We start from the raw sequence: 56,012 nt of genomic DNA, 5'->3' as shown, positions 1-56,012 counted from the left end.
TGGATCTGAAGGAAGGAGAAACGGTACTTGACTGCAACCTTGGACTTGCCCAGGATGCTCTACTTGCAGCTTTTGTTTCAAAGAGGGAAATTTTAGGAGTTGAAAAGGATCCTGTGATCTACGAGATAGTAAGAAGGGGGCTTGAAAGATACAAACCGGAAGGGAAACTCAAAGTTGCGGAATTTGCTTTTAAGTTGATTAAGCCCACCAATGCAGATAACTATGAATTCCTAAAAAACCAGCCAGACAAATCATTTGATGTCGTTTACTTCTCTCCAATGTTCATAAAACCAAAATGGCACTGTGATGTTATGGCCCCTTTTAGAGAGGTGGCCGTAAAGGATTTTGTTTCCTTAGAAACTCTAAAAGAGGCAGAGAGAGTTGCGCGGAAAAGGGTAGTCATAAAGGTAAACAAAGGCGTAAAGGAACTATTTCCCTACCTTTCAGACTACAATCTTCAATCCAGTTCCACAAATGTTGAATATCTCTACAAAATTTTGTAGGGGGATGTAACGGAATCTGTGTCTCCCCCTTTAAGTATGTAGATTACTTGAAAGGACTAACAATTCCAATATGAAATGTTTAATAAAATTCTTGTTTTTAAAAGAAACCAGAGACAGAAAATTTAAGTGGTAACAGCACTGCCAGTAAGTAGGATCCATCTACTATCCCCTTACATGTCTAAAATTTACTATTGAAGCAGGAACCCATATCCAATCTGGAGGAGAGATGAAAAAGATCACTGTCGTTAAGAGAAAAGGTGTTAGAGAACCTCTTAACATAGAAAAGATAAGGAAGGTCATAAACTGGGCAGCGAAAGGACTAAACATAAACACCCTAAAACTGGAGGCAAAGCTCAAACTTCACTTCTTTGATGGAATTACAACCAGACAGATTCATGAATCCGTTGTGAATACAGCTCTCCAACTCACAACTCCAGAAGAACCAGACTGGAGAATACTTGCCGGAAGGCTCTTTATCTTTAACCTCTACAAAGAAGTCTCTATCAGAAGGGGAACTTCAAAACTCGCTTACGTTGGTGGTGGTAAAGAGTATTTAAAGGTTGTAAAAGATCTTGTAGAAAAGGGACTTTATACTGACGAAATTCTTAAAAGTTACTCAGAAGAAGAGCTCATTGAGGCTGGAGACTATCTAAAACTTGAGTATGACTTTCTCTACGACTATGCAGGAGCAAATCTCCTTGCCAAGCGCTATCTCTGTATATATGAGGACTTCCCGATTGAACTTCCTCAGGAAATGTACATGTCCATTGCTCTCATGCTCGCAAAAAATGAACCGAAAGAAACAAGACTCAAAACTGCTAAAAGATTCTATGACCTGATTGCTGGAAAGAAGCTCTCCCTTGCAACGCCAATCCTCATTAACCTCAGACGTCCAAATGGAAACCTCTCCTCCTGTTTCATTACAGCGATGGATGATAACCTTGATTCAATTATGTACACAGCAAACCAGGTTGCCCAGATATCAAAGAGAGCTGGAGGTGTTGGGGTTAATCTCTCAAGAATCAGAGCTCAGGGCTCCTGGATTAAAAAGGTCTTCGGCGCAAGTGGTGGTGTTGTTCCATGGATAAGAATCCTGAACGATATAGCCGTAGCGGTAAACCAGGAAGGCAAAAGAGCTGGTGCCGTTACCGTTGCCCTTGACGTCTGGCATCTCGATATCTTCGATTTTCTTGAACTAAAGACAGAGAATGGTGATCTGAGAAGAAAAGCTTTCGACATTTTCCCACAGGTGGTCATTCCAGATCTTTTCATGGAGAGGGTTAAGTACGACCAGGATTGGCTTCTTGTTGATCCTTATGAAGTCGAAAAGAAGTTCGGATTTAAGCTCTATGAACTCTGGGGAGATGAGTTTGAGAAGGCTTACATGCAGATTGAAAACGAGAGCTCTAAACTGAAGCTGAAAAAGAAAGTAAGAGCCAAAGAGCTCCTGAAAGAGATTCTGAAAACTCAGGTTGCCACAGGTCTCCCCTATATATTTTTCAAGGATACTGCAAACAGACTAAACCCTCTCAAGCACGACGGCTATATTGGAAATGGAAATCTCTGTATGGAGAGCTTCTCAAACTTTAAGCCATCTAAAAGCTTCAAGACCTACATGAAGGATGGAAAGGTTATCAGTGAAGTTGAAGAACCGGGACTTGTTCACACCTGTAACCTCCTCTCAATAAATCTTGCAAACATAGAGAACGATGAGGAACTGGAAGAAGCTGTAAGAACTGCCGTTAGAATTCTTGACAACACAATAGAGCTTACAGCTCCTCCAATCCTTGAAAGCAAGCTCCACAACGACAAATACAGAACAATCGGAATTGGAACACTCGGACTTGCAGATTATCTTGCAAAGAGAGAAATACCTTACGGCAGACAATCCCTCGACGTAATAGATGAACTCTACGAGAAGATAGCCTACTACGGAATTGATGAAAGCATAAATCTTGCAAAAGAGAGAGGAAAATTCCCTGCTTATGAAGGATCAGACTGGAGTAGGGGAATAATCATTGGCAAGAACAGAGAATACCTTTCAGAAAAGACAAATCTAAAGGAAAAGTGGCTGAGTCTCTTAGAAAAGCTTGAAAAGTATGGCATCAGAAATGGCCAGCTCTTTGCAATAGCCCCAAACACGAGCTCTGGACTTCTTCAGGGAGCAACTCCTGGAGTTTTGCCACCGTTCAGCAGGTTCTACATCGACAAGAACCAGAAACAGGCTGTACCAATATGCCCTCCATACCTACGGGAGAGATTCTGGTTCTACAGAGAGAGCAAATACATGGATCAGAAAGAAGTTGTAGAGGTCATCTCAACAATCCAGAAGTGGGTCGATAGTGGAATTAGCATGGAACTCCTCTTCAACCTCAACCTTGGAATAAGAGCAAAAGACATATACGAAACCGTCATGTACGCATGGGAAAAAGGTGTCAAAACAATCTACTACATCAGAACTGTTCAGAAGGACAGCGAGGCAGAGCTCTCAAAGAAAGATGAATGCATAGCCTGTGCAAATTAACTAAAACCGATCTTACTGTGAACCATTTTATGGAGGTAACAATGTCTGACATAAGAAAAGAACTCTTGAAACCAAGACCTATCTTTAATCCAGAAGGAAACGACGATCCTGCAAAACTGGGAATCCTTTACGGTGACACAACAAACATTTTTAACCTTAACGTTATAAAGTACGAATGGGCACCAAAGCTCTACAGGGTCATGATGGCAAACTTTTGGATTCCTGAGACAGTTGACCTGACTCAGGACGTTCAGGATTACAAAGAGTTAACAGACGATGAAAGACAGGCTTACGATGAAATCCTCTCCTTCTTAGTCTTTCTTGATTCCATTCAGACAACAAACATCCCAAACATTGCAGCTTACGTGAAAGCACCCGAGATAACAATTGACCTCTCCATCCACGCCTACCAGGAAGCAATTCACTCCCAGAGCTACGGTTACACAATAGAATCTGTTGTTCCTCCAGAACACAGGGAAGAGGTCTATTACTGGTGGAGAAAAGACCCTATACTCTTTGAAAGGAACAAGTACATAGCCGATATCTACCAGAAGTTCCTTGAAGAACCAACAATGGAAAACTACGGAGAAGTTCTCGTTGGAAACTATCTCCTTGAAGGACTTTACTTCTACAACGGTTTTATGTTCTTCTACAACCTTGCATCTCGTAATCTCATGCAGGGAACAGCAGACATAATCCGTTATATTAACAGGGACGAACTGACTCACGTCATTCTCTTCGAACACTTCATGAAAGATTTGACAGATGAAAACTTCAAGAAGTACCTGCCGAAAGACAAAATCTATGAGATGTTCAAGATTGCAGTTGATCAGGAACAGAGGTTCAGCAAAAAGGTTATTGGAAATAAGATCCTTGGAATGAACGAAAAGTCCATTGAGGATTACACATACTACATCGCAAATAAGAGGCTAAAAGCTCTCGGACTTGAACCCATATTCCCCGACAGACCAAACCCTTATGAGCACCTTGAAAGAATAGCTGATACAGGTGGAGAAGGAAACGTCAGGGCAAACTTCTTTGAGGCAACTGTTACCTCTTATAACCAGGCAAGCGCCGTTGAGGGATGGGATGAAATTTAGGGGAGAAAGTCTCTCCCCTTTTTACAGTTGAACAATGTTAACGTGTGACAGCAACTCTCTTACCCTTTCAGGCTTACAGAGCTTCACTCCTTCTTCCATAACCGTTGCAGTTCCACAGGCCACACCAAATCGCAAAGCCTCTTCCAATTTTTCTCCTCTATGAAGTGCAAATATAAACCCGCCCACCAGGGAATCACCAGCACCAACGGTATTAGCAACTTCAACTTTTGGAGGAATTACCCTTAAAACTCTTTCCTTTGTTGCACAGATTACCCCATATTCTCCAAGAGACACTATCACTACGTCAACACCCCTCCTCACAATCTCTTTTGACGCTTCAACTATCTCATCAATCGAGTAAAGAGGTCTTCCTACCAGTCTTTCAAGTTCATGTTTGTTAGGCTTTATTGCAAATGGAGCTTCAGCAACAGCTTTCTTCAGAATTTCACCATCTGCATCTACAAGTACTCTGGTTCTTGTTCTTTCATAGTTCTTTATAATTGCGGCGTAAAACGTATCTGGCAATCCCGGAGGAACACTGCCACCTAAGATAAGATAGTCCGGTTCTAAATCTTTACAGACTGCATAGTGGAGCTTTTTAATTTCTTCTCTCTTTAACTTAGCACCCCTTGCTGCTATCAGAATATGCTTTCCCTTGTCCTTCTGCTCTAAAATTGTGTTAACTCTCGTTTCATTATCCACTTCAACAATAATGCATCCAACTTCTTCTTTCTCAAGAAGCTTTTTTACACACTTACCAATACAACCACCCAGAGGAACAACTAAATGGGGATTTTCTTCAAATCTTGCAACAACCCTTGCTGCATTAACCCCCTTCCCACCAGGAGAGAGGAATGGATTTTCGACTCTATTTGTATCATCTTCTTTTAAAACTCCTGTGTAATAATAGACGTCAAGACAGGGATTTGGACAGACCGAAAGTATCATCTCCCCTCCAAGATTATGACAGTTCTTATTTAGAAGTTTATAAAATAAACTTCAAATCACCAGCTTTTTTTTAAAAAAAAGTACATGATTAAGAATATGCAGGCAGCTTAATGGAAAGTTTGAGACATAGACCAAGAAGGAGTTGTATGAGAAGATTATGATTGCTTTATTAAAAGGGCTTCCTCAAAGGGAAGCCCTTTATTTTTTTCTTATTTCTTCAACTACAACTCTCTTTCAACCTGTTCTGTCGTATAGCACTCAATAATATCACCAACTTTAATGTCATTGAAGTTTTCAAGTCCTATACCACATTCGTAGCCAGCCTGAACTTCTCTGACATCATCTTTAAACCTTTTGAGGGACGCAATCTTACCTTCGTAAACAACCACACCGTCTCTGACAAGTCTAACGTTTGCATTTCTTCTGATGACTCCATCTCTTACGTAACAACCGGCAACAGTTCCAACTTTCGGAACTTTAAATGTTGCCCTAACTTCAGCAGAACCGAGGTAAACCTCTTTCTCCTCTGGAGTGAGGAGACCCTGCATAGCCTTCTTAACTTCATCAACAATATCGTAGATAACTCTGTAAGTTCTTACGTCAACTTTTTCTTTCTCCGCAGCTTTCCTTGCGGAAGAATCAGGTCTTACGTTAAACCCTACAACGATTGCGTTAGAAGCAGCAGCAAGCATAATGTCGTTCTCTGTTATTGGACCAACACCAGCATGGATTATTCTGACTTTTACTTCATCTGTTGAAAGTTCCTCGAGTGATTTCCTGATAGCTTCTATAGAACCCTGAGCATCAGCTTTAAGAACAATGTTGAGCTCCTTAACTTCTCCCTGCTGCATCTGAGAGAATAGCTCCTCAAGGGAAACTCTCTTCTCTTTCTCAAGGGCAGACTCTCTTGCCAGCTCCTGCCTCTTCTCTGCAATCTTCCTTGCTGTCTTTTCATCTTTAACAACGTAGAACTTGTCACCGGCTAGCGGAACACCATCAAGACCAAGGACTTCAACAGGTATTGAAGGTCCTGCTTCCTTAACAGGATTTCCTTTATCATCAAACATTGCTCTTATTTTTCCGGCATAAAGACCTGCAACAACAGCATCTCCCGCCTTTAGGGTTCCACTCTGAACGAGGAATGTGGCAACAGGACCTCTCTTCTTATCAAGCTTTGCTTCAAGAACAACGCCACGAGCACTTTTTTCTGGATTTGCCTTGAGTTCCATAAGCTCTGCCTGAAGAGCTATCATTTCAAGGAGCTCATCAACTCCCTGACCGGTCTTCGCAGAGACCGGAACCATTACAGTATCGCCACCCCAGTCTTCTGCAATGAGGCCATGCTGTGTAAGCTCTTGCTTAACCCTATCTGGATTCGCTCCTGGTTTATCAATCTTGTTGATTGCAACAATTATTGGAACACCAGCAGCCTTGGCGTGGTTTATAGCCTCAACAGTCTGTGGCATTACACCGTCATCGGCTGCAACAACAAGAACAGCAATATCTGTTACCTGAGCTCCCCTTGCCCTCATTGCAGTGAAGGCTTCGTGACCGGGAGTATCAAGGAAAACGAGCCTCTTCTTACCTTCGCTTGTATCAACCTCTACAACAGAAGCACCAATGTGCTGGGTGATTCCTCCAGCCTCTCTTTCAGCAACTTTTGTTTTCCTTATGTAATCAAGGAGAGTTGTCTTTCCGTGGTCAACGTGCCCCATAACTGTAATGATCGGAGGACGGGGCTTGAGATCCTCCTCTCTATCTGGTGCTTCTTCAAGTTCTTTCTCGAGGAGAGCTTCTTCTTCCTCTTCACCCTCAAGCTTGACAACTTTACCGTACTTTTCAGCAACCTTTGCAGCTGTTTCAAAATCTATTGGTTGATTTATTGCAATAAACTTTCCAAGTGCAATTAAATCCTGAAGAAGCTGATTGGGTTCTATACCAAGTTTCTCAGCAAACTCTCTTGCTGAGATTACCTCAGGTATAACAACAGTTCTGGCTCTCTCTTCTTCTTCGATGAGCCTTTGAAGCTGTTCCTCTTCCGAGAGCTCCTCAAAAGGAATCTCCTCTTTAACCTCTTCCTTCTTTTTCTTTTTACGCTTTTTCTTCTTGGCTCTGTTTTTCTCCTCGATTTTTCTCATGAGCTCTTCAAACTTCTTCTGATCCTCAAGCTCCTTCTTCTCTCTTTTCTTCTCAGCAAGAATTTCTTCTGCAGTTTTTGGTTTTTCTCTTTCTCTACCCTCTTTCGTAGAAGCAACTAGTTTTTCAAGCTGCTCCCTTGTTACTTTTTCCTCTACAGGCTTTTGCTTTTCTTCTCTTCTTGGTCTTTCTGGTTTCTCTTTTCTTCTTGGAGGTCTTCCCTCTCTACCTTCTACTTTCTCTCCACGTCTTTCCTCTTCACGTTTCCTAAAAGGCTTCCTTCTCCTACGTCTTCTCCTTGCAAGCTCTTCAGGAGAAAGAATCCTCACATCGGATCTTCTTTTTGGTTTCTCCTCTCTTTTCTCTTCCTTTTTCTCTGCTACTACTTCTTCTCTTTCTTGCTGCTCTTCTCTCTTCTCAGGTTTCTCCTCTGTCTCTACCTGAACAATTTTCTCCGGCTTCACTTTTGGAGAAACTTCATCTTCTGCTTTAGCCTCAACTTCCTCTGCTCTTTCCTCTACAAGTACGGGCTCCTCCATCTTCTTCTCAGTAGCAGCAGGCTCCGAAACCTCTACTCGAACAGGCTTGATAAACTCTTTAACAAGCATAACCTGTTTCTCATCAAGTCCAGAGTGAATACTTTTAACCTGTATATCAAGCTCCTCACGAAGCTTTTTAATTAACTCCTTTGATGACATACCAAGCTCTTTTGCAAGCTGGTGAACTCTTACCTTCGCCAAAACGAAACCTCCATCTCTAAACGGTTAGAAACTTCAACATAAATATAAACAGCAGGCGAATTATAGCAATAATTCAAATCAAAAGGCATCCTTTACGTGTTCTATCTCAAACCTCCCATCCCTTTCAACTATCCCAACAACATCAAACCTAACAGAATCATAAGGAATCTTTGTCTCAGAAAGAAATTTGAGAGCAGTCTTTCTGATTTTTCCCTGTTTCCTGTAATCCACCGATTCGAGAGGATTAACCTGAAAGTCTTCAGATCTGAAACGGACTTCAACGAAAACAAGAATTTTCTGAGCTTCATCAAAAGCGATAATGTCAATCTCTCCGAAGAAGCTCCTGTAGTTTTTCCTGATAATAGAGTAGCCTTTCTTCAATAGACACCGGGAAGCTATCTTCTCCCCCTGTTTGCCTCTCTCCCTTCTCTCTGACCCTTCCAAAACTCCTCCTGTGAATGGGAGAAACACCTATTTCCTCTATCCTGTCAATGTGAAATCTGGTTGGATAACCTTTATGCTTTTCAAAACCATAATCGGGAAAAACCTTAGCCAGTTCTTCCATTATAAAATCCCTGACCACTTTTGCAACCACACTGGCACAAGCACAGGAAAAACTTCTTTCGTCACCTTTGACAAGAACTAAAGACCTACCCTCAAATCCTTCTATCTCAAGTGCATCTGTAATCAGAAATTCTGGCTTAACAGAAAGAGAGAAAAGAGCTCTTTTTACTGCCAGCTTTGTCGCGTTCAGTATGTTGATTTCATCTATCTCCAGAGAATCGGCAAAACCAACACCAACAGAAATAGCCTCTTCAAAAATTCTGAAGAAGAGTTCCCTCCTCTTCTTTTCCGTTAACTTTTTTGAATCCCTAAATAAAAAAGGATTGACGTTCTGCGGGAAGATAACTGCTGCTGCCACAACAGGCCCTGCAAGAGGACCTCTTCCCGCCTCGTCAATCCCTGCTATCAGATTGAAACCTTTATCCCAGTACTCTCTTTCAAACTGAAGGATTACTTCTTGGTCATCCACTCTTTCTTCTCTTTAACCTTCGCAGCTTTACCTTTACGCTCTCTGAGGTAGTAAAGTCTTGCCCTTCTTACAATACCTCTCTTGAGAACTTCGATCTTATCTATTACCCTTGTGTTGAATGGAAATGTCCTTTCAACTCCAATTCCGTAGGAGACCTTTCTTACAGTGAAAGTTCCGTCTGTTCCAGAGCCCCTCTTCCTGATAACAACACCTTCAAAAGCCTGAATTCTCTCTTTGTCCCCTTCCTTAACCTTTACGTAAACTCTTACTGTATCTCCAGGTCTGAATTCAGGAATATCTGTCCTGGTATATTTCTCCTGAACCACTTTCATAAGTTCATCAAGTCCAGCCATAATAAAACCTCCCGATTCGTAGTAAAAGGCGAGTGCAAATTTTATGGATTTTCTGAAAAAAGTCAACAAAAATAAAAAATGGTGCGCCCGGCAGGGATCGAACCTGCGGCCTCGAGATTAGGAATCTCGCGCTCTATCCTACTGAGCTACGGGCGCACTTGCAGATTAGAAAAATATGAAAGGCAATTTCCTATGTCAACCTTGAACTATTCTCTCCTTCCCATAAACTTATATCCATAGTTTCCAAGTTTGAGTAGATTTATCGTCAAAAGTATCTGATAATCAATTGTGTTGTCGTAGTTCTTCACCCACCTATAGGAGATCCTGCCGTTCCAGCAACCTCTATTGGCTGAAAACCCGTATTCCCTTTCCCTGTCTTCAGAAAGTTTCAGGTCGTACCTCTGCTGGTAAGAGAAAGAAATAATTCTGTTTATCGGAAGAGAGAACCCCCACCGCAAATAGTTTGCATTCACCTCTTCGTCAAAATCGTAGTAGTGATTCAACCACAACGAAATCCCTATAAGATTTGCTGAAACATATGAATTCGTTTTCTTAACTTCAGCATCGTGTGGAGAGTAATAAACAGTTTCCTTCAACTTCAGCCATGAAACAGGATTTGTGTCAAGGTCCATTTTCCATAAACCCCAGGGATCTTCATCGTTGTAGAAATTGTAAAGTCCAGAAATAGATACTCTTCCCAGCCTCTCCCCTGAACGGTAAAGATAGGCTGTCAAGCCTGGAATGATTGATTTCTCTTTCTCTATCCTGTCCGAATTGTCATAAAAGGGATTATCACTCTGATTTTCATTCTCTGTAAAACGGAATTGGAGCTCTGGATTAAGAGAAAGAAGAAAATCATCTGACAGAGAATAATGAGAAGTGGTAGTAATCACATCTGTAAACTGAAATATACTTCTGTCTCCACCGTGCTGGTATTTAGTCAACAGAAACGCCCACTTCGCCGTGTTTTTTATTACACCGAAAGATTGACTAAACTTGACAGCAGGTTTTACATTCAAACGATAACCACTACCACCAGCCTTTCTATAGAAGTAGGTAAGCTCTGAATCGGTACTGAATGTGAAAGGAGTGTTCCAGACTGGAATATCGAGCAGGTAAAAGTTAACCGTAGGGAATTTCTGATATACCGTATCGGTAGAACCATCAAGGTAATCCAGATAAACTGCATTTATGTTCAAAATGGCATGCTTCCATAGCCTGGAAACAGTTATATCAGACTTTGTGTAAACCTGGGTTTTCTCCTCTATGTCAAAGCTGTCTGTGGACTTAAAGTACCTTCTGCTGTTAATCAGCTCAACGTTTCCTCTGCCGTAGAAAAAGTCAGACGGATTAAAATCATGAGAAAAAGTAAATTTCCAATCCCGTCCCTCTTCTCTATTTATCACGTAGTAGTAGAGCTTCCCTCTGTTTTTCTCTGAAAGAGCATATCTGAGCTCCCCACTTCTACTATTTCCATTTCGAAACCGCTTTTCATAGGTTAAAGTAATGTCCGCGCTTCTTCCCAGAACAATGTAGAAAGGCTGTTTGTAGATAAGCCCATCATCACTTCTGTAACCCACCTTAGGAAATAAAAAACCAGAAGTTCTCTTTTTAACTATCGGACCACTCAAATAAGGGGTAACTATGATAGGAATTTCTTTAACCCGGAAAGAAGCCCACTTACTTTTAAAGCTTTCTCCAAGCAAAACCTTAAACTCCTTTGCCTTCACAGACCAGTCAGGACAGGTATGAGAACAGGGAGTGTACACACCATCGTACGCAATCCATTCTTTTTCAGAAATTCTCTCCACTCTATCAGCTTTAATGTAGTCCGTCGGTGAAACTCTTCCTGAAACTTTTTCAAGAACCGCTCTTTTGGTGTTCAGATCATAAATCAGATTCTGACAGTGAAGCTCAACTTCCCCCTCTTTTATAACGACATTACCGGAAACCTTCAAAATCCCATTCTCCCTATCGTAAGAAGCGCTATCCCCTATGATTTCAACATTTTCATAGGTTATGACAACGTTCCCTTCAGCTGCAACTTTTACGTTTACATTACCACTCAGTTTCTCTGCAGTAATATGAACTGGTATTTCAGAGGGGAACGCACTACCAGTTAGCAATAGGAAAGCAACAATCAGAAAGAGTTTTCTCAATAACGCCTTCCCTCTTCCAGAGTTTGCATTAAATTTTATAATGAAATCATATCAGAGAGGAAATCATGAAAACCCCTGCAGAACTTATCAAAAAAATCGCCCTCCTTCAAATAGGAGCCATCTCTCTTGTCGCAGAGAAAGTAGAAAAACTGATCAAGGAGCTTGAGGAAAAAGGAAAACTATCAGAGGAAGAAGGGAAAAAGTTCATTGAGGAACTGAAAAAGAATATCCAAAAACAGAAAGAAGACCTGTTTAAAGAAGTTGGGAAGATACTTAAAGAGGTAAACATTGTAACTCGTGAAGAACTGGAACCCATAAAAAAGGAGATAGAAGAATTGAAACAAGAGATAGAAAACCTAAAGAAAAACAATAAGTGATGAATTTCCTACAGAGATTCTGGCAAATCATAGGTTACCTTTATTTTTGCACTTATGAACATCTCGCTAACTATGTTCCTAAATTTGTTATAAAAATAATTGGTTTTCTGTTTTTCTATCCATATCGATTCCTTCTCAATTACTCTCCTCCTGAAAGGCTTCGAATAGCTTTTGAAAAGTTAGGTCCTGCTTATCTAAAAGTTGGACAGCTCCTTTCAACGAGAATCGATATTCTTCCTGCCAAATACATCATGGAACTCGAGAAACTCCAGGACAGAGTCCCTCCAGAACCATTAGAAGAAATATTGAAAAGTTGTCAATATCTCAAAGAACACATAGTTGAATTTGAACGTACCCCTATTGGTTCAGGTTCTATTGCTCAAGTTCACTGGGCAAGACTAAAAGATGGAAGGGAAGTGGCCGTAAAAATACTAAGACCTAATGCAGAAGAGGTAATAAAACAGGACATAAAAGTCCTCAAGAAAACCGTAAAGCTCCTTTCAAAGTATATTCCTTTCTTCCGAGAGTTTAGAATTCCCCAGATAGTTGAAGAGTTAGAGAAAATACTCATAGGAGAACTGGACCTTACAACAGAAGCAGCTTACATGGAACTATTCAGAAAGTTCTCAAACAAGGAACCATCTCTCTACGTTCCTGAAGTTATCTGGGAACTTTCAAAAAAGAATGTACTCGTAATAGAATTTATAAATGGAAGAAAACTAAATGAGATTGATGACTTGCCCGAAGAAAGAAGGGAAAAATTGGCCAAAGACTTTGTAAGAATAGTCAACAGAACGGTTTTCGAGCTTGGAGTTTTCCACGGAGACCTTCACCCTGGGAACATCTTCCTTCTGGAAAATGGGAAGTTAGCTTTTATAGATTTTGGAATAGTGGGTAGACTATCACCTGATACTTTATCAGCATTTTTTGCCTTTTCTATAGGAGTTATGAACAAAGATCCTGACCTAATAGTTAATGCCTTGAGAAGAATTGGAGCTATTACAGAAGATATAAACGTCTCCTTACTTAAGAGGGAAATACTCATATTCCTTGACAAATACTATAACAGACCCCTTTCACAAATAGATGCTGAAAAACTTTTTTACGAAGAATTATCTGCTGCCAGAAAGTTCAAAATCATATTACCCGAAGAGCTCGTAATCCTTATGAAGACAATAGCTCATACAGAATCAATTGCAAGGCTCATATACGAAGACTTTAGACTTCCTCCACTTCTAAAACCTTACTTAAAGAAAATAGCTCCGAGAATGCTATTAGATGAAATTAAGAGAAAAACAGTAAACATCTCAATGGCCTATATTGAACTGATAGAGTCTATTCCGGAAATGATAAGTATCCCCTCCATTGAAAAAGTCTCTAAGGATAGAGATTTCTTCTGGGGAGCAGTCTTACTTGGTGGAGCAGTGGTTCTCTCCTTTGCTCCCAAACTTCTCTTAGTTTATCTCCCTGCCGTTTACGTTGCAAACCGTTTCACAAAAGATACCCAAACAAAAATTTGATATCCTTCACCAACAAAAACTGTGAACCGGAGAGAATTAATGGCTGTGTACGTTGCCCTTCTCCACTATCCTGTTTACAACAAAGAGAAAAGAGTGGTAGCAACATCTCTGACCACCCTTGACATCCATGACATTGCAAGAGCATCGAGAACTTACGGAGTAAAGAAATACTTTATTGTTCAACCAATAGAAAACCACCTCTGGCTTGCAAACAAGCTTCTCTCATTCTGGCAGGGTGGACACGGCAGGGAATATAATCCAAAAAGATGGGAAGCTCTAAAACTTGTAAAAGCCGTTCCCTACTTTGAAAATGTTCTTGAAGAGATAGAAAAAGAAGATGGAATCAAACCTAAAGTTGTCGTTACATCTGCAAGAGAATATGAAAACAGCATCTCATTTAAACATCTGAGAGAAAAAATAGAATCTGGAGAAAATGTAATAATCTGCTTCGGAACAGGATGGGGACTTACAGAAGAATTTATAAAGAGCGCAGACTACGTTTTAGAACCTATAAGAGGTGCAACTGACTACAACCACCTATCTGTCAGATCGGCAGCAGCAATAATCCTTGATAGACTCTTAGGATAGAAAGAGAGAAACAATTTCAACGTCTTCAGGGGTGGTAACTTTTATATTTCTGTAATCACCAGGAATTGCAATGACAGAGTAACCGTACTTTTCAAGGAGTGCTGAATCATCGGTCGCGAAAAAGCCTTCTTCTCTTGCTCTCTCATGACATTCAAGAAGAATCTGAAAGCTAAAGATTTGTGGAGTCTGAACCAGAATTAGACTATCCCTATTAAGAGTTTTCTTCACGAAGAAATCCCCAGGTTCTAAAGGAGAATCGACCTCTTTTACAGTTTCCTTTGGCTTTACTCCCAGAATAACTCCATCAACATCGTAATCTGAAAGAGAGATAACAAGATCCCTTATCATTACTGTTGAAATAACCGGTCTCACTCCATCGTGAATGAGAACCTCTTTTACAGGCTCAGTTATCGATTTGAGACCTCTATAAACGGAGCTCTGCCTCTCTTCTCCCCCTTTTACAACCCTAACTATTTTGGGGAACTTTTCTTTTAGCTTTTCACCAAATTCAAGATCTTCTTCAGGAAGAAGAAGGATAATACCGTGAATCAGTTCGCTTTTTTGGAAAACCTTCAAGGGGTACTCAATGAGCGGTTTTCCTTTTATTTCAAAAAACTGCTTTTTTCCGCCAAACCTTCTTCCTGAACCAGCAGCAGGAATAACGGCAAATCTCACTTTACAACCTCTTGCGGTCTTGCAAAGATTATTTTTCCTGAAGACGTTTGAAGCAGATTGTTTACAAGGACTTTCACCCTATGACCTATCAAATGCTTTGCGTTGTCAACGACAACCATCGTTCCATCATCAAGATACCCTACAGCCTGATTCTTCTCTTTGCCCTCTTTGACAAGGAAAATTACAAGCTCCTCTCCAACTGCAACAACAGGTTTAAGAGCATTTGCAAGATCATTGATATTGAGGATCTCAACTCCCTTTATCGAGGCAATCTTATTTAGATTGTAGTCCGTAGTTATCAGTTTTGCCCTCAATCTTCTTGAAAGTTCCACAAGCTTTGAATCAACATCCTTAATCCATGGAATGTCTCTTTCGTAGATTTCTACTGGAGGTTTATCCAGAGTCCTTAGCTGGGAAACCATTTCAAGACCTTTCTTCCCTTTAGTTCTTATCATCGGATCAGTGGAATCCGCAAGGGTCTGTAACTCTTCAAGAACAAATCTTGGAATGATGATTTTTCCTTCAATAAAACCTATTTTCGCTATCTCAACCACCCTACCGTCTATGAGTGCACTGGTATCGATAACCTTTGGAGTACAGTAAAGCCCCTGTTCCTCCTTAAGGAGCTCTGAAATAGGTCTGTTCCTTGTAACTTCTACAGCAGTAAAACCAAAGAGGTACGGAAGAGTTATAAATAGAATTTCCTGCAAATAAGGGAAATTTGTAAATATTGAATAGAGGGAAAGTGTAATTCCCTTTGCAATATAAAGACCTAAAAAGAAACCTGCTGAAAAAACGATAATCGTTCTAATTTTTAGCCTTTTCTTCATTACAAATTCGTAGAATAGAAAGGATGCAGCAGTAATGAAAATTCCTATTATGAGAGATTGAGTCAAAGTAAAACCGTAATTCTTAAAAATCACCATTGAAATAAAGAGGAGGAATAAGAAAAATCCTCCAAGAAACTTTGATAGTATCACGACTTCTTAACCTCTCTGAGGATTTTCCTTATCCTCTGTTTGACTTTCTTTACAGGTTCTCCTAAGGAAAGGGCTATCTCCTCAGAAAGCTTTCCAAAAGCTTCTTCAAACATTCTCTTTTCTGAGTAAGAAAGCTCCTTATCTTTTGACCTGTAAGAGAGATTCCTGACAACAGTCGCAAGCTCTTTTATATTGCCCGTTTTGAGTCTATCAACGTTAAGCCTATGTCTCACAGTCCACTTTTCACTTATGTTCGTTGGAACTTCCGATAAAAACTTAAATATTTCCTCTATATCTTCTTCAGACAGGATAGGTCTGATCCCTGAATTTTCAATACTTGCCTCAGGAACAAGAATAGACATGTTTTTTCCAATGAGAGAAATTCTAAAATATACTAACTTCTTCCCTCCCACCTCCCTTTCTTCCTTACCTTCAATAACACCTACACCATGAGGTGGACAGGCAACTTTATCTCCTACTTTGAACACTTTACACTCCTAATGGGGTTTCCTTACTGGCACCTCTCCTTTTTTGGGTTCTCCATACGGAACAGGTATATACTGAACAGCAGCCTGACCCGTAGGCTGGTAATAAAGCTCCATTAAATCGTAAACTTCCTTTGGTACTTCAGTTGAAACGTTAAGACCTAACTCTTTAATCACATCAACGGTTAACGGATAATCGTGAGTCCAGTAACCAGAAGTTAAAAGGTCTGCTATTCTTTCTGCCTTTTCCTTACTGTGCCCTTTGGCTGTAAGGATTCTAAGGATCGTATTTTTCATCTGTACCAACGACTTTTCTGCAACATCCGCTAAGATGAGCATCTCATCTTTCAGTTGGCCTTTCTTTGTCTTCAAAGCTTTCACAATTGAAGGAGCTGGAAACTGCCCAAGCTGTGGATCAAGGGGCCCCAGAACAGCATTTGGATCCATAACTATCTCATCTGCAGCAAGGGCTATCAAAGTTCCACCAGACATTGCATAGTGAGGAACTATTACTCTAACAGTACTTTTGTGCTTAACGAGAGCAGAAGCTATTTGAGTAGCAGCAAGAGCAAGTCCACCAGGAGTGTGGACTATTAAGTCTATGGGCATATCATCAGGAGTCATTCTGATTGCCCTCAGAATTCTTTCAGAATCTTCAATTGTAATGAATCGCATAAGAGGAAAACCCATAAAGGCAAGTCTCTCTTGCCTGTGAATCATTGTTATTACTCTTGATTTTCTTTTTTTCTCTATATCTCTGATGAGACGAAGTCTTGCCCATTCAAGGTTTTTCTGCTGAAAGATAGGCCAGAGGGAAAAGAAAATGATTAGAAGGAAAAACAAATCAAAGAAACTTGGACCTTGCATATAGACTCCTTATAAATCTTTATACACTATTTTACCATTATAAACTGTAAATTTCACTTTTCCTTTTAACTTTTCATTAAGAAACGGAGAGTTATAGCTCTTCGATTTAACCATCTCCTTCGTAAAAACATACTCCTCATCAGGGTCAAAAATTGCAATATTGGCTCGAGCTCCTGGTCTCAGTGTCCCTATATCCTTTTTGTTTATTATTTTCGCGGGAACCGTCGAAATTTTCTCTATGAGTTGGGAAAGTGAAATGTAACCCTCTCTAACGAGATTAAGAGACAGGGACAACATTGTCTGGAAACCAATTATCCCAAAAGGTGCTTGACAGAACTCAACCATCTTCTCATCAACTGTGTGAGGAGCGTGATCTGTTGCTATAACATCGGCAACTCCTGTTTTCAAAGCCTCCTTACACATCTTTACATCTTCGTCCGTTCTTAAAGGCGGAGACATCTTGGCATTTGTGTCAAAACTCCTTACAGCATCCTCAGTAAGAGTAAAGTGGTGAGGAGTAATTTCACACGTAACTCTTACTCCTTCCTCTTTCGCTCTCTTTATTATTTCCAGAGCTCCTTTACTTGAAACGTGACAGATATGAACGTGAGCACCGGTGAGCTTCGCTATTAGAATGTCCCTCATTGTTCCAATATCTTCAGCCTCTGCCGGCATTCCTGGAACTCCAAGGTAGCTGGAGAGAAAACCTTCATTCATATGCCCGCCGACAGAAAGGCTTTTATCCTCACTGTGACAGAAAACGGGAATTCCAAGACTTCTTGCATAATCCATTGCGTTTCTTAAAAGTTTCGCATCCTTCGGTGTTTCACCGTCATCCGAAATCGCAACAGCACCTGCCTTCACCATAAGACCTATCTCTGCTAACTCCTCCCCTTTCAGTCCCTTTGTTATTGCACCAACCGGAAAGACATCACAAAGTCCTACTTTTTCAGCCTTTTCAACAATGTACCTCGTAATAGCAGGATTGTCGTTAACCGGATCCGTATTTGCCATACAGCAAACAGAGGTTATTCCCCCTGAAACAGCAGCCTGAGAACCTGTCTCTATGTCCTCTTTCCACTCCTGTCCAGGATCTCTTAGATGGGAGTGAAGATCAATAAAACCCGGAGAAACAATAAGTCCACCAACATCTAAAACTTCAGTCGCTTCTGCTTCAGAAATGTTTTTTTCAATTTTTACAACCTTTCCGTTCTCAATCAGAATGTCGTACTGTCCATCTACGCCTTGAGATGGATCAACAACTCTTCCACCTTTTATGAGAAGAGAAGCCATTACTTACCTTCCCCTTTTGTAGTTTGTTTGTGACACCTTGAGCAGTTCTTTGGATTCTTAGCGTCAAAAGCTTTCGTTCCGTTGTGACAAGCACCACAAAACTTACCGTTCCAGATGTCCTGCATTGTAAATTTGTCCGCTCCAAACTTTTGTGTAAATAGCTTTGGATGACAGGAAGAGCAACGTTGCTTTTTTACCTTTACATGGTAAACATGGCTAAATACAACATCTCCATTTTTATTTTTAAAGACAAGATCTCTATTTAGGACACCACCTTCAAAACAGCTAAAAATAAAAAGTCCAGCAGTTAGAAGAATTCCAGAAGCAATTAACTTTTTCATGCTATTTCCTCCTTCAACTTCTCAAGTCTTCCGCAAAGCAGCGAAAGAACAACCATCCTAACGGCAAGTCCTGTTTCAACCTGCTGGAAGATGAGGGAACGGCTTGAAGTAACGACATCGTTGTTGAGCTCCACTCCTCTGTTGAAAGGTCCTGGATGAAGGATAACAGTCTCCGCTTTGAGCATTTCAAGTCTTTTCCTGTTCATTCCAAAGAGATCCGCATACTCTCTAAGAGAAGGAAAAACCTTTCTCGCTGATTGCCTCTCAAGTTGAATTCTAAGAAGAACTACAACGTCTGAGATTTCAGCCACTTCCTCAAAAGAGGAAAGCTTCTTTACCCCAAGAGCTTCCGGAAACCTTGGCATCATTGGAGAAGGTCCGTAGATGAAGACCTCAGCTCCGAGCTTCCTGAAGAGTATCGCGTCTGACCTTGCCACTCTGCTGTGGGAAATGTCTCCCATTATGGTAACTTTCTTTCCTTCAAGACTTCCTAAGTGCTCAATTAAAGTAACTGCATCAAGGAGAGCCTGAGTTGGGTGCTGATGACAGCCGTCTCCAGCATTAACTATTGAAGCGTTGATGTAGTTTTTCACTGTATAGGGAGCCCCTTCGCACGGATGTCTCAGAACAACAACATCCGGATGCATCATATCAAGGTTTTTCAGTGTATCTATGAGACTTTCTCCTTTCTTAACACTGCTTGCAGATGCAGTTATATTGATAACATCAGCTGAGAGGAATTTTCCAGCCTTTTCAAAAGAAGATCTTGTCCTGGTGGAAGGCTCAAAGAAGAGGTTCACAACACACTTGCCTCTTAGGACTGTGAACTTCTTCTTATCCTCTCTTAGAGCTTTCTTAACCTGTAAGGATAAATCATAAATCTGGTTAAATGTTTCAACTGAAATATCTTCTGCCGAAATAAGGTGCTTCATCGGATTAACCTCGCTTTACACTCTTTCAGCCATAGTCTTAGTTACAAGTTTAATTGCTTCTCTCACTTCAACTGCAAGTCTGTGAGCCTCAAGTCCCTCACACTCAGCAAGGTTTCTTGCGTGTTCTGAAATCTGCTTAAACCCTTCTTCACTGACGTAGAGAACAGAAGAACGCTTAATGAAGTCGTAAACCCCTAAGGGAGAGAAAAACCTTGCACTGCCTCCTGTCGGCAGAACGTGGTTCGGTCCCAAAACATAGTCTCCCAAGGATTCACAGGTATAGTGTCCAAGGAATATGGCACCGGCATTCTTTATGTGGTCAAGAAGAGCAAAAGGCTCTTTTGTCGCAACCTCAAGGTGCTCTGGCGCCACTACATTTGCCACTTCACAGGAATGGTAAATATCCCTCGTAATGAAGACAGTTCCAAAATTCTCAATGGATTTTTCTGCAATCTCTTTTCTTTTAAGAGTTTTCAGTTTTCCTTTTAGAGCCTCTACTGTCTTCTTTGCAATTTCCTCACTGTGAGTAACAAGGAAAGAACCTGCAAGCTCATCGTGTTCAGCCTGAGAAAGGAGATCAACAGCAACCCACTCTGGATTTGCAGACTCATCTGCAATTACAAGTATCTCGCTGGGACCTGCAACCATATCTATATCAACAGTTCCAAAGAGAAACTTCTTTGCAAGAGCAACATAGATATTTCCAGGACCAACAATCTTGTCAACCTTTGGTATTGATTCAGTTCCAAAAGCTATTGCAGCAACACCGTGAGCTCCACCAACCCTGTAGATCTCATCAACTCCGGAAAGCTTTGCTGCTACAAGTGAATAAGGATTAACCTCTAAGGAACCAATAGCTGGAGTGATCATCACAACCTTTTCAACACCCGCAACCTTTGCGGGAACTGCATTCATTATGACAGAGGATGGATAAGAAGCTTTTCCACCGGGAACGTAAATTCCAGCACTCTCTAAGGGTGTAACTTTCTGTCCAAGAACCATTCCCGGTTCTGTAACAAAGTAGGAGTTTTCCTTCTGATACTCGTGAAACTTTCTAACCCTCTCAACAGCAACCTTTATGGCTTCAAGAACTTCTGGCTCTACCTTCTTAAAGGCCTCTTCTATCTCTTCTTCAGCAACCCTGACGTTTTCCGGAGTGAGCTCAACCCTGTCAAATTTCTTTGCGTAAGAAAAGACTGCACTATCTCCGAAGTTCTTTACGTTTTCGATTATCTCAAGGACACTTTGAGCGTATTTGCTTTCAAGCCCTTGACCTCTGTTTTTGATTCTAAGGAGCTCGGGATTCTTTTCCCAGTTTTCTGTTCTAAGATCTACTATTCTCATCTCTTACTCCCTCGTTAGCTTATAGCCAAGTCTCGGTAGTGTTTTTAAAAACTTACCCTTTTCTCCCAGCTTCTTCCTCAATCTGCTTATATAGACATCAACTGTCCTCGTTGTTTCGTTATGGTCGTGTCCCCAAATTTTCTCAAGGAGCTCCTCCCTGGAAAAGAGCTGTTCCGGATGCTCAAGGAAGAACTCAAGGAGCTGGAGCTCCGTTTTTGTTAAATAGATTGGGTTGCCATCAACAGTAACACTCTTTGATTTTTTGTCATACACTATCCCTTCAAATTCCACAATATCCCTGCGAACATAACCTGCTCTTCTCAAGACTGCCTCTATTCTGGCAAGGAGCTCCTTCATGCTAAAAGGTTTTGTTACATAATCATCTGCTCCCATTGAAAAACCTTTTACTTTTGTATCCTCATCTGAGAGTGCTGTTAGAACAATTACAGGAACATCTTTATTAGTTGGGTTTTCCCTCATTTCTTTGCAGATATCAAGTCCACTGATTCCGGGAAGCATAAGGTCAAGGATAATGAGATTGTATCTGTTGGTCTTTATCCTTTCCAGCGCTTCTTTTCCATCAAGAACCCAGTCAACCTTAAACTGATTCTTTTCAAGGTTATACTTTACAAGTTCTCCAAGATCCTCATCATCCTCAACGAGTAAAACTACCATTTACCTCTCCTGACTCTTTATTTATATGGGTGAGTTATTATAACTTAAAGTTAAAAGGCATGAGCTCGCCAAGAGTAAACTGCTCAAATTCCTGCCCATTAGTTACCACAACCTCAAAATCTTCTGAGCAAAACTCGGCCATAACCTGCCTGCAGGCACCACAGGGGTAGGGCATTCCATCTGGAGAATAAACCAACATCTTTGAAAAACTCTTTTCCCCTTCGGAAACAGCCTTGAATATAGCAACCCTTTCAGCACAGATTGTCAATCCATAAGAAGTGTTCTCAACGTTTACTCCTGTATAGATTCCATTTTCCCCAATCAAAACGGCTGAAACATGAAAGTTTGAATAGGGACAGTAAGACTTATTTATTGCTTCCTTCGCTATTTTTAACAGTTCCGCTGTTTTCATTCTTCCTCCATCCAGAGCAGGTTCTCTCTCCTCAGATCCTCAATGTACTCCATAATCTCTTCATCTGTCAGATCGTGGAAGTCCTCATAAAAGCTGGCAACCGCAAAGGGCAGCTCTGTACTCTCCACAAGACAGTAGACGTCGTCAAAGTGGTTCAAAAGAAGCTCCCTCGTATTCTTCGGGCAAACGGGAGAAACAGCTAAAACCTCATCCGGCTTCAATTGTTTCAACAAGTTATATGCAGCTATGGCTGTATAGCCAGAAGCGAAACCATCATCCACAACAACAGCAACTTTTCCTGTTAGATTCCTGTAACCTTTCCCTCCTCTATAAACCTGATTCCTCCTTATCACCTCCCGATGAACTTCAGAAGCAATCTGTTCAATCGTTTCTCTGTCAAGATATCCTTCAAACTCCGGATTGATAACAATCTTCCTATCAAGGGTTATCGCCCCAAAACCGGCCTCAGGATTCCAGGGAATCGGAAGCTTCCTGACAACGATTATGTCAAAAGGAATCTGTAGAGTCTTTGAAAGAGAATAACCAACAGGAACTCCTCCCCGCGGTATTGCAAAAACCACACTATTAGAAGGTAAAGACACATTCTTGGCAAGTTCCATCCCCCCGTGAAGTCTGTCTCTAAAAGTAGCCATCTATTCCCCCTCAGATTAAATTCCTACCTATCAAATATTATCCGGGTTCAAGACTATGAAAACCGTTAAAGTTATTTTTAAGAACGGCGTCTTCGTTCCTTTAGAAAATGTGGAAATTCCTGATGGAACAGAAGGAATAACTGTCTATCTGGATAATCAAAACAAAGAAATAGAAAAACCATCATGGTGGAATCAGCTGGAAATTGAAGAGAAGAAAAAAGAAGCCCTTTTAGAGTTTTCAAGAAAAGTAGCAGCAAGGGTTACCTTTAACGATATAAAGGTTGTAACAGGTTTAGAAGGACTGGAAGTCTTCGTACTGGTTACAGACGAGTTCGAAAGCCTTAAACCCGTAATGGAAGTTGCTCTCAGCGTCTATGAAAGAAAGGGTGTTTACCTTCCCGTTCAGGTGATTTCAGAGAGAAGATTCTCAAGGTGGAGAGAACAGGGAAACAAAATCTACAAATCAATAGAAGAAGGAGTCTCCATAAAGTGAATAAGAAGGAGCTCGAAAGACTTCCTGTAATGAACATTGAGGTTACAGAAGTCAAGATTTACCCCTTTGATACAACTGGAATTGGAGGAAATGTAAAAGCGGTTGCTTCCATAAAGCTTAATGACATACTGGAAATAAAAGACATAAAGATAGTCTATTCAAACAATGGCTACTTCATTCAGATGCCATCAAAAAAGACAAGAACAGGTGAATTCGTCCCCATTGTTAACCCTCTCAATAAAGATCTATACTTACATATAAGGAGAAAAATCCTCGATGCTTACAAATCCGCTATGAGGAAGTATGATGAAAAAGTTAATCCTCAGACTTAGTGTTGCAGGATTTATTCTCTCTGGCTGCACAACAACACAGCTTTCAAAAACCGATGCAGCAATGCTTGGAGCCCTTGGAGGAACTGCAGTAGGTGCTGCGACCCACAAACACTACAAAGCAGATGCTAAAGATGCAGCTCTTTATGGAGCAATAGCAGGGGGAATTCTCGGCTACGTCCTCGGCAATGACCAACAGAATACCCACACCGTTCAAGCTGAAACTGAATACGACGTTAGAACAAAGGATGGAAAAGTTATTCACGTAAAAGAAAACTGGTACACGGTAGACAACCAACCTGCTCCAGAAACGAATTAATTGCACTCTTAAAAAGTCCTGCAATCATTGAAATATCTTCGAATATTGGGGAATTTATACACAACTGACTTTACCGCTGAATAAACTGGTAGCTTTTATAAACTTCAAACAAGATAAACTTACAATTTGACTAATCCACATAAATTTATTAATGTGTTTTTTACGAGATATTTTAAAATCAAAAGGGAGGAACCATGGACAGAAGAAATTTCTTCTCTCTAAGTTTCCAGGCAGGACTTGGAATAGTTGGATTATCAGGACTATCGCTCGCAAAAACACTTCCCATTTCAAAAGCTTCAAAAAACGAAGATTCACTTCCCTACCCATACGTTGAACTTGACCCGGAAAAAATTGCAAATAGAGCCTATGTTTACTACCACAAAGGACATTGTGCATACGCTGTATTTGCATCAATACTTGACGAACTTAAAGAGAAAATTGGAGCTCCCTACAAATACATTCCTTCTGAACTCTACGTTTACGGAAAAGGGGGAGTCGTCGGTTGGGGAACACTTTGTGGAGCTCTGAATGGCGCCGCTGGAATTATCACACTGACATGTAAAGACTACGCTAAAGTAATTGATGCACTCTACAATTGGTATCAGAAAACACCTCTTCCAGACTACACACCCAAAGGAAAAGAATCTTATCCAAAGAGCATCTCATCCTCTCCTCTATGCCACGTCTCTGTAATGAAGTGGTGTAAAGCAGCAACTGAACACTTCAAGAGACCTATCGTTTACAATAGCAAGGAAAGATCAGAAAGATGTGCAAGGCTTTCCGCCAGTGTAGCAAGGAAAGCAGTTGAACTTCTCAACAGTTACCATAAAGGCACATTTATTCCTGTCAATGTAAAAGGAATGAATAAAACAAAAATGGATTGCAGAGAGTGTCACACACAAAAAAAGACTTAAAGTCTTAAATTAGAGGTGCGCCGGGGCGCACCTTTAGAATGTTAATACTCTGTCACTGTCAAGAATCTACTCAACAAGGTCGTTCACTGTAGCCTTTTCAGTTTTAGCTATTTCTCCTGCTATCTCTATAGCTTCTTTCTGTGTTTTGGTAACCTTTGTCGCTTTTACCATCCAGGGTGAAGAACTACATGCTGATTTTTTTAGTCATTAGCCACTTAATCTCAAAACTATTAAAACCCGACTTGCCACCTAAGAAATCTTCCCCCACAATAATTTAAAAACCAGGCAATTTTTTTATTCAGTGCTTTATTTTCTTTTTGTACTTTGAAATAAGTTTATTTATGTAAAACGTTACTATTTTCTGTAGTTCTCTTTTAAAACTTTCCCTCTTATCTTTTGGAAGTTTTTCAATGAGCTCTTTTATTCTTTCTTCTGTTTCGTCGGAAATCAGTATGTAGCTTTTTTTCTGAAAATGTAGAGAAAGTGAAAGGAGCTCTATTACTGCCTTATTAAGAGAAATTTTCCTCTTTGCGGCATAAACTTTGATTTCCTTTTCTAATGGCTCTGGAAGAATTATTCCAGCCTCTGGAAGATTAATCGGAAGAGAAACTTCTATCGTTTTGGGAAAAGTATCGGGAGGTTTAACTACAACTTCCACCTCAGGATGCAATTCTTCAAGTTCCAAAGCAGTTGCTTCAACAAGTTTCCTTAAAAGCTCATCGTAAGTTAGATGGAATTTTTCTTTTTGTTCTTTCAGGAAATTGTAAGTTTCTTATCTACAGTTATGGTTTTTCTTTTTTTTCTCACAACTCCTCCGTATTTGCAATCATCTCTATTTTTATCTTACCACAGAATTTCCTTCAAGAACTTTCCTGTCCATGTATCAGTTTTTGCTACTTCCTCAGGTGAACCTGTTACAATTACCCTGCCACCTGCGTCTCCTCCTTCGGGACCAAGATCAATTATCCAATCGGCACACTTTATAAAGTCAAGGTTGTGTTCAATGACTATTACTGTATTACCTTTATCCACAAGCCTCTGGAGGACGTCTATTAGTTTCTTTATATCGTGGATGTGAAGTCCCGTTGTTGGTTCATCGAGGATGTAAACGGTTTTTCCCGTCCCTTTTTTAGAAAGCTCTTTTGCAAGCTTTATCCTCTGTGCTTCGCCACCTGAAAGGGTCGTTGCAGGTTGTCCAAGCTTTATATATCCAAGCCCCACATCGTAAAGGGTTTGAAGCTTGTTCAAGATTTTTGGATGGTTCCTGAAAAACTCCATAGCCTCTTCAACTGTCATCTCAAGGACGTCGTAGATGTTCTTACCCTTGTAAGTAATCTCAAGAGTTTCCCTGTTGTAACGCTTTCCACCGCAAGTTTCACAGGTTACATAGACATCTGGCAAAAAGTGCATCTCAATCTTTACAACTCCATCACCCTTACAGGCCTCACACCTTCCACCGGGAACGTTAAATGAAAATCTTCCCTTTTTATAACCTCTTGCCCTTGCTTCTGGAGTTGCAGAAAAGAGCTCCCTAATATGTGTAAAAACATCTACATAAGTGGCTGGGTTTGATCTTGGAGTCCTGCCAATTGGAGATTGATCAACTCTCACAACCTTATCAACAAACTCAAGTCCCTCAATCCTATCATGTGCTCCCGGAACAACTTTACTCTTGTAAATCTCTCTTGCTAAGGATTTGTAAAGAATCTCATTTATGAGGGTTGATTTTCCCGATCCTGAAACTCCTGTAACACAGACAAAAAGTCCTAATGGAATCTCAACGGTAATGTTTTTAAGGTTATGTTCCCTTGCACCAACTATCCGCAACCACTTATCTCCAGGTTTTCTCCTCTCTTTGGGAACTTCAATCTTCAGCTTACCAGAGAGGTACTTACCCGTCAGAGATCTCTCACTACTCTTTATCTCTTCCGGCGTTCCTACAGCAACAACTTCACCACCATGGACTCCAGCACCTGGCCCCATATCAACGATAAAATCAGCACTCTCTATGGTTTCAATGTCATGTTCAACAACAACAACAGTATTACCAAGATCCCTCAAACCTTTAAGGGTATCAATAAGTCTTCTATTATCTCTCTGATGAAGACCTATACTTGGCTCATCAAGAACATAGAGAACTCCTGTAAGCCTTGAACCAATTTGAGTTGCAAGCCTTATTCTCTGGGATTCTCCACCTGAAAGGGTAGAGGTTCTCCTATCAAGTGTTAAGTAATCAAGACCAACGTCAAGGAGAAACTCAAGTCTGTTCTTAACCTCTCTCAGAATTCTTTCAGCAACAATTGCTTTTCGACCTGAAAACTTCACCCTCTTGAAGAACTCATAACACTCTTTAACACTCATAGATTCAACTTCAGCAATATTAAGTCCTTCAATTTTCACAGAGAGAGCTTCTTCATTTAACCTTCTTCCCTTACACTTCTCACACGTAACTTCCCTAAGGTAAGGCTCTATCAACTCCTTAACGTAATCAGACTCCGATTCCATATACCGTCTTTCAAGGTGTCTGATTATTCCTTCAAAGTAGTAAGGTCTATAGTTTCCACGGCTATAAGGAATTGTGTTAAAAACCCTTATTCCTTGCTTTTCTGCATAAAAAAGGAAATCTAATTCCTTCTTTAATAATTCAAAAATCTTCGTATAGGAAGAAATTCCTAAATACTCACATCCTGTTTCTATTAAATCCTGTAAGTACTCAAATTTTGCTTTTTCAATAAGCTCAATAGCTTCTATAATCGGTTTATCCCAGTCAATTAAAAGGTCTGGATCGATTGCAAGCCTAAAGCCAAGTCCTCCACACTCAGGACATGCTCCAAGGGGACTGTTGAAAGAAAATAGTCTTGGAGAAATTTCTCTGTAGCTAAATCCACAGATAGGACAGGCACCCTTTGTTGAAAAAGTCTCTTCCTCTTTTGTATCGTAATCCTGCAGCGTAACAAGACCTTCAGAGAGATTTACTGCTATCTCAACAGAGTCTGCAATTCTCGTTTTATCCTTTGGATTTACTTTTAACCTATCAACAATTACTTCTATTGTATGTTTTACTTTCTTCTCAAGCTTGAGATTTAAAGCTTCTTCTATTCTGTACTCTTTCCCATCAATTCTAAGCCTTCTAAATCCCAGTCTGAAAATTCTCTCTATCAGTTCTCTATGTTCTCCCTTTCTTTCTCTTACAACAGGAGAAATGATAATTATCCTTTTCCCTTCAAGTTTTAAAATCCTGTCAACTATCTCCTGAACAGTCTGGGGCTCAATAGGAACGTTACACTTTGGGCAGTAGGGCGTTCCAGCTCTTGCAAAGAGAACCCTCAAATAGTCGTGAATCTCTGTCGCTGTCCCAACTGTTGAACGGGGATTCTTAGAAACTGTCTTCTGCTCAATGGAGATGGCAGGAGAGAGTCCCTCTATCAGGTCAACATCTGGCTTTTCCATAAGTTCAAGGAACTGCCTTGCATAGGCGGAAAGACTTTCAACATAACGCCTCTGTCCTTCAGCATAGAGAGTGTCAAAGGCAAGGGAAGACTTTCCTGAACCAGAAACCCCAGTAATAACAACCAAACTATTCTTGGGAATTTCAAGATCAATGTTCTTTAAATTGTGTTGACGTGCACCTTTGATAACAATTTTGTCCTTCAATCCACTCTACCTCAATAAGTTTACAAAAGAAAATTTAGGAGAAATCCCAGAGTTAGAGAAGCCAAAGATAGGTAACAACTAAGGTAGGAAGAAACTAAAGCAATTCATGAACACCTTCTGCAGGCATTCATAATCTAAAACTTGAAAAACTTTACGATGAACTTAAAATCTTTCCCATAATTCGTCTAAATTTAACGTAAATGTACATTTAACACTAAAAGAGAAGGTTCCTTTATTTCTATCAAAAATATTTATGAACCTACCATTTATTAGCTTATAGACCTTTAATCTCTTTTCTTCTGGATAGACGAGAGCATAATACTTTACTCCTTCTTTTTCATAAAGTTCAAATTTTAGGTTTTCGTCTTTTCTGGAAGAGGATTCAGAAACAATTTCAAACACAACTTCCGGAGTTTTTCTGACAAAATCCTCGGATTCATCACCACAGACAACGAGAATATCAGGACGAACAACTGTATCTCTGCTTATTATCCAGTCAACCTCAAAAATTACCTGACAGTCTTCTGGACAACTCTTTAATTGCTCAAATATTTGATTTACTATCTTTACAGCCACTAATTGATGCTTTTTAAAAGGTGAAGGAGCCATTGCGTAGGGAATACCGTTTATCAGTTCCCAATCTCCTTCCCATTGTTTATAGTCCTCATAAGTGTAATAAGGAAGGTATTTTTCTGCTAAAGACATTGATTTACCCTTAAATCTGTTCTAAATCTATGGATAAAACTATATCCACTGGCTGAAAATCTCAAGACCGGTAGTCTCTGGAAAACCGCAGACAATGTTCATATTTTGAACAGCCTGACTGGAAGCCCCTTTCCCTATGTTATCAATGACTGAGACAACAATTCCAAGCCCGTTTTCTTCGTCTTTTGTTACGTAAATATCGCAGAAGTTTGTTCCTGCAACGTCGGAGGTTTTGGGTGGATTATCCTTTAATCTTATAAAGTACTCATCTTTGTAAAACTCTTTGTAAATCTCTTTCAGCTCTTCTTTTGTAGCATCTGTTTTGAAGTATACGGTTGAGAGGATTCCCCTATTCATCGGAACAAGGTGGGGAGTAAACCTGACAGAACTTAAATCCAATTTCTCTGCAATCTCTGGAGCATGTCTATGCCCTTCTACACTGTAAGCTCTAAAGGATTCATTTACTTCACAGTAGGTAAAAGCTAAGGTGGATTTCCTGCCAGCTCCTGTTACTCCAGATTTGCTATCAGCAATAACGGGAAAAGAGGAATCTATAAGATTGTTAACTCTTGCAGGATAGAGTCCCAGAATAATACTTGTTGGATAGCAACCAGGATTCGCGATGATGTTTTTCTTTTTTATCTCTTCTCTGTTTATTTCCGGAAGTCCATAAGCAGCTTTTTCAAAGAGTTCTTTTGCTGTATGCTCTACACCATAAACTTTTTCATACCTTTCCGCATCTTTAAAACGAAAATCAGCACTGAAGTCGATGATTTTCAGTTCAGGTTTCATTTCATAAAGTTCTTTAACAATTGGAAATGCGGCTTTGTGTGGAAGACAGCAGAAAACGACATCTGAAATTTCAGCAATTTTTTCAGAATTGTAGTTTTCAAAGGCCAGATTCTCGTAAGGACTTTTTGAAAGGTGGGAGAAAATTTCTGTAACTTTTTGACCTTCAAACTGCCTTGAGATTACAGAAACTACATCTGTAAACGGATGAAAGAGTAAGAGGCGGAGAAGCTCCGCCCCTGTATATCCAGAACCACCGATAATAGATACCTTAACGCTTGGACCACTGGTATCTTGCACGAGCTCCTCTCTGTCCGTACTTCTTCCTCTCCTTGATTCTTGCGTCCCTTGTGAGGAATCCTGCCTTCTTAAGAGTTTGCCTTAACTCAGGGTTGAATGCAAGGAGAGCTTTTGCAATACCGTACTTTACAGCATCAGCTTGAGCAGACTTACCACCACCATTCACTGTGCAAATTACATCAAACCTTCCATTAGTTCCTGTAATATCAAATGGTTGCTGCATTATCTTTAAAAGAGCAAGCCTGCCAAAGTATTCTTCAGCAGGAATGGCTTTATTCTTAGAAAGCTTAATAGTTATCTTTCCTTCACCATTTGGAACAAGCCAAACCCTTGCAATTGCTGTTTTTCTCTTACCAGTTCCGTAATATCTAACTTCCGCCATTTAATCCTCCATTAAAGCTCAAGGGGTTTAGGGTTTTGTGCTGCATGTGGATGCTCAGGACCTGCATAAACTTTAAGTCTTTTCATTCTTCTGTCCCTGAGCTTGTTCTTTGGAAGCATACCCCTTACAGCAAGCCTGATAACCTCTTCAGGCTTCTTCTGGAGCATTTCTCTGAGAGTTGTTTCCTTGAGGTGTCCCATGTAACCTGTGTGTTTGTAGTAGATTTTCTTGTCAAGCTTTTTTCCTGTTACATGGATCTTTTCAGCGTTAACAACGATAATGAAGTCCCCGTTGTCAACATGCGGAGTGTAGGTAGGCTTGTGCTTACCCATGAGGATTCTTGCAATCTCGCTTGCAAGCCTTCCAAGCGTTTTACCAGCAGCATCTACAACGTACCAGTCTCTCTGTACGTCTTCCTTCCTCAGCATGAAGGTTTTCATCAGTTTTCCTCCAAATAGTGGCGTTTTTCTTAAACGCCGAAAATGTAGCGGGCAAGCGGAAATTTACTAAAGTAGATAAGAATTGTCAAGAAGTAGGGAATAGAAGATGAAAAATACAGAATTTTTCCTTTTGAGAAAGCTAAATTCTAATCCTTATAGGAGGGGATAGTAGTAGAGTAAACTTTAAGGAGGAGTTTTTAAATACTTTTAGAAGGAGGGAGGATTTAAAGGAAAAAGGCCCTTAACGGGCCTTCTTAATGAGATTTTCTCTTTGTGCAATTTCGGACTCTAATTTATGACGAGCCTCTTCGTCCTCTTCAGAAAGAGACGAAAGCTTTTCTTTTAACTCAGCAATCTTCTTTTCAACTTCCTCTACGTTAATCTCTCCAGGTTCGTAGATATCCTCAACACCTATTCTCACAATGTCTGACTCTATCTGAACAAAACCTTTAAAGAGAATCTTCGTAACCTCATTACCTTCACTGTCTTTAAACTTCACAAATCCTGCACCAACTGAATAGAATTCAGGCTGGTGACCCGGCAGAATACCAAGGTCACCATCGTCTGTCTCTATGTAAATTTCTTTCGCTTTTGCTTCAATGTGTTTTCCCGTGGACGAAGCTATTAAAAGATCCATTTCTGCTGGAATTCCTCTAACAGTAGCCATTATTCACCCCTTACTTAGCTCCAGCTTCTTTCATGAGCTTTTCACCCTTCTCGATTGCCTCTTCAATGTTACCAACCATGTAGAAGGCGTTTTCTGGAAGGTGATCAAGCTCACCGCTAATGATCTTCTCAAATCCCTCAATTGTCTCTTCGATTGTTACGTACTTACCTGGCATACCTGTAAAGACTTCAGCAACATGGAACGGCTGTGTGAGGAAGAGCTGGATTCTCCTTGCCCTGTGAACAACCAACTTATCCTCTTCAGAAAGCTCTTCCATACCGAGGATAGCAATGATTTCAAGAAGTTCTTTGTATCTCTGAAGATATCTCTGAACTTCCCTTGCAACCCTGTAGTGTCTCTCACCAACAATTTGAGGATCAAGCATCCTTGATGTTGACTCGAGTGGGTCAACAGCTGGGTAAATACCCTGCTCTGCAAGTGCCCTTGAAAGAACTGTTGTAGCATCAAGGTGGGCAAAGAGTGTAAATGGTGCTGGGTCTGTAAAGTCGTCAGCAGGAACGTAAATAGCCTGAACAGAAGTAATTGACCCCTTTGTTGTTGAAGTAATCCTCTCCTGAATAGCACCTACTTCTGTTGCAAGTGTTGGTTGGTAACCAACCTCAGATGGAATCCTTCCGAGAAGGGCTGAAACTTCAGAACCTGCCTGGATAAATCTGAACATGTTGTCAACGAAGAAGAGAACATCTCTTCCTTCAACATCCCTGAAGTATTCAGCCATTGTAACACCGGTCATTGCAACACGCCACCTGTTTCCTGGTGGCTCGTTCATCTGACCGTAAACAAGAACTGTGTTTGGAAGAACGCCAGATTCTTTCATTTCAAGCCAGAGGTCTGTACCTTCCCTTGTTCTCTCACCAACACCAGCGAAAACGGAAAAACCACCGTGCTTCATTGCAACGTTGTGGATAAGCTCCATAAGGAGAACCGTCTTTCCAACTCCAGCACCACCAAAGAGCCCTGTCTTTCCACCCTTTGCATAAGGTTCAAGAAGGTCAATAACCTTAATACCTGTTTCAAAGATTTCTGCTGTGGATTTTTGTTCTGTAAGAGGAGGTGTTGGTCTGTGAATTGGCCAGTACTCTTCAGCTTCAACTGGTCCTTGATCGTCAATAGGTTCCCCAACAACGTTGAAGATTCTACCTCTTGTAGCATGTCCAACAGGAACCTTCAGGTAGTCACCTGTGTCGATTACTTCCATTCCCCTCTTGAGACCCTCAGTAGCACCAAAAGCAACACATCTAACCCTGTTCTCACCAAGCTGCTGGTGAACCTCAAGCATAAGGTCACCAGTAGTTACCTTACCATCCCATGTAATCTGCTTAACATTCGGAACTCTAAGAGCATGATAAATCTTTGGAAGATGCCCATCAGGGAATTCAACATCTATAACAGGCCCAACAATCTGAACGATCTTTCCTTTATGTTCTGCCATATCTATCCTCCCAATTATTTCATTGCTTCAATAGCAGTCGTAATTTCGATAAGCTCCTTCGTAATCGCAGCCTGTCTTGCCTTGTTAAAGGAAATTGTGAGCTTTTTGATTAAGTCTTCCGTGTTCTTTGTAGCGTTGTCCATAGCAGTCATTCTTGCAGCATGTTCAGAAGTCTCTGATTCTTTAAGAGCTTTAAGAACAATAGAAGAAACGTAAGACTTTACCGCCTCCTCAACTACCGACTCATCTGGACCAACTGTGTATTCAGCAACTGGTGTTCCTTCTTCAATCTCAACTGAAAGTGGAAGTATTCTTTCAAAGGTTACTTCCTGGGTAAGAGCATTCACAAATCTGTTGTAAACGAGATACACCTCATCAAAATACTCAGAAATGTAACCGAGGTAGAGATCCTCGCTTATTTCGTTCGCAAGAGGAAGACCAATTCTTCTGAAGATATCCCTTATCTCTTTACGAACTTTGAGGTCTGAATACTTTGTGAAGAACTGGCTCGCCTTGTTACCAACAGTTGTAAGGCTTATCTCTATACCCTGCTCACTCTTTTCACGGGCAAACTTGTTGACAGATCTGATTATGTTAGCGTTAAAAGCTCCACACAAACCTTTATCTGAACTGAAAACAACAAGTTCAATTCTCCTAACAGGTCTAACTTTGAAAATAGAGTGAATTGCAGGATTCTCTCTCAGGTAGAGCCCCTCAACAATTCCTTTCATTACGTTGGCATAGGGACGAACGTTGAAAAGGTCAGTCTGAGCTTTACGGAGTTTAGCAGCGGACACCGCTTTCATAGCAGCGGTGATCCGCTTTGTCCCTTTCAGACTCTTTATCTTAGCTTTTATTTCTCTCATTCCAGGCATTTTTTACCTCTCAATTAGGCTGTGAATGTAGCCTTGAACTCCTTGATGGCGGCGTGGAGTTTCTGGGTCAGGTCGTCATCAAGCTGCTTTTTCTCCAGAATCTCTTTAAGGATCTCAGGATGCTTGGCATCCATGAACGCGTAGAGCTCTCTTTCAAACTTTGTAACAGCTTCAACTGGAATATCGTCAAGGTATCCATTAATTGCAGCAAAGAATGCAACAATCTGTTTTTCAACAGGAATTGGGCTGTAAGGTGGCTGCTTGAGAAGTTCCATCATTCTTCTACCACGTTCAAGCTGAGCCCTTGTTGCAGGGTCAAGGTCTGAAGCAAACTGCGCAAACGCTTCAAGCTCTCTATACCTTGCAAGCTCGAGCCTCAGCTTACCAGCAACCTGCTTCATTGCTTTGATCTGAGCAGCACCACCAACCCTTGAAACGGAAAGATCTACGTTGATGGCTGGTCTCTGACCCTTGTAGAAGAGGTCTGTCTCAAGGAAGATCTGACCGTCAGTAATGGAGATAACGTTTGTAGGAATGTAAGCTGAAATGTCTCCAGCCTTTGTTTCGATGATTGGAAGAGCAGTCAGTGAACCAGCTCCAAGCTGGTCATTGAGCTTAGCAGCCCTTTCAAGAAGTCTTGAGTGAAGATAGAAAACGTCTCCAGGGTAAGCCTCCCTTCCTGGTGGACGTCTGAGGAGAAGGGACATTTCCCTGTAAGCAACTGCCTGCTTTGAAAGGTCGTCATAAATGATAAGAGCAGCCCTTCCTGTATCCCTGAAGTACTCAGCAACTGTAACTGCAGAGTATGGAGCAAGGTACTGGAGTGCAGCTGGGTCAGAAGCTGTAGCAGAGATAACAATTGTATAATCCATAGCTCCGTGTTCTTTAAGGAGCTGAATTGTCTGAGCTACAGTTGATCTCTTCTGACCGATGGCACAATAAACACAGATAACACCTTCCCTTTTCTGGTTGAGAATTGTGTCTATGGCAATTGTTGTTTTACCTGTCTGTCTATCACCAATAATAAGCTCTCTCTGTCCTCTACCTATCGGAATGAGAGCGTCAATAGCTTTAATACCAGTCTGGAGTGGCTCATGAACAGGTTTCCTTGTAACAAGACCTGGAGCAATACGCTCAACAGCCCTTCTTTCTACGTACTCAATGTCACCCTTACCATCAATAGGTCTTCCAAGAGGATCGAGAACTCTACCAATGAGTCCATCACCTACAGGCATATCAAGGATTCTACCTGTTCTCTTTGCCTTACCTCCCTCTACAATTCCTCTTCCTTCTCCTAAGAGAACGACACCAACGTTGTCCTCTTCCAGGTTAAAAGCTACACCTTCTGTTCCGTCCTCAAACTCTACAACTTCACCGTATTCTACATTTTCCAGACCATAAACTCTTGCTACACCGTCACCTACTTTGATTACGATACCGGTCTCATCAAGCTTAACGGATGCTTCAAACTCTTCAATCTGTTTTCTTATTAGTTCTGAAATTTCCTCTGCTCTGATCTGCATCCCTTCACCTCGCTAATTTTTTTATGTTAATCTGCTATTGCCTTCTTGAGCATCTCAAGCTGAGTCTTTATGGAAGCATCAAGAACTTTGTCAGCAACTTTAACTATGAATCCACCAATAAGGGAGGGATCAAGTTTTACTGTTATCTCTGCTTTCTTCCCAAAGAGATTCTCAATTTTCTCCTTAATTCTGGAAAGGGTCTCCTCATCGATCTCGACAGCACTGACAATCTCTGCCTTAACAATTCCAAGACGGAAGTCAACAAACTTCTCAAATTCGGAAGCAAATTCCCTGATGATTCCAAGTCTGTCTTTTTGAGCCATGAGAAGTAGAACCTTTTTAAGTTCCTCAGACACCCCAGCTTTCTCTAAAATTTGCTCCATTAAACCTTTTTTCTTTTCAAGAGGAACAACTGGACTTCTGAAGTACCTGATGGCTTTGTCATCAAGCAGGGAAATCAGAGTTTTAATTTCCTCGTTTATCTTCTCCAATCTCTCCGTAGGTAGAACATCCGCCAGAGCCTTTGCATACCTTCTTGCAATTCTTACTTCCAGTCTCAACTTGATCCCTCCTAAAGCTTTTGAAGGCTGGATTCAATAAGTTTTTTATTTGTCTCAGGATCTATAGCAGTCTTTAGTTTCTTCTCAGCCAGCTCAACTGCCTTCATCGCTGCAAATTTTTTGAGCTCTTCCTTGGCTTTATAAACCTCTTTTTCTATCTCTTCATCTGCCATCTTAATAACTCTTTCTGCTGTAACCTTCGCTTCAGCAATTATCTGTTGTTTCTCTTTTTCAGCAAGCTCCTGAGAGTACTTAACAATTCTTTCTGCTTCTGCTCTGGCTTCCTGTGATTTTTTCTCCGCTTCCTTCAACAAGCTAAGAGCCTCTTCTTTTTCCTGTTTTGCTCTTTCAAACTTACTTGCAATTGCATTAATACCGTCAGAAATAAACTTTGAAATCGGTTTTTTCAACAGATAGTAAAGAATGGCTATCAGTATTACTGTGTTTACTGTTTTCCAGAACAAAAGGTGAGATCCGTGCTCCATTTTACCCCCTTAAGCTGCCTTTTTGCCAAGAATTTTTTCTACTATCTCCTCAGCTATCTTCTCAGCTTCAGACTCAAGCTTCACCTTTTCAGCTTCAAAAGTACTCCATATTTCCTTCTTTGCTTTCTCTATCCTTGCAGAAGCTTCCTCATGGGCTGCTTTGAGTATCCTATCTCTTTCAACTTTTGCTTCCTTTACAGCCTCATCGATGATTAATTTCGCTTTTGCCCTCGCTTCATTTAGAAGCTCTTCCACTTCTTTCAGGAGCTCCTCTGCCTTCCGCTTTAGAGCCTCAACTTCAGAGTGATGTGCTCCTAACTCCTTCTCCCTCTCTTCCATGAGGTTTAGAAGAGGCTGGAAGAGGAACTTGTTAATCAGAACCATGAAAACAAGGAAGTTTACTGCCTGGACAATCAGAGTCCAGTCAATGGCTACAATACTTCCTTCCATCCCACTTCTCCTTCTGTCGTTATTTCGCCTCCTCCCAGGAGGAGCTCATTGCTGTAAAAAGCACACACCTGCCCCGGTGCAGGTGCCTCAACTTTCGCCGCTAATTTTACACAATAAATTCCATTTTTTAAATAGTCTATCTTCTCTACCTCAACAGGTCTTGAACGGTACCTAATTTGAGCCTGAATAGTATCAAACTTTTTGATATCTTCATAGTCTAAATGCCAATTAACGTTTCTAACGTAGATAACGTCCTTTTGTATTTCTTCCTTTTCTCCCACAACAACCCAATTTCTTTCAGCATCTATAGACACAACGTAGAGAGGCTTACCGTAGGAAATCCCAAGCCCTCTCCGTTGGCCAACAGTATACCTATAATACCCTTTATGTTTCCCAACAGGAGTTCCATCTGGAAGGACAAAGAGACCCGGCTGGGACTCTATAAACTTCTCAAGAAAATCAACATAATGTCCCTCTATGAAACAGACATCCTGACTTTCACTCTCAAAAGGAAATCCAAGTGCTTTGGCTTTCTTAATCACTTCTTCCTTTGTAAAATCACCCAGTGGCAGAACCAACTTCTGGAGAACGAAGCTTTCCACAAGAGATAGAAAGTAGGACTGCTCTTTCCTTTTGTCTTTCCCGCGCAAGACTAAATTCTTTCCCCACTCACGAAAATACTCGACTTTTGCATAATGCCCTGTGGAGATAAAGTCTGCTTTTAGCTCTTCAGAAAGTTTGTATAAATACTTCAACTTAATATCTCTATTGCAGGTAGCGCATGGATTGGGAGTTAAGCCCATTCTGTAATACTCAATGAAGTAGTCTATAACCTGTTTTCTGAACTCATCTGAAAGATCAATGACTGTCAACCTTAAACCAAGAATGGAAGCACTTCTTTCTGCCTTCTCAGTGGAAGCATGGGGAAGAAGTTTAAAATAGATTGGGAAGACGGTATGCCCTTGACTCTTCCAAAGATAAGCCGTATAAAAACTATCCACTCCACCGCTGAATCCAAGAACTACTTTCTTCATGGCAGGAAAGTTATACCACAATAATGGATAAAAAAAGAAGGGCGCCTGGGAGGCGCCCCTGAGAATCATGGGGAGGAGGGAGGGGGATAGGGGGTGTCTGGTATTAATAATAGTTCTCATTAACAGTTTGTCAAGGGGTGTAGAGATTATTCAGTTACTATCTGCTTAGCATCAACGTTACCAAATACAGCAACGCTACTACCTATTTTCACTGTTCCTCCAGCTATAACTTCTCCTTTGCCTGGTGCGGTTCCCACAATCACGCCATTCTTGAGTTCTACATCTTGATGAGCAGAAACTTTACCAGATATAAAGGTACCTTCATCTATTATCACTCTTTTCGCCACGACATTTCCGAATATTTTGCTCTTCTTTCCTATCTTTAAATTTCCATCAACTTCCACATTCCCTTGAATCAATAAACCATTGGAAAGTTCTAAGTCACCACTACTTTTTATACCACCAGCTATTGGAGTTTCCGTCTGAGGCACCTTAGGAACTTCTTCATTTCTTATAGTATGAACAATGGGAGCCGTTATTTTTCCACTTTTAACATTCTTTCCGAGCTTCACATATTTTTCTGCTTTTACAGTTCCTTTCAGAGTAGAATTATCTCCTATAATTACAGCGTCTTTTGAACTAATACTTCCATTTATAAATGCTGATTCTCCTATAACCAATTTGCCATAAGAAAGTATAGAACCTTTTTCTTCAAAAGATACTATCTGTTTTCTCTCTGCATCTGTTGATACACGTGCAGCTTTCTCCTTTTCCTTTTCTACTTTCATTTCTTTACTTTCCTCCTTCGGCAGTTTCTTAGCAACAGCCTGCTTCGTTGCTTTAACTTCAGAATTATCCTTTTTTCTAATTCTCTTTGAAACCAATTTCACAATTAATAAAAAAAGCACCACAAGAATTAATAAAGGAACTATACCCCAAAAATCCATCCCTTCCTCCTTTCTTTCTCCCGATATAAGAGCAGTTTTCACTTTTTTTTCAGCAACTTGTTGATGAGTTGGCTCACCGTAAACACTTACGGCTTCCGCCGTTTTATTTACGCTTTCGTATTCTGAAGTAGACTTTTTAGAAAACTTTTCTTCTTCTGAAGAAGTAAAGCTTTCATCGTCATAAGATTGTTCTGAGTCAGTAACTTGTACAACAGTTTGATTGGAAGATTCGTCATTATTAGCTTTTTCTTCTGATCTTAGAATTGTTCGAGATGGTTCGTAATCGATGAAAGTTATATATCCTTTATTTTCAAGGTTATAGTCTAAAAAGGCTTTTTTTGCTTCTTCGTAACTTTTAAAGTTACCAATTCGGATCTTATACCAGTCGTTTACTTTATCTACGCGTACAGGAAGACCTTTTGTTTTTAACGATTTAAAAAGTTTCAGAGCTTCTTCTTCTGACTTTGTTGCAAAAAGTTGAATAACATAAACTTTCATTTCCTCTCTTTCCTCTCCCCTTCTTATCAACCGTAAAAAGTATACCATATCAGCGGCAGTCATCAAAATTAGAGTTGAAGTTAATGAGTTAGGAAAAGAAGAAAGCAAGGAAATACTTACTATCAAGATTTAGATGTTCTAAGTATAGCTCAAACTGATGTAAAAAATGAAAAACTTTCATTTAGGGCAAACAACCCTTAACAATCTAAAAGTAAACTTACTTTTTAGTGGCTTTGTAAATAGTTGCCAAGATAGCAGCAACTGCTTCATAAACTTCTTCAGGAATTTCTTCATAAAAATCAAGCTTATAGAGAATAGAAATAAGATACGGATCTTCATAAATAGGTATTCCATTTTCTTTAGCAATTTTAATTATTTTTTCAGCAATTTCCTTTTCTCCCTTAGCTATGAGCTTTGGAGCATTGTCAACTTCAAGATTATACTTTAAAGCAACCGCTTTCTTTATGTCTCCCATCCCTTTCCCCTTAGTAGTAACTTCTTACAATAGAACCTATCAGAAGTTCCCAACCATCCACTGCTATAAACAAAAGTATTTTTATGGGCAGAGAGACCATTACTGGAGGAAGCATCATCATTCCCAAAGACATAAGTATACTGGCAACTATTATATCAACTAATAAAAATGGAAGGTAAACAACAAAGACTATTTGAAAAGCCACAGTAAGTTCACTTACCAAGAAAGCAGGAATGAGAACAGTTAAAGGAATTTCTTCAGGTGAGTTCACTTTAACATTAGCAAGTTCTAAAAAAAACTTCAAATCTTTCTTTCTAGTATTCTTTAACATAAACTCTTGAAATGGCTTTATACCTCTCTGCAAAAGTTCAATTTCGCTTATTTCTTTAGCCATATAAGGTTGCAACGCAACTTTATTAAGTTCTTCTAAAGTAGGCCTCATAATAAATCCTGTAAGAATTAAGCTCAACGTAACAATCACTATTGCCGGAGGAGTTGTAGGAGTTCCTATTGCCTGACGGAGAAGGGCTAAAACAATGACTATACGGGTAAAAGAAGTCATTGCTATGATTATAGTTGGTAAAATAGTAAGAACGGTGAGAATAAGGAGAAGTTTCAATGAAGTTGCAAGACTTTGACTTAATTCTGCCGGCAAAGCTGAAACTGGCAAAATATTTGCCTCCTTTCTACAGAATGTTTTTTATTATACTTTTTTTTCCTATCTCTTCAACAATTGCAGGTGTAGGAAAATCTCTTTATCTTGCCTCTTTTTACTATCAGATTCCCTTTGAGTTATTAGTTGCAGTAGCAGATGTTGAGTCCTCTTTTGATCCCTTAGTAATTAATGTAAACGGAAAAAAGGTAACCTGTCCTACCAATGCTAAATGCATTCATTACCAAAGAGGAACTATCATAAAATCTTCTTCCGAAAAAGTTGCAAAAAAAATGTTAAAATTTTTGCATATGAAAGGTTATAACTATGATGTGGGGCTAATGCAGATAAACAGACTGTGGATAGAGAAGTATAATCTTCCCCCGGAAGCCTTCTTGGATGCAAGCTATAATGCTCTTTTTGGTGCCTTTATCCTTAGAAGGCTTCTAAATAAGTACGGCTATCCAGAAGCAATATGGAGATACAACGGAAAGAGAAGTTATCTCAAGAAGGTTTTGCAGAAGTTGAAATCCTACGGAGAGACGAACAGATGATGGAAAGAGAAAAGCCTCCTATAGATAAGTTGGCTGAATCAATAGATAAAGTTATCGATTCCATATTTGAGGAAAAGAAAGAACCTCCACAAGAAAAAAAACCAATGCATTCTAAAGACAAAAAAGAAGAAACGGATATAAATATCATTGAACTTCTACCTCAAGACAAAGTTACAGCAAAAGTAAGGTGCTTTCTAAAGGATGAAGGAATTTTTGTTGAAGTAAATGTTGATTTTAAAGTAGAAGCAATAGAAGGTGATAAAGTAATACTTAGCTCTCCCAACTTTGTTTTTGTATGGAGATGTTTAGAAAAAGGAAACGAAGTTTTACTTCTTAGCAACGATGAAAAATACCTTCTAATAGGAGAAGTAGAAAAGGTAGATTTGAGAAAAGAAACACTTGTTGTTATACTTAAAGGAAAACCAATAAAATATTCACGGCAACTGTTTCGCGTGGAAGTTAATCCTAAGGAACCAATCTACCTTGTTATGAAAGTAGATCAAGAGCCAATAGTTGCAGCAGTTAACGATATAAACGAAGAAGCATGTTCATTCATTCATAAACCTCTTCCTCTTTTACCTGGAGACATCTTCGGGGTAGTATTACGGTTTCCAGATGGTAAAAAAATGCTAATTCCTGATTCTGAAGTGATTACTGTTAGAAACAGAAAAGACAGTCTTAAAACTTATGTCCTTAAAATAAAAGTTCCTGAAAAGGAAAAATCGTATCTTCGTAAATTCCTCATAGAAAGACAAAGAGAAATACTTAATAAACTTAAGGAAGGTTGATGTTCAGATTAATAGTTATTGTACTAATTCTTGTAAGTTTTTCCTTTATTTCTCCTTTTGCGGCGACTGAAGAAAAAGAAGAGGAAATGGGTATCTTCCTAAATGCGATTTCTATTTGTTCAAAAGAAGATCCTGTAAAGTGTGCCTCCTTTGTAAAGAAAAATTTAAGCAGAGTAAAAAGCAGGAAGATTACTGACAGGTTCCTTTTTCTTTATGCTGAATCTCTCTTCAAATTGGGAAATACCACTCAGCTAAAGGAAACTATTCGTCAAATTAATATAGAAAATCTAACATCTACAGAAAAAAGAAAGTTTAAGTTGATAAAGAACTACTTCTTACTGCTGGAAAATCCCCAAAAGGCTCTTCAAGAATTTGTAAAAAACTGGGATAACTTCATTCTTATTATCCCTCCTGAAAAAATTCCTGTTTACGTAGAACAAGCAATAAAGATTGGAAAATGCAAAATAGGTCTTAAATTCATTTCACATTTACTTTCAGCCTATCCAGATTTTGTCCTAACTCCTAAAAGCGTTTTTCGAGTTGCCATGTGTTTTTACAGAAAAGAAGATTTTGAAAGTGCTTTTAGACTTTTCTATAGAATTTATCTTCTCTACCCCACTTTCAAGCCAAGACTTGTAAAAATGTATCTGATTCATACCTCCCTTCTTACAGGTGAAAATGTGAAAGTAGTTACCGATCCTGAAAATTTTCTCTTTAGCTTAACTCTTGCTCCTCCATCAAAAGACATTTTCAAGATTTATTTGGACTATCTAACTAAGAAATTTAAAATTTTAGACCATACGCTCTTTAAGAAAGGTATTAAAACCATTGAGCTGGCTAAGAAATATAGAGTAAACTTAAATGAGTATGTAACTCTCCTTTTTAATCTCCATATTCCTTATGAATTTAGGAAAAAAAATAAAAAAGAGATAGTTTATCTTTTCTATAATTTAGAAAAGCTTTTTGGTCTAAATCTTAAACAACTTTCAAAAAAAGGAAGAAGTTATCTTTTTGCTTCCCTTGTGGACTTTCTATCTTATGAAGATGCAAAAAGAGTGAAAGATTCTGGAAAACTTGACTATTCTTTAATTCCTAACCAAACAACAATGTATTACATATTTTTTAGTCTAAAAAGTATTCCAAAAGAAGCCTTTAACTCTCCTAACCTAGACAGTTGCCTTAAACTTGTTTATCTCCTTAAAGTAAAAAAGGATCTACAAAAGGCCAAAAAAACATTCTTTAAAGCCTTAAAAGAAAAGAAAGGTCTAAACTTTCTCCCCCTTTATTTGTCAAATTTTGATGAAACTAATATACTTAGATTCTATAGTGGCATAGAGAACTTTGAACCTGCGGAAAACAATTATCTGAACTTCGTTTTCTACGAGTTACTTCTTTACAGGAATGGAGAGTATGATAAGATAAAAGATATGAAGGGGGCTTTTTACCAATTAAATATGATTGAGGATGAAGACAGTTTACCAATAGTGAATTACCTTCAGTTTGCTGTAAAGCGGAGAAAAAAGCCCATAGATATAGCTACCATCCAAAGATGGATGTTAAGGATAAGAAAGGAGCTCAACATTGCCACCAGATAGAGTGGAAAGATTGATAGGAACAGAGAAAACAGGAAGGATTACTGAGTTTCATATATCCTCTAAGGTTAAAGGAAGCTCTGCAATTTCTTCTTCCTCAAGTGCTACAGAATCCATAAGGCTAAGGCCAGGGGATATTCTGAAAGGAAAAATTATTGCGGTCTTTAACGGAGAAAAGGGGAAGGAGGTAGAAGTAGATTTTGGAAGTTTTAAGGTTAAAGCTCGGTGGAATAGTTATTTAACTCCAGAAGTTGGCAAAAATATTTTGGTTCTTGTAAAAGATACATCCACAGAAATAATTCTAAAACTTTTGGAAACAAAAGTTGTCAATTTTAAGGACTTTTTTGTAAAACATTTTACAGCAAGAGAAACAATTTTCTCCCTGATTAGCCGAATTTCTATTAAAAACGAAAGCGATATAACACCTCAATTTGTTAGAAATATAATAGAAAACAGTGGGCTTTTTTTAGAAAATAAACTTTATAGAGGAAACTTAGAAAACATAAAAAATGACCTAAAGGCGAAACTCCTCTCAGAGTTTTCAAAAGCTTCTGGAAATGAAGTAATTACTATTTCAAAGTCTTTAAATCTATTAGAGTCATACACCATTTCAAATATTCTTTCCAAAAATCTTTTCTTAGTTCCTCTATTTCTTCCACTACCTCCATTCAATAAAGCTGAACTTTTCATAAATAAAGAAGAATTAAAGAACTTTTACCAACAGGGATTCCTAACGGTAGTTATAGTACTTGACCTTGAGAAGTACGGTAAATTAAAGGTTTCTATTCTGTTTGATAAACAAGAGAAATCTTTTAGAATTGATTTTACTTCTGAATCAGAAGAGCTAATTGAAAAGCTAAGGAAAAGTCAGAAAGATATAATAGATTTCTTAGGGAACAAATATAAGGTAAAAGTTACATACACCAATCGAGCTCCGGAGCTTCCAGAACTTCAGTTTGAGAACATACCAGTGGAAGTTGATATAACAGTTTAAGATGTTTGATTTAAACTTAGTTTTTCAGTATAAAGTTTTTCTGTTAACTTTCTTACTCGTTCTTATAAGGGTTACAAGTATTGTGTCGTTTATTCCTGTAATCAGTCATCCTGCTTTTCCAATGCCAGTAAAAGTTATCTTTAATCTTTTTTTAGCTTTAATATTAACACCTCTTCTCATAGAGAAAGGGATTCTTTTTGATACAAAACTCTTGGATTCTCCATTAACTTTGACCTTAGGAATCTTAAATGAAATCTTCTTTGGGTTTGTTGTAACTTTATGGATAAGATTTTTCTTCACTGCCGCTGTTTTTGCTGGTGACATGATAGGAACAGTAGGTGGATTTGCAATGGCACACATCTTTGATCCAACAGCAGGTCAGTCAGTTATCATAGGTAGATTTCTCCTTATAGCAATGTTAATGCTTTTTGTTATAGGTGGGTTTGTAAATATGATGATATACACACTTTATATAAGCTTTTTAAAATATCCTCCATTTCATTGCCAAATAGATGACTCTCTTCTATGGTTACTCGTAGAAAAGTTCAATCAATCTTTTTCCTTAGGATTTCAAATAGCCTCACCAATAATAATTATGGTTCTCATATTTAATGTTTCCTTAGCTTTAGTAGCAAGGATAATGCCTCAAATGAACGTCTTCTTTGTAGCAATTCCTGTTCAGCTCTCTATAGTTATCCTTTTCTTTGCTCTGATCGTTCCTTACATGATGGAGATAATGTACGATACTTTAAAAGGGGAAATTCACCTTCTTGTAAAATTCCTCTCCCCGCCATAGTATTTTGGTGAGTAGTAATTAAGCATCTTTATAACAGAATACCATCATTTCTCATCTTTTAGTCTTACATTAAAGTTATCTATCATTCCATATTCAGTTACTCGAGGAGAGTAATAACCATCAACTTTTAAAACAATATAGGTCATTCCTCCATCAATTGATCTAAATTTTTTCATAGGAACTATATAGCAGTAATTATGGAATCCTTTCTTTTTCTTGCACCTTCCTGTGTAAACTTTTCCATCCTTAGTAATAAAAAGTACTTGCTTGTTTAAAAAGTTTTCTACCTTCACATAAGGTCTATAGTAATTTTCTGCTCTAAACCAACCCGTTTCTGCAGCAAAAGAAGGCATACAGAAAGAAAAAAAACAAACGAACTGAAGAAAGACAAAAAAATTATTGAATTTTGATTTCTCCATGAATTGCTCCTGCAGACTTCATAGCTTGCAAAATAGCTATAAGTTGTCGCGGAGTAACACCTACAGCATTTAATGCCATTACAAGGTCTTGAAGAGAAGGTGTCTTAGGTTCAAGCATAAATATGTTCTTTCCTTCACGAAGCTGAATAGATGTTCTCTCTGTTAATATCGTCTGTCCTGAAGAAAATGGAGGAGGCTGGGAAATAACGGGTTGCTCAGAAATTTTTACTGTTACCCCTCCTTGAGCCACAGCTACAGGGGATATTTTAACTTTATCATTTATAACTACCGTTCCTGTTCTTTCGTTAATTACTATTATAGCAGGATAGTCAACTTCAACAGGAAGTTCTTCTATTTTAGCTATAACTTCAACTGAGTTTATTCCTTCCTTTTTAATAAGAACCTTCACAACCTCAGGAGATATAGGAATAGCCTGAACAACTGAACCGAGTTCTTCATTTATTACAGAAGCAACATTTGAAGCTGTTTTAAAGTCAGGATCTCTCAAAACTATGTCCAGTTCATTTCTGTTTGAAAAATTTACCGGAACGTTTCTTTCTACTACAGCCCCACCTGGAATCCTTCCTGTTGTGGTTGTAAACTTTCTTAGAGAAGCTGCCTTTCCAGCTACTTCATATCCTCCACCGAGTGAAACAGGACCTTGGGCAATAGCATAAACCTTACCATCCGGTCCAAGTAGCGGAGTCATAATAAGAGTTCCCCCTCCTATACTTTTAGCATCACCTATCGCAGAAACAACAACATCTATTCTTGTTCCCGGCTTCGCATAAGTAGGAAGCTCCGCTGTAACCATTACTGCTGCAGTATTTCTCGTTCTAATGTTATTCTTTGGAATCTTTATTCCCATTCTCTCAAGCATATTGGCAATTGATTGCTTGGTAAATTCCGAAGAAGTAGAATCACCAGAGTTTTTTAACCCAACAACGAGGCCATAACCAATCAGGTAATTGACTCTTGATATTCCAACATCTGCTATATCTTTTATTCGAACCTCTGCTCCATAAGCCGATATTGAGATAATAAAAAACAGATAAAGAAGAAAAACTTTCTTAATCCAGAACATAAATTTCTACCCTCCTGTTAGGAGCTAATGGACCCTTCTGATTTATAACCAATTTCTTATAACCAAACCACTTTGTCTGGAATCGGATATTTTTCTTATACTTTCGACAAAGCCGCTTCAAATAACTTTCAACTCTTTTCGCTCTCTTTTCAGAAAGTTTCATATTAAAAGACTCACTTCCCTTCCAATCTGCATAGCCTTTAATAACTATAGCTTCGCTTCCTTTTAGTGCCTTGCAAATATCACGCAAAGTCTCCTTGGCTTTCTTGGATAGAGTGCTACTTCTATAGTCAAAATACACAATTGCAAGGAGTCTTTCTTTCTTCTCTTTCTTCTTTTCCTCTTTTTTCTTGGTCTTTTGCAGATTTTCCCTTTTTACCTTGAGAGAGGGCTTACTTAGAGCAGATAAAGGATTGGTCTTAAACTTTAAAAGTTCTTCTTTATCGCTGAAACCATCTCCATCCGTATCTTTTTGTAACGGATTCGTTTCGTAAACAGCTACCTCCTGATAATCCGTTAATCCATCACCGTCTGTATCTTTTTTAATAGGAGAAGTTTTATAGTATTCTATCTCTTGAAGGTCTGAAAGACCGTCACCATCTGTATCCGGAGAAAATGGATCTGTCTTCTTATTTATTTCTTCCCCATCTGTTAATCCATCACTATCTGTATCTGAGTTTAAAGGATTTGTTCCTGTTTTTGATACTTCCACAAAATCAGAAAGACCATCACAATCAGAATCTCTGTTGTCAGGATACGTCTTATAAAGATAAATCTCCTTTCTGTCATCTAAACCATCTCCATCAGTGTCTTTCTTCAAAGGAGATGTTCCAAAATTACTTACTTCTTCATAGTCTGTTAAACCATCTTTATCTGTATCCCTTATGAACGGCGCAGTTCCATACATTCTTACTTCTTCCCTATCTGTAAGACCATCTGAATCGGGATCCGCACAGTTTGGATTAGTCTTATAAATCTTGACTTCCTCATAGTCAGATAGCCCATCACCGTCACTATCTCTTTCTGTAGGATTTGTATTAAACTTTAAAACCTCTTCACCATCTAAAAGAGCATCTCCATCTGTATCCCTATTTTGAGGATCAGTAAAATAAATAAACATTTCCTGATAGTCTGTAAGACCATCTCTATCACTATCTCCTGTCTCAACGCTTCCCGCAACGGTTGGTGTAATTAGCAATAGACAAATAGGTAAGATTAAGAATTTAGAAAGGCCAGAGTTTTGCAACAATTTTCCATATAAGTCCCGGTTCCTGAACATCTGTTAAAACCCCTTCTCCAGTATATGTTACCTGCAGATTAAATATTCTATCCGAAGTTACAGTGTTTGTATCATCAATGTCTTCCGGTCTTACAAGTCCTGTTATAGTAAGAACATGAGATTCTCCATTAATAACTATGTTTTTTTGTGCTTGAATAATGAGATTCCCATTTGGTTGTTTTCCTATAACCTGAGCAGTTATTGTTCCCGTAAATGTACTTCCTCTAAGAGTCGAACCTTTCCCTCCATTTTCTGCACTACCCTGCATGGAAACATTAGTTTTGTTAAGAACACTCGGATTAAGTCCAAAGAGAGAAGACACTCCCCCTTGCATTTTGGAAGACTTCTTTAGTGATGTTTCTGTCTGACTTTGAGCACTTGTCCTTTCTACGATTAGAATTGTGATTAAATCACCTACATCCCTTGCCTTTAAATCCCCATAAATATATTTGAATTTTCCATTGTCATTCCAAAGAGATCCCTCACTCAAAGGTTGAGTTTGAAAGTTAAGTTTCGGAGGTGGAGGCGGAGTATAAGAAATTGTTCCCTGAGGTTTACTAAAACAAGAAGTTAAAAAAAGGCTAAAAAACAACAACCACTGTTTCCTCATCTTTAACTTTCCCTTCAATCACTTTCCTACTGTAAATGTTTTTAACCTTGATTGTATCACCTATACGACCGTTCTGTAACGCTCTTCCGGTAGTTTCCACATAAATTCCATTTTTTTTAGCAACTATTTTGACAAGTTGTCCTCTTTTTATAGCAAAAGGGATTTCCACAAATCTTTGAAGGACAATCGTATTCGGTAAAAGCTTTACCTTTGCAACAACTTTGTTTACATCTCCATTAAATACATCTCCTCTAACCTTTGAAAGAAGAAACTTCTCCTTTTTGACTTTTCCAGTTAAGTGCTCTCCTCTTTCTACGGTTTCAATTGTTTTGTATCCTTCTACTTCAGCATCAACCTGTAGATTAACATTCAAAGTTCTTGTAAGAAAAGAGTTTTTACACTTGACTTTCAGCTGCACAAGATAATTCCCTACCCTTTCAATACTCAATCGATGAAGAGGAATAATATCCTCGATTGTACAACCTGAAAGAACTTGTGAATTCAACACTTTACCATTGATAATAAGCCTTTCTGCCTCAGGAATATGAAATTCAACACTCTTTACAGCCAATTTAACAAAATAGTCATTATCATTCGTACTTCCAAAGGCAAAATAGAAAGGAAAGAAAAGAAGAAGAAAAAGAAACCTAAGCATGCCTTTTATCTCTTCAAGTTAACAGCAGTTTGAAGCATGGCATCTGATGTCTGTATAGCTTTTGAATTGAAATCATAAGCTCTATGGGCAACTATCATATTTACCATTTCTTCTACAACGTTAACGTTCGAGGATTCTAAAAATCCTTGTGCTAAGGTTCCGAACCCTTCTGTTCCTGGGACTCCTTCCTGAGGAGCTCCTGAAGCATCTGTTTCCAGAAACAGGTTTTTACCTATAGCTTTTAAGCCTGCAGGATTTATAAATTTTACTAAGGTTATTCTTCCCAATTCTTGAGGAGCTGGTTGTCCTGGCATTTCTACTGTTACAGTTCCGTCCTCTGCTATGTTAACTCTAATCGCATCAGGTGGAATAGTTATTTCAGGAAGAATCGTATATCCTTCATGCGTAACAAGTCTTCCGTCTCTATCTATCTTAAAGGCCCCATCTCTTGTATAGGCAGTATCTCCATTTGGAAGAAGAACTTTAAAAAATCCATCTCCTTCAATTGCAACATCGAGTTGATTTTCTGTATGGATAAAGTTCCCCTGGGAAAATAGTTTGGAAACAGTAACAACCTTTGTACCAAGCCCTATTTGAATTCCAACAGGTATCTGGTTACCTGCAGCATTTGGAGTCCCTGCTGCCTTTAAAGTTTGATACATAAGATCTTCAAACTCTGCTCTACTCTTTTTATAACCTGTAGTGTCAACGTTTGCAAGATTGTTTGAAATTACATCAAGATTTATCTGTTGTGCAGACATACCAGAAGCTGCTGACCAAAGACTTCTAATCATTTTTAAACCCTCCCAAATTCATTTAAGTAACCAAGAAGTTCATCTCCTGCTTTTACAACATTGAGGTTAGCATCGAATTCCCTATGGGCTTCTATCATCTTTGCCATTTCATAGACTACGTTAACGTTTGAATCTTCCAAAAATCCTTGATAGATTTTCGAATTCTCTGACGGTACTGCTTTATCCTCTTCATAAGCCCACAAGTTCTGCCCGAGCTTCTCTTTTACAGGCTGGTCAACTATCAAAAACTTTCCGACTTCCCCTCCTTTAGAAAAAATCCTTCCGTCTTCGGAGACATAAATGTCTGAAGAATCATCAACCTTTATTCTTCCACTACTTCCAACTACATAATAACCAGAGGAAGTCCTGATATTTCCTTCTTCATCCACTTTAAAACTTCCATCTCGGGTTAAAAATCTATTTCCATTTTCATCTTCAACAACAAAAAACCCTTTTCCCTCAATTGCAAAGTCAAGTTTATTCCCTGTTTCTCTCAAAGCTCCCTGTTCCAAGTAAACAATATTATCTATAGCTCCAGCATATTCAAGGGTAAGATTATAAGTCGGAATATAACCTGTTGGGACTGGATCCCCCGGTTTTGAAGGAGGAGATTGAGTAAGAGGAACATAAACTGTTGAAAATTTTATTCCTTCTCTTTTATAACCAGGAGTATCAACATTTGCAATATTGTTAGTTATAGATTCAAGCTTTCTCTCCATAGCCTTTGCACCAGAAGCTCCAACAAAAAGCATTTGAGCTGTTATACTCATACTCCCTTCCTCCGAAGGTTAAGCAAAATTTCCACCTCAGAAGTACTCATCTTCAAAGCCCTTGCAAGGGCTTTAAGGTCATTTTTTGCTATCATCTCTTTAAGTTTTTCTTTATTTATTTTTACAGGTGCTTTAGAGATCATAAGAGAAACTATCCTTTCAAGATCGGCTTCTGTTAGTTCTGGAGGCTTTGAGAACGGTCTCTGCAAATCAATATCCACAGGTACCCGAAAATTAGAAACCTTAGAACTTAACTTTGCCACTTCAAAAGTTATTTTCTTTATACTGCTTTTCACAAGAGAAAATTCATCTTCCAACTTTGAAAGTCTTTTCCGTGTAGAGAGAAAGAAAAGAAAAGCTATGAAAATAAATAAAAGTAATATTCCTAAGAGTACAAAAGTTTCTCCAGAAAATTGGCTACTTCTTTCTACCAGTTTAAGATTAGTATCATAAACAACTTCATAAGCCATAATTCTTTAAAAAACCTCTTATTTTTTTCAAAGCAGCCTTTTTTATCTGTGTTACCCTTGCAGGTGTTACCTTCATTATATCCGCTATTTCCCTCTGTTTCAATCCTTCTTTAAAGAAGAGAGAAAGTACGATTTTTTCATTATCACTTAAAACAGAATCTATTGCTTTAGCTATGAGCTCCATCAACTCTTTTCTCTCTATACTATCAAAGGGGCTTCCATCATCAGTTCCTAAGAAACTAAGGCGATCTTCTTTAATCGATTCATTAATGAATTCTTCTATACTTAAGGTTTTTCTCTTGTTTATACCCTCATCTTTCTCCTCTTTCGTTCTAACATCAAGACTCCGAAGATAATCAAGAATTCTTCCCCTTATCAAAATTGAGGCATAAGTTCCGAAGCTTGTTTTTTTATTTTCATCAAAGTGGTGCTTAGCCTCCATTAAACCTATATAACCAACACCTACAAGATCCTCAAACTCTACTTCTGAATAGTCTGGCAATCTCTTATATATAGAAGATGCAATTTTCTTTACTAACGGGATATAATCCTCTACATTAATTTCCTTAGTTTTGTAGTGAGGCATTCTATCCCCAAATTCTTAATAATCTATTAAGGAAATTACCTTTCTTCTTAACTTCCTTTGAAGGCTTTATAATATCCCCAAAAATTTCTGAAATTTTCTCTCTTATCTTTGAATTTTTCTCCACTACATCTGAAAATCCCATAGAGTTAACAACGGCATGCATATTTTTTATCGGTGGCATATAACCCAAGAAACTCATCTCTACTTCAGGAAGGAATTTCTTCATACCTTCAAGTTTTAACTTTACTTTGTCAAAATCCTTTTTCCCAGCTTTATTTGTAACAAAATTAAACTTTTCCACCCCATGAATCATATGGGCCAACTTCATAAGACTATAGGCATCAACCATAGAAGGAGGTTCAGGATTTACCACAAGAACAGGAAAATCTACAGAGGAAAAGATACTTAGTAAGAAATTATTAACACCTGCTCCAAGGTCAAAGATAACAAGATCATATTCTCTGATTAATCCCCCGAGCCTTGAAAGAAAGTAGGTTGCAGTCTTCTTAGAGTAGTTGAAAATTCTATCATCAAGATTTCCACTTGGAATAATATCCAAATGGTTGAAACCTCTCTCTCCAAGTTTTACTAAAGCTTTATCAAGCTCTATCCCTTTACTTAAACAGTCAACCAAAGAATATTTATATCCAACCCCAAGCATTATATTCACATTTCCCATTCCAACATCGGTATCAACTATCAAAGTCCTTTTCTTGTAAAAAGCAGAAGTAAGACCCAACAAAATAGTTAGTGTTGTCTTTCCAACTCCACCCTTACCACTTGCTATCCCAACAGTTACTGCCATAACCTTTTGAACCCTTCGGTAAGATTTTGCCTATAAGAAACAGAATAAACAGGAATATCCCCTATGAGCTCTCTTATTAGTTCTACCTTTTTCTCATCTATCTCGTCAAGCTTTGTAACTGCAATACCATTAAGTAAGGAGTTAAATGCCTCAAAGTACTTTTCAAGAACATCTATATCTCTACTTGCATCTATTGTAAGTATATTAATTGTTTCTGTTGCTCTTAAGAATTTTACCAACTCTTCTATACTCTCTGAAGATATCGAAACTCCAGGAGTGTCAACTAAAATTACTTTGTGTTCAGATAGAAGTTCTACTATATCTCGAAACTCATCAGGCTCATAGGCTATCTGAAAAGGAGTATCTACTACGCTACAAAATATTTTTAACTGCTCAATTGCTCCCAATCTGAAAGTATCAAGACTTATAACTGCAATATCTTCAATACTATTATTTAGAAGATCTATATAAGTTTTCCCAATGTGAGTAGTTTTTCCACTACCTGTAGGTCCAAAGAAAACTAAAGGTTTTCCTTCTCCAACGGGAGATGGTTTTCTGACATCTACCAGAAATTTCTCTATAGCTCCATTCGAAGTTTTCTTAGATTCAGTAAGAGGGAATGAAGGAAGTGAAACTTCGGACGTTTCCTCTTTTTTCGTTATTTTCTCCTCTATTCCTACAACCACTTCCACTTCTCTCTTTGGAAAGAGGAAAAACCTCCACTTCAACTTCTGGTTGACGGATAGAATGGCATACGAGTTCTCATACTCCTCATTTAAAACGCTTATTATTTCCTGAAGACTTTTTCCCCTATATGTTTTTACTTTCATCAGTTACCTACTACCCCTACAGATTGAACTTTTACATTGTCCGCAAGCTCATCGTAAGCAATAACCTTTAATGTTGGTATGTGTCTTGAAACTAAATTTGCCACAAACCTTCTAACATCCGGCGATGTTAGAAGAACAGGAATAGCATTCTCCTCTAAGAAACGAGGAATTAACCTATTTATTTCGTCAACCACTTTTCTTACTTCCTGTGGAGAAATCGTAATTTTATATCCCTCCTGCGTTTGAATTATAGAATTTCTAAGCTTTTCCTCGAACTTCGGTGACAAGGTTATTACTTTAATACTGCCATTTGTTTTTAACATAGAAGTTATTACCTTTGAAAGTGATTTTCTAACTTGTTCTGTAAGTTGGTCAACATCCTTTATGTGAGGTGCGTAATCTGCAATAGTTTCAAGGATGGAAATTATATCCCTTACAGGAATTCCCTCCTTAAGAAGGTTACAGATAACTCTATGAATAGTACCAAGTCCTGCAGCATTTAAAGCATCCTCTACAAGTTTTGGATACTTCTTCTTCAAAATCTCAAGAAGTCTATTTGTATCTTCTCTTGTAATAATTTCGTGTGCCTTTTTCTTTATTATCTCAGAAAGATGGGTTATTACTACTGTAGGAGCATCAACAACTGTATAGCCAAATCTTTGAGCTTCTGCTTTCATACTCTCAGGTATCCAATAAGCCCTCAAGTTAAAGATAGGATCCTTAGTTGGTATACCTTTCAAAGGTCTGGTTGCTCCTCCCACGTCTATCGCAAGATAAGATCCCGGTTCTATAGTACCCCTTGCTTCTTCTACTCCTTTAATGTAGAAAACATATTCACCGGGCGCAAGTTGAAGATTATCTCTTATTCTTATCATAGGAAGGAGAATTCCGAGCTCTTGTATTAAGTTTTTGCGCAAGTTTTTAATTCTCTTAACTAAAACTCCATTCTCTCTTTCATCCACAAGAGGAACAAGTTTATAACCTATCTCTAAAACTAAAATATCTTCCTGTATAAGTTCTTCTTCACTTTCCTCTTTCTTTTCAACTTCCTCTTTCTTTTTTAACTCTTCTAACATCAAGGTCTTTTTGTACTCTTCTTCAGCTTTCTTAGACAGCTTATAACCAGACGTTATTAAAGAAGCTCCCAATAGACCAAAAATGAAGGTAGGGAAACCAGGAACAAGTCCTAAAAGAATTAGAAACATTCCAACAAGCATAAGCGTTTTGGGATACTTTGAGAACTGTGTTAGAAAATCTCTACCAAAGTTTGTTTCAGAAGCTGCTCTTGTAACTATTACACCTGTAGCAGTGGCAGTAAGTAAAGACGGAATCTGACTTGAAAGACCATCTCCAACCGTCAAAATTGTGTAAGTTGAAAGAGCTTCAGAAATTGGAAGATGCTTCTGAAGAACTCCAATTGCTATACCACCAATTATGTTTATAGCAGTTATGATAAGACCAGCAATGGCATCTCCCTTAACAAACTTGCTGGCACCATCCATAGCACCATAAAAATCAGCCTCCTTAATAACTTCCTGTCTTCTCTTTCTTGCTTCTTCTTCAGTTATAAGTCCTGCACTTAAATCAGCATCAATACTCATCTGCTTACCCGGCATAGCATCGAGAGTAAATCTTGCTGCTACCTCTGCAACCCTTTCTGAACCTTTGACAATCACTACAAAGTTAATTATTACCAATATCAGGAAGATAATAATTCCAACTACAAAGTTTCCTCCAACAACAAATTGCCCAAAGGTTTTGATTATTTTCCCGGCTGCCTCAGCTCCCTGATCTCCATAGAGAAGAATTCTTTTGGTAGTAGTAACATTCAAAGAAAGTCTAAATAGAGTAGCTACAAGCAGTAATGTCGGGAATATGGAAAATTCAAGAGGATTTCTAACATACATCGCTGTTATTAAAAGCATGAGCGAGAAAGAGATACTCAAGGCTATCAAGAGGTCAACAAGAAAGGCAGGAATAGGAATAACCATCAAAACAACAATGGCAACGACACCACCTATAATAAGAAACTCGGGTAGAAGGGCTTTCCAGTTTAAACTCTGTTCTTCTAATTGAGTGTTCACCTTTAAACCTTTTTTATGGTAATATTTAAACTGAGTAATTATAGCAGGTTTTGGCTATGGACATAGATATAGCTTCAGATTTGTTGAAAAGAACTCTTGAGCTTGCTTTTATAATAACTTCACCTGTTCTTGCAGGTGTTTTTATCATAGGAATTGTTATTAGTATTTTTCAAGCAGCAACTCAGATAAACGAAATGACTTTAACCTTTGTTCCTAAGCTTCTTCTCGCTCTCGTCATAATGTTTCTTCTATCAAACTGGTTTCTAATAGAGCTCACAGACTTTACAAAAGAAATTTGGTTACAGATTCCGGAGTTCATA

General features: G+C 38.9%; 63 protein-coding genes and 1 tRNA gene (2 of these 64 cut by a window edge). 16 read left to right on the top strand and 48 right to left on the bottom strand.

The features are described from left to right. The 3 genes from ACYQ3A_RS06100 to ACYQ3A_RS06090 form a co-directional block, all read left to right on the top strand. Positions 1 to 503: the 3' portion of a class I SAM-dependent methyltransferase gene (locus tag ACYQ3A_RS06100; RefSeq protein ID WP_459896275.1), read on the top strand. Its footprint begins 280 nt before the window's first position; the window shows 503 of its 783 coding nt (coding positions 281-783); its start codon lies off the left edge, out of view; the stop codon is at positions 501 to 503. A 226-nt stretch (positions 504 to 729) separates the two neighbouring features. Next, entirely contained in the window at positions 730 to 3,027 is a 2,298-nt protein-coding gene (locus ACYQ3A_RS06095; RefSeq protein WP_459896274.1) for a ribonucleoside-diphosphate reductase subunit alpha, read from the top strand. Between the two features lie 41 nt (positions 3,028 to 3,068). Further along, on the top strand, positions 3,069 to 4,127 hold the full coding sequence (locus ACYQ3A_RS06090; protein ID WP_459896273.1) for a ribonucleotide-diphosphate reductase subunit beta: 1,059 nt from the start codon (positions 3,069 to 3,071) through the stop codon (positions 4,125 to 4,127). A gap of 21 nt (positions 4,128 to 4,148) precedes the next feature. Here ACYQ3A_RS06090 and ACYQ3A_RS06085 read toward each other — a convergent pair whose 3' ends face one another. The 7 genes from ACYQ3A_RS06085 to ACYQ3A_RS06055 all read right to left on the bottom strand — a co-directional run bounded on the left by ACYQ3A_RS06085 (position 4,149) and on the right by ACYQ3A_RS06055 (position 11,496). Then, the gene (locus ACYQ3A_RS06085; protein ID WP_459896272.1) at positions 4,149 to 5,075 is read right to left on the bottom strand and encodes a 1-phosphofructokinase family hexose kinase; all 927 of its coding nucleotides are present in this window, start codon (positions 5,073 to 5,075) and stop codon (positions 4,149 to 4,151) included. A 221-nt stretch (positions 5,076 to 5,296) separates the two neighbouring features. Continuing rightward, positions 5,297 to 7,951, bottom strand: coding sequence for a translation initiation factor IF-2 (gene infB / locus ACYQ3A_RS06080; RefSeq protein WP_459896271.1), 2,655 nt, complete (start codon positions 7,949 to 7,951; stop codon positions 5,297 to 5,299). Positions 7,952 to 8,029: 78 nt separating this feature from the next. Then, positions 8,030 to 8,332 (bottom strand): YraN family protein, encoded by a 303-nt coding sequence (locus tag ACYQ3A_RS06075; RefSeq protein ID WP_459896270.1) that lies wholly within the window; start codon positions 8,330 to 8,332, stop codon positions 8,030 to 8,032. Next, positions 8,274 to 8,984, bottom strand: a complete 711-nt coding sequence (locus ACYQ3A_RS06070; protein WP_459896269.1) for a ribonuclease HII — start codon at positions 8,982 to 8,984, stop codon at positions 8,274 to 8,276. Before ACYQ3A_RS06070 ends, ACYQ3A_RS06075 begins: the two co-directional genes overlap by 59 nt. Continuing rightward, positions 8,966 to 9,316, bottom strand: a complete 351-nt coding sequence (gene rplS / locus ACYQ3A_RS06065) for a 50S ribosomal protein L19 (protein ID WP_459897435.1) — start codon at positions 9,314 to 9,316, stop codon at positions 8,966 to 8,968. Before rplS ends, ACYQ3A_RS06070 begins: the two co-directional genes overlap by 19 nt. A 100-nt stretch (positions 9,317 to 9,416) precedes the next feature. Next, a tRNA-Arg gene (locus ACYQ3A_RS06060) sits at positions 9,417 to 9,493 on the bottom strand. Between the two features lie 50 nt (positions 9,494 to 9,543). Then, positions 9,544 to 11,496 carry an LPS-assembly protein LptD gene (locus ACYQ3A_RS06055; RefSeq protein ID WP_459896268.1) on the bottom strand — a complete coding sequence of 651 codons (1,953 nt, stop codon included), beginning with the start codon at positions 11,494 to 11,496 and terminating at the stop codon, positions 9,544 to 9,546. 65 nt (positions 11,497 to 11,561) lie between these two features. Between ACYQ3A_RS06055 and ACYQ3A_RS06050 the strand changes: the two genes are divergently transcribed. The 3 genes from ACYQ3A_RS06050 to ACYQ3A_RS06040 are packed head-to-tail and all read left to right on the top strand — an operon-like array spanning position 11,562 to position 13,981. After that, a complete protein-coding gene (locus ACYQ3A_RS06050; protein ID WP_459896267.1) occupies positions 11,562 to 11,873 on the top strand; it encodes a phasin family protein in 312 nt (103 codons plus the stop codon). After that, complete coding sequence (locus ACYQ3A_RS06045) at positions 11,873 to 13,393, top strand: ABC1 kinase family protein (RefSeq protein ID WP_459897434.1); 1,521 nt, start codon at positions 11,873 to 11,875, stop codon at positions 13,391 to 13,393. The genes ACYQ3A_RS06050 and ACYQ3A_RS06045 overlap by 1 nt, the downstream gene beginning before the upstream one ends. Before the next feature lie 39 nt (positions 13,394 to 13,432). Further along, the gene (locus tag ACYQ3A_RS06040) at positions 13,433 to 13,981 is read left to right on the top strand and encodes an RNA methyltransferase (RefSeq protein WP_459896266.1); all 549 of its coding nucleotides are present in this window, start codon (positions 13,433 to 13,435) and stop codon (positions 13,979 to 13,981) included. Here ACYQ3A_RS06040 and ispD read toward each other — a convergent pair. From ispD to ACYQ3A_RS05985, 11 genes are read right to left on the bottom strand one after another with little or no spacing between them, the layout of a single operon-like run. After that, the gene (gene ispD, locus ACYQ3A_RS06035) at positions 13,973 to 14,656 is read right to left on the bottom strand and encodes a 2-C-methyl-D-erythritol 4-phosphate cytidylyltransferase (protein ID WP_459896265.1); all 684 of its coding nucleotides are present in this window, start codon (positions 14,654 to 14,656) and stop codon (positions 13,973 to 13,975) included. The genes ACYQ3A_RS06040 and ispD overlap by 9 nt on opposite strands. Further along, complete coding sequence (locus ACYQ3A_RS06030) at positions 14,653 to 15,636, bottom strand: PIN/TRAM domain-containing protein (protein WP_459896264.1); 984 nt, start codon at positions 15,634 to 15,636, stop codon at positions 14,653 to 14,655. Before ACYQ3A_RS06030 ends, ispD begins: the two co-directional genes overlap by 4 nt. Continuing rightward, on the bottom strand, positions 15,633 to 16,124 hold the full coding sequence (locus ACYQ3A_RS06025; RefSeq protein WP_459896263.1) for a CarD family transcriptional regulator: 492 nt from the start codon (positions 16,122 to 16,124) through the stop codon (positions 15,633 to 15,635). The genes ACYQ3A_RS06030 and ACYQ3A_RS06025 overlap by 4 nt, the downstream gene beginning before the upstream one ends. A 9-nt stretch (positions 16,125 to 16,133) precedes the next feature. Next, positions 16,134 to 16,988: an SDH family Clp fold serine proteinase gene (locus tag ACYQ3A_RS06020; protein WP_459896262.1), complete on the bottom strand. Its 855-nt coding sequence runs from the start codon at positions 16,986 to 16,988 to the stop codon at positions 16,134 to 16,136. A gap of 9 nt (positions 16,989 to 16,997) precedes the next feature. Beyond that, positions 16,998 to 18,281, bottom strand: a complete 1,284-nt coding sequence (locus ACYQ3A_RS06015) for a dihydroorotase (protein ID WP_459896261.1) — start codon at positions 18,279 to 18,281, stop codon at positions 16,998 to 17,000. Beyond that, positions 18,281 to 18,622, bottom strand: coding sequence for a cytochrome c3 family protein (locus ACYQ3A_RS06010; RefSeq protein ID WP_459896260.1), 342 nt, complete (start codon positions 18,620 to 18,622; stop codon positions 18,281 to 18,283). The genes ACYQ3A_RS06015 and ACYQ3A_RS06010 overlap by 1 nt, the downstream gene beginning before the upstream one ends. After that, positions 18,619 to 19,554 (bottom strand): aspartate carbamoyltransferase catalytic subunit, encoded by a 936-nt coding sequence (locus tag ACYQ3A_RS06005; RefSeq protein ID WP_459896259.1) that lies wholly within the window; start codon positions 19,552 to 19,554, stop codon positions 18,619 to 18,621. Before ACYQ3A_RS06005 ends, ACYQ3A_RS06010 begins: the two co-directional genes overlap by 4 nt. Before the next feature lie 15 nt (positions 19,555 to 19,569). Then, complete coding sequence (gene hisD / locus ACYQ3A_RS06000; RefSeq protein WP_459896258.1) at positions 19,570 to 20,898, bottom strand: histidinol dehydrogenase; 1,329 nt, start codon at positions 20,896 to 20,898, stop codon at positions 19,570 to 19,572. 3 nt (positions 20,899 to 20,901) lie between these two features. Beyond that, positions 20,902 to 21,573, bottom strand: a complete 672-nt coding sequence (locus ACYQ3A_RS05995; RefSeq protein WP_459896257.1) for a response regulator transcription factor — start codon at positions 21,571 to 21,573, stop codon at positions 20,902 to 20,904. A gap of 37 nt (positions 21,574 to 21,610) precedes the next feature. Continuing rightward, positions 21,611 to 21,985 (bottom strand): cytidine deaminase, encoded by a 375-nt coding sequence (gene cdd / locus ACYQ3A_RS05990; RefSeq protein WP_459896256.1) that lies wholly within the window; start codon positions 21,983 to 21,985, stop codon positions 21,611 to 21,613. After that, positions 21,982 to 22,638, bottom strand: a complete 657-nt coding sequence (locus ACYQ3A_RS05985) for a phosphoribosyltransferase (RefSeq protein ID WP_459896255.1) — start codon at positions 22,636 to 22,638, stop codon at positions 21,982 to 21,984. Before ACYQ3A_RS05985 ends, cdd begins: the two co-directional genes overlap by 4 nt. Before the next feature lie 55 nt (positions 22,639 to 22,693). On the opposite strand from ACYQ3A_RS05985, the gene ACYQ3A_RS05980 reads away from it, so the two are divergent. The 4 genes from ACYQ3A_RS05980 (at position 22,694) to ACYQ3A_RS05965 (ending at position 24,693) form a co-directional block, all read left to right on the top strand. Further along, entirely contained in the window at positions 22,694 to 23,131 is a 438-nt protein-coding gene (locus tag ACYQ3A_RS05980) for an antitoxin AF2212-like protein (RefSeq protein WP_459896254.1), read from the top strand. Continuing rightward, a complete protein-coding gene (locus tag ACYQ3A_RS05975) occupies positions 23,128 to 23,463 on the top strand; it encodes a septation protein SpoVG family protein (protein WP_459896253.1) in 336 nt (111 codons plus the stop codon). Before ACYQ3A_RS05980 ends, ACYQ3A_RS05975 begins: the two co-directional genes overlap by 4 nt. Next, positions 23,438 to 23,779 carry a YMGG-like glycine zipper-containing protein gene (locus tag ACYQ3A_RS05970; protein WP_459896252.1) on the top strand — a complete coding sequence of 114 codons (342 nt, stop codon included), beginning with the start codon at positions 23,438 to 23,440 and terminating at the stop codon, positions 23,777 to 23,779. The genes ACYQ3A_RS05975 and ACYQ3A_RS05970 overlap by 26 nt, the downstream gene beginning before the upstream one ends. Positions 23,780 to 23,973: 194 nt before the next feature. Beyond that, positions 23,974 to 24,693, top strand: a complete 720-nt coding sequence (locus ACYQ3A_RS05965; RefSeq protein ID WP_459896251.1) for a C-GCAxxG-C-C family (seleno)protein — start codon at positions 23,974 to 23,976, stop codon at positions 24,691 to 24,693. A 66-nt stretch (positions 24,694 to 24,759) separates the two neighbouring features. On the opposite strand, the gene ACYQ3A_RS11345 is transcribed toward ACYQ3A_RS05965, so the two are convergent. From ACYQ3A_RS11345 to fliP, 18 genes are all read right to left on the bottom strand, one after another. Beyond that, entirely contained in the window at positions 24,760 to 24,864 is a 105-nt protein-coding gene (locus tag ACYQ3A_RS11345) for a DUF2188 domain-containing protein (RefSeq protein ID WP_487247223.1), read from the bottom strand. A 127-nt stretch (positions 24,865 to 24,991) separates the two neighbouring features. Further along, positions 24,992 to 25,378 carry a hypothetical protein gene (locus tag ACYQ3A_RS05960; RefSeq protein ID WP_459896250.1) on the bottom strand — a complete coding sequence of 129 codons (387 nt, stop codon included), beginning with the start codon at positions 25,376 to 25,378 and terminating at the stop codon, positions 24,992 to 24,994. Positions 25,379 to 25,536: 158 nt separating this feature from the next. After that, complete coding sequence (uvrA, locus tag ACYQ3A_RS05955; protein WP_459896249.1) at positions 25,537 to 28,347, bottom strand: excinuclease ABC subunit UvrA; 2,811 nt, start codon at positions 28,345 to 28,347, stop codon at positions 25,537 to 25,539. A gap of 162 nt (positions 28,348 to 28,509) precedes the next feature. Next, the gene (locus ACYQ3A_RS05950) at positions 28,510 to 29,052 is read right to left on the bottom strand and encodes a Uma2 family endonuclease (RefSeq protein ID WP_459896248.1); all 543 of its coding nucleotides are present in this window, start codon (positions 29,050 to 29,052) and stop codon (positions 28,510 to 28,512) included. 39 nt (positions 29,053 to 29,091) lie between these two features. Next, positions 29,092 to 30,141, bottom strand: a complete 1,050-nt coding sequence (gene argC, locus ACYQ3A_RS05945; RefSeq protein WP_459896247.1) for an N-acetyl-gamma-glutamyl-phosphate reductase — start codon at positions 30,139 to 30,141, stop codon at positions 29,092 to 29,094. Further along, complete coding sequence (rpsI, locus tag ACYQ3A_RS05940; RefSeq protein ID WP_459896246.1) at positions 30,113 to 30,523, bottom strand: 30S ribosomal protein S9; 411 nt, start codon at positions 30,521 to 30,523, stop codon at positions 30,113 to 30,115. Before rpsI ends, argC begins: the two co-directional genes overlap by 29 nt. Before the next feature lie 11 nt (positions 30,524 to 30,534). After that, a complete protein-coding gene (gene rplM / locus ACYQ3A_RS05935; protein ID WP_459896245.1) occupies positions 30,535 to 30,963 on the bottom strand; it encodes a 50S ribosomal protein L13 in 429 nt (142 codons plus the stop codon). A 241-nt stretch (positions 30,964 to 31,204) separates the two neighbouring features. Next, positions 31,205 to 31,630, bottom strand: coding sequence for a F0F1 ATP synthase subunit delta/epsilon (locus tag ACYQ3A_RS05930; RefSeq protein WP_459896244.1), 426 nt, complete (start codon positions 31,628 to 31,630; stop codon positions 31,205 to 31,207). Between the two features lie 10 nt (positions 31,631 to 31,640). Beyond that, positions 31,641 to 33,083, bottom strand: a complete 1,443-nt coding sequence (gene atpD, locus ACYQ3A_RS05925) for a F0F1 ATP synthase subunit beta (protein WP_459896243.1) — start codon at positions 33,081 to 33,083, stop codon at positions 31,641 to 31,643. Positions 33,084 to 33,097: 14 nt separating this feature from the next. Next, positions 33,098 to 33,958: an ATP synthase F1 subunit gamma gene (gene atpG, locus ACYQ3A_RS05920; protein ID WP_459896242.1), complete on the bottom strand. Its 861-nt coding sequence runs from the start codon at positions 33,956 to 33,958 to the stop codon at positions 33,098 to 33,100. A gap of 14 nt (positions 33,959 to 33,972) precedes the next feature. Continuing rightward, positions 33,973 to 35,481 carry a F0F1 ATP synthase subunit alpha gene (gene atpA, locus ACYQ3A_RS05915; protein ID WP_459896240.1) on the bottom strand — a complete coding sequence of 503 codons (1,509 nt, stop codon included), beginning with the start codon at positions 35,479 to 35,481 and terminating at the stop codon, positions 33,973 to 33,975. 26 nt (positions 35,482 to 35,507) lie between these two features. Then, a complete protein-coding gene (atpH, locus tag ACYQ3A_RS05910; protein ID WP_459896239.1) occupies positions 35,508 to 36,041 on the bottom strand; it encodes an ATP synthase F1 subunit delta in 534 nt (177 codons plus the stop codon). Positions 36,042 to 36,052: 11 nt separating this feature from the next. Then, positions 36,053 to 36,526 (bottom strand): F0F1 ATP synthase subunit B, encoded by a 474-nt coding sequence (locus ACYQ3A_RS05905; protein WP_459896238.1) that lies wholly within the window; start codon positions 36,524 to 36,526, stop codon positions 36,053 to 36,055. Positions 36,527 to 36,535: 9 nt separating this feature from the next. Next, positions 36,536 to 36,976, bottom strand: coding sequence for a F0F1 ATP synthase subunit B (locus ACYQ3A_RS05900; protein WP_459896237.1), 441 nt, complete (start codon positions 36,974 to 36,976; stop codon positions 36,536 to 36,538). Then, positions 36,958 to 38,010 carry a tRNA 2-thiouridine(34) synthase MnmA gene (gene mnmA, locus ACYQ3A_RS05895; protein ID WP_459896236.1) on the bottom strand — a complete coding sequence of 351 codons (1,053 nt, stop codon included), beginning with the start codon at positions 38,008 to 38,010 and terminating at the stop codon, positions 36,958 to 36,960. Before mnmA ends, ACYQ3A_RS05900 begins: the two co-directional genes overlap by 19 nt. Positions 38,011 to 38,156: 146 nt before the next feature. Beyond that, positions 38,157 to 39,455, bottom strand: coding sequence for a polymer-forming cytoskeletal protein (locus ACYQ3A_RS05890; protein WP_459896235.1), 1,299 nt, complete (start codon positions 39,453 to 39,455; stop codon positions 38,157 to 38,159). Between the two features lie 217 nt (positions 39,456 to 39,672). Then, on the bottom strand, positions 39,673 to 39,930 hold the full coding sequence (locus ACYQ3A_RS05885; protein WP_459896233.1) for an EscU/YscU/HrcU family type III secretion system export apparatus switch protein: 258 nt from the start codon (positions 39,928 to 39,930) through the stop codon (positions 39,673 to 39,675). A gap of 10 nt (positions 39,931 to 39,940) precedes the next feature. After that, complete coding sequence (gene fliP / locus ACYQ3A_RS05880) at positions 39,941 to 40,600, bottom strand: flagellar type III secretion system pore protein FliP (RefSeq protein WP_459896232.1); 660 nt, start codon at positions 40,598 to 40,600, stop codon at positions 39,941 to 39,943. Here fliP and ACYQ3A_RS05875 point away from each other — a divergent pair. From ACYQ3A_RS05875 to ACYQ3A_RS05855, 5 genes are read left to right on the top strand one after another with little or no spacing between them, the layout of a single operon-like run. Continuing rightward, positions 40,549 to 41,136, top strand: coding sequence for a lytic transglycosylase domain-containing protein (locus ACYQ3A_RS05875; protein ID WP_459896231.1), 588 nt, complete (start codon positions 40,549 to 40,551; stop codon positions 41,134 to 41,136). The genes fliP and ACYQ3A_RS05875 overlap by 52 nt on opposite strands. Next, on the top strand, positions 41,058 to 41,924 hold the full coding sequence (locus ACYQ3A_RS05870) for a hypothetical protein (RefSeq protein ID WP_459896230.1): 867 nt from the start codon (positions 41,058 to 41,060) through the stop codon (positions 41,922 to 41,924). Before ACYQ3A_RS05875 ends, ACYQ3A_RS05870 begins: the two co-directional genes overlap by 79 nt. Next, positions 41,924 to 43,519: a hypothetical protein gene (locus tag ACYQ3A_RS05865; RefSeq protein ID WP_459896229.1), complete on the top strand. Its 1,596-nt coding sequence runs from the start codon at positions 41,924 to 41,926 to the stop codon at positions 43,517 to 43,519. Before ACYQ3A_RS05870 ends, ACYQ3A_RS05865 begins: the two co-directional genes overlap by 1 nt. Then, complete coding sequence (locus ACYQ3A_RS05860) at positions 43,506 to 44,510, top strand: hypothetical protein (RefSeq protein WP_459896228.1); 1,005 nt, start codon at positions 43,506 to 43,508, stop codon at positions 44,508 to 44,510. Before ACYQ3A_RS05865 ends, ACYQ3A_RS05860 begins: the two co-directional genes overlap by 14 nt. A 1-nt stretch (position 44,511) precedes the next feature. After that, a complete protein-coding gene (locus tag ACYQ3A_RS05855; RefSeq protein WP_459896227.1) occupies positions 44,512 to 45,306 on the top strand; it encodes a flagellar biosynthetic protein FliR in 795 nt (264 codons plus the stop codon). Positions 45,307 to 45,350: 44 nt separating this feature from the next. Here the strand turns inward: ACYQ3A_RS05855 and ACYQ3A_RS05850 are convergent, their stop codons facing one another. From ACYQ3A_RS05850 to flhA, 12 genes are read right to left on the bottom strand one after another with little or no spacing between them, the layout of a single operon-like run. After that, complete coding sequence (locus tag ACYQ3A_RS05850) at positions 45,351 to 45,725, bottom strand: LSm family protein (RefSeq protein WP_459896225.1); 375 nt, start codon at positions 45,723 to 45,725, stop codon at positions 45,351 to 45,353. Continuing rightward, positions 45,703 to 46,809 carry a flagellar basal body P-ring protein FlgI gene (locus tag ACYQ3A_RS05845; RefSeq protein WP_459896224.1) on the bottom strand — a complete coding sequence of 369 codons (1,107 nt, stop codon included), beginning with the start codon at positions 46,807 to 46,809 and terminating at the stop codon, positions 45,703 to 45,705. Before ACYQ3A_RS05845 ends, ACYQ3A_RS05850 begins: the two co-directional genes overlap by 23 nt. Then, positions 46,796 to 48,055, bottom strand: a complete 1,260-nt coding sequence (locus ACYQ3A_RS05840; protein ID WP_459896223.1) for an OmpA family protein — start codon at positions 48,053 to 48,055, stop codon at positions 46,796 to 46,798. The genes ACYQ3A_RS05845 and ACYQ3A_RS05840 overlap by 14 nt, the downstream gene beginning before the upstream one ends. Then, positions 48,033 to 48,698 (bottom strand): flagellar basal body L-ring protein FlgH, encoded by a 666-nt coding sequence (locus tag ACYQ3A_RS05835; RefSeq protein ID WP_459896222.1) that lies wholly within the window; start codon positions 48,696 to 48,698, stop codon positions 48,033 to 48,035. Before ACYQ3A_RS05835 ends, ACYQ3A_RS05840 begins: the two co-directional genes overlap by 23 nt. Beyond that, on the bottom strand, positions 48,670 to 49,353 hold the full coding sequence (flgA, locus tag ACYQ3A_RS05830; protein ID WP_459896221.1) for a flagellar basal body P-ring formation chaperone FlgA: 684 nt from the start codon (positions 49,351 to 49,353) through the stop codon (positions 48,670 to 48,672). Before flgA ends, ACYQ3A_RS05835 begins: the two co-directional genes overlap by 29 nt. Before the next feature lie 5 nt (positions 49,354 to 49,358). Beyond that, positions 49,359 to 50,147, bottom strand: coding sequence for a flagellar basal-body rod protein FlgG (flgG, locus tag ACYQ3A_RS05825; RefSeq protein WP_459896220.1), 789 nt, complete (start codon positions 50,145 to 50,147; stop codon positions 49,359 to 49,361). 2 nt (positions 50,148 to 50,149) lie between these two features. Continuing rightward, entirely contained in the window at positions 50,150 to 50,917 is a 768-nt protein-coding gene (locus ACYQ3A_RS05820; RefSeq protein WP_459896219.1) for a flagellar hook-basal body protein, read from the bottom strand. Further along, positions 50,914 to 51,387, bottom strand: a complete 474-nt coding sequence (locus ACYQ3A_RS05815; RefSeq protein ID WP_459896218.1) for a hypothetical protein — start codon at positions 51,385 to 51,387, stop codon at positions 50,914 to 50,916. Before ACYQ3A_RS05815 ends, ACYQ3A_RS05820 begins: the two co-directional genes overlap by 4 nt. Then, positions 51,377 to 51,973 carry a sigma-70 family RNA polymerase sigma factor gene (locus ACYQ3A_RS05810; protein ID WP_459896217.1) on the bottom strand — a complete coding sequence of 199 codons (597 nt, stop codon included), beginning with the start codon at positions 51,971 to 51,973 and terminating at the stop codon, positions 51,377 to 51,379. Before ACYQ3A_RS05810 ends, ACYQ3A_RS05815 begins: the two co-directional genes overlap by 11 nt. Before the next feature lies 1 nt (position 51,974). Next, complete coding sequence (locus ACYQ3A_RS05805; RefSeq protein WP_459896216.1) at positions 51,975 to 52,778, bottom strand: AAA family ATPase; 804 nt, start codon at positions 52,776 to 52,778, stop codon at positions 51,975 to 51,977. After that, positions 52,769 to 53,608 carry a flagellar biosynthesis protein FlhF gene (locus ACYQ3A_RS05800; protein WP_459896215.1) on the bottom strand — a complete coding sequence of 280 codons (840 nt, stop codon included), beginning with the start codon at positions 53,606 to 53,608 and terminating at the stop codon, positions 52,769 to 52,771. The genes ACYQ3A_RS05805 and ACYQ3A_RS05800 overlap by 10 nt, the downstream gene beginning before the upstream one ends. Next, the gene (flhA, locus tag ACYQ3A_RS05795; RefSeq protein WP_459896214.1) at positions 53,608 to 55,692 is read right to left on the bottom strand and encodes a flagellar biosynthesis protein FlhA; all 2,085 of its coding nucleotides are present in this window, start codon (positions 55,690 to 55,692) and stop codon (positions 53,608 to 53,610) included. Before flhA ends, ACYQ3A_RS05800 begins: the two co-directional genes overlap by 1 nt. 56 nt (positions 55,693 to 55,748) lie before the next feature. Here flhA and ACYQ3A_RS05790 point away from each other — a divergent pair, with 56 nt between their 5' ends. After that, on the top strand, positions 55,749 to 56,012 hold the 5' portion of the coding sequence (locus ACYQ3A_RS05790) for a flagellar biosynthetic protein FliQ (RefSeq protein ID WP_459896213.1). Its footprint extends 6 nt past the window's final position; only the first 264 of its 270 coding nucleotides appear in the window; the start codon lies at positions 55,749 to 55,751; its stop codon lies off the right edge, out of view.

This window comes from Desulfurobacterium crinifex, from assembly GCF_054656775.1.
The sequence above is the reverse complement of the archived record's forward strand: the minus strand, read 5'-3'. Positions and strand labels throughout refer to the sequence as shown.

Bases quoted from the DNA above. Each gene is read 5' to 3' on its own strand.
- ACYQ3A_RS05850 (WP_459896225.1), bottom strand. From the start codon at position 45,725: ATGGAGAAATCAAAATTCAATAATTTTTTTGTCTTTCTTCAGTTCGTT.
- ACYQ3A_RS06010 (WP_459896260.1), bottom strand. From the start codon at position 18,622: ATGAAAAAGTTAATTGCTTCTGGAATTCTTCTAACTGCTGGACTTTTT.
- ACYQ3A_RS05865 (WP_459896229.1), top strand. From the start codon at position 41,924: ATGTTCAGATTAATAGTTATTGTACTAATTCTTGTAAGTTTTTCCTTT.
- ACYQ3A_RS05890 (WP_459896235.1), bottom strand. From the start codon at position 39,455: ATGAAAGTTTATGTTATTCAACTTTTTGCAACAAAGTCAGAAGAAGAA.
- ACYQ3A_RS06045 (WP_459897434.1), top strand. From the start codon at position 11,873: ATGAATTTCCTACAGAGATTCTGGCAAATCATAGGTTACCTTTATTTT.
- ACYQ3A_RS05970 (WP_459896252.1), top strand. From the start codon at position 23,438: ATGAAAAAGTTAATCCTCAGACTTAGTGTTGCAGGATTTATTCTCTCT.
- ACYQ3A_RS05810 (WP_459896217.1), bottom strand. From the start codon at position 51,973: ATGCCTCACTACAAAACTAAGGAAATTAATGTAGAGGATTATATCCCG.
- ACYQ3A_RS05805 (WP_459896216.1), bottom strand. From the start codon at position 52,778: ATGGCAGTAACTGTTGGGATAGCAAGTGGTAAGGGTGGAGTTGGAAAG.
- flgG (WP_459896220.1), bottom strand. From the start codon at position 50,147: ATGATTAGAAGTCTTTGGTCAGCAGCTTCTGGTATGTCTGCACAACAG.
- mnmA (WP_459896236.1), bottom strand. From the start codon at position 38,010: ATGAAGAAAGTAGTTCTTGGATTCAGCGGTGGAGTGGATAGTTTTTAT.
- atpA (WP_459896240.1), bottom strand. From the start codon at position 35,481: ATGCAGATCAGAGCAGAGGAAATTTCAGAACTAATAAGAAAACAGATT.
- ACYQ3A_RS05835 (WP_459896222.1), bottom strand. From the start codon at position 48,698: ATGAGGAAACAGTGGTTGTTGTTTTTTAGCCTTTTTTTAACTTCTTGT.
- ACYQ3A_RS05905 (WP_459896238.1), bottom strand. From the start codon at position 36,526: ATGGAGCACGGATCTCACCTTTTGTTCTGGAAAACAGTAAACACAGTA.
- ACYQ3A_RS05985 (WP_459896255.1), bottom strand. From the start codon at position 22,638: ATGGCTACTTTTAGAGACAGACTTCACGGGGGGATGGAACTTGCCAAG.
- rpsI (WP_459896246.1), bottom strand. From the start codon at position 30,523: ATGGCGGAAGTTAGATATTACGGAACTGGTAAGAGAAAAACAGCAATT.
- ACYQ3A_RS05875 (WP_459896231.1), top strand. From the start codon at position 40,549: ATGAAGTTGCAAGACTTTGACTTAATTCTGCCGGCAAAGCTGAAACTG.
- ACYQ3A_RS06095 (WP_459896274.1), top strand. From the start codon at position 730: ATGAAAAAGATCACTGTCGTTAAGAGAAAAGGTGTTAGAGAACCTCTT.
- ACYQ3A_RS05900 (WP_459896237.1), bottom strand. From the start codon at position 36,976: ATGGAAGGAAGTATTGTAGCCATTGACTGGACTCTGATTGTCCAGGCA.
- rplM (WP_459896245.1), bottom strand. From the start codon at position 30,963: ATGAAAACCTTCATGCTGAGGAAGGAAGACGTACAGAGAGACTGGTAC.
- ACYQ3A_RS05995 (WP_459896257.1), bottom strand. From the start codon at position 21,573: ATGGTAGTTTTACTCGTTGAGGATGATGAGGATCTTGGAGAACTTGTA.
- ACYQ3A_RS05855 (WP_459896227.1), top strand. From the start codon at position 44,512: ATGTTTGATTTAAACTTAGTTTTTCAGTATAAAGTTTTTCTGTTAACT.
- ACYQ3A_RS05870 (WP_459896230.1), top strand. From the start codon at position 41,058: ATGGAGATACAACGGAAAGAGAAGTTATCTCAAGAAGGTTTTGCAGAA.
- atpG (WP_459896242.1), bottom strand. From the start codon at position 33,958: ATGCCTGGAATGAGAGAAATAAAAGCTAAGATAAAGAGTCTGAAAGGG.
- ACYQ3A_RS06050 (WP_459896267.1), top strand. From the start codon at position 11,562: ATGAAAACCCCTGCAGAACTTATCAAAAAAATCGCCCTCCTTCAAATA.
- cdd (WP_459896256.1), bottom strand. From the start codon at position 21,985: ATGAAAACAGCGGAACTGTTAAAAATAGCGAAGGAAGCAATAAATAAG.
- ACYQ3A_RS05845 (WP_459896224.1), bottom strand. From the start codon at position 46,809: ATGTTCTGGATTAAGAAAGTTTTTCTTCTTTATCTGTTTTTTATTATC.
- ACYQ3A_RS05950 (WP_459896248.1), bottom strand. From the start codon at position 29,052: ATGTCTTTAGCAGAAAAATACCTTCCTTATTACACTTATGAGGACTAT.
- ACYQ3A_RS06015 (WP_459896261.1), bottom strand. From the start codon at position 18,281: ATGGCTTCTCTTCTCATAAAAGGTGGAAGAGTTGTTGATCCATCTCAA.
- ACYQ3A_RS06005 (WP_459896259.1), bottom strand. From the start codon at position 19,554: ATGAAGCACCTTATTTCGGCAGAAGATATTTCAGTTGAAACATTTAAC.
- flgA (WP_459896221.1), bottom strand. From the start codon at position 49,353: ATGCTTAGGTTTCTTTTTCTTCTTCTTTTCTTTCCTTTCTATTTTGCC.
- ACYQ3A_RS05885 (WP_459896233.1), bottom strand. From the start codon at position 39,930: ATGGGAGACATAAAGAAAGCGGTTGCTTTAAAGTATAATCTTGAAGTT.
- ACYQ3A_RS06090 (WP_459896273.1), top strand. From the start codon at position 3,069: ATGTCTGACATAAGAAAAGAACTCTTGAAACCAAGACCTATCTTTAAT.
- ACYQ3A_RS06040 (WP_459896266.1), top strand. From the start codon at position 13,433: ATGGCTGTGTACGTTGCCCTTCTCCACTATCCTGTTTACAACAAAGAG.
- ACYQ3A_RS05930 (WP_459896244.1), bottom strand. From the start codon at position 31,630: ATGGCTACTGTTAGAGGAATTCCAGCAGAAATGGATCTTTTAATAGCT.
- atpD (WP_459896243.1), bottom strand. From the start codon at position 33,083: ATGGCAGAACATAAAGGAAAGATCGTTCAGATTGTTGGGCCTGTTATA.
- ACYQ3A_RS05820 (WP_459896219.1), bottom strand. From the start codon at position 50,917: ATGAGTATAACAGCTCAAATGCTTTTTGTTGGAGCTTCTGGTGCAAAG.
- ACYQ3A_RS05800 (WP_459896215.1), bottom strand. From the start codon at position 53,608: ATGAAAGTAAAAACATATAGGGGAAAAAGTCTTCAGGAAATAATAAGC.
- hisD (WP_459896258.1), bottom strand. From the start codon at position 20,898: ATGAGAATAGTAGATCTTAGAACAGAAAACTGGGAAAAGAATCCCGAG.
- ACYQ3A_RS06020 (WP_459896262.1), bottom strand. From the start codon at position 16,988: ATGCAAGGTCCAAGTTTCTTTGATTTGTTTTTCCTTCTAATCATTTTC.
- ACYQ3A_RS05980 (WP_459896254.1), top strand. From the start codon at position 22,694: ATGAAAACCGTTAAAGTTATTTTTAAGAACGGCGTCTTCGTTCCTTTA.
- rplS (WP_459897435.1), bottom strand. From the start codon at position 9,316: ATGAAAGTGGTTCAGGAGAAATATACCAGGACAGATATTCCTGAATTC.
- ACYQ3A_RS05965 (WP_459896251.1), top strand. From the start codon at position 23,974: ATGGACAGAAGAAATTTCTTCTCTCTAAGTTTCCAGGCAGGACTTGGA.
- ACYQ3A_RS05815 (WP_459896218.1), bottom strand. From the start codon at position 51,387: ATGGCTTATGAAGTTGTTTATGATACTAATCTTAAACTGGTAGAAAGA.
- ACYQ3A_RS06085 (WP_459896272.1), bottom strand. From the start codon at position 5,075: ATGATACTTTCGGTCTGTCCAAATCCCTGTCTTGACGTCTATTATTAC.
- ACYQ3A_RS11345 (WP_487247223.1), bottom strand. From the start codon at position 24,864: ATGGTAAAAGCGACAAAGGTTACCAAAACACAGAAAGAAGCTATAGAG.